Genomic DNA, 57,671 nt, shown 5'->3' on the forward strand with positions numbered 1-57,671 from the left:
TCCTAAGTAGTTGCGATAAGTTTTTAGATGTAAATGAAAATCCATCTTTTCCACAATCTGCTTCTGCAGAGCTGTTATTACCTCCGATCGTTTGGCGCATGGCGGATGGAGTAGGACAAGACAATAGAATTCTATTCAAATTCACTCAAGGAATGGTAGGGTCTTCAACTTCAACAATATCCCTTTATCCAGAACGACATGGATACAGTGAAGCTTCAGATTTAGGAGGTGTATTGTGGCGGATGGTATATGTAGATCATGGCAAGAACTTGCAGGACATGATTGAAGACGGGATTCGTAATCAAAAATATGAATATGTAGGTATAGGCTATGCAATTAAAGCATGGGGATACCAATTACTCACGGACTACCATGGGCCCATCATTTTGGATGAAGCATTGACCCCTGGTCTATTACGTTTTCCATATCATGATCAGAAGGAGGTTTATGCAAAAGTTCGTGTATGGGGAGATTCTGCTATTCAATACTTGCAGAAGGTTAGTCCAGTCGATTATAGTGCCAAGTTGAATTCTAATGGTGGAGATAACCTATATAGAGGAAATAAGCAGCGATGGATCAAATTTATACATGGCTTATATGCCCTACAGTATAGCCATTTAATTAATAAATCAGATTTTCCTACGCATTATGCAGATTCAGTAATTAAATATGTGAATCTATCCTTTGAAGGAACAGCGGATGATGCATTAGTTAAATTCCGTGCCAGTAGAAGTGAAGATTCTAATCCATACGGTCCACAAGGCGGATATTTATCATCTACTTATTATGGATTGGTATCAGATGTCATTGTTAAATTATTGACGGGCGGTATGAGAGGTACACCAGTTGAACTTCCGAGACAAAAAGATGTAGTAGATCCGAGATTATCTGTGATGATTCAAATGAAGGATGATAGTACTTATGTTGGATCGGTAATCAATGGTGGTAATGCCAACCTGAATTTTACACATGCTAATGGAAAGTATGAAGGAAGTACGCGTACTGGCAAATATATTTTTAAGGATGATGCAGGATTTCCGATTATGACCTATTCTCAATTACAATTTGCCAAAGCAGAAGCTTACTTTCTTAAAGGAGACAGGGATAATGCCCATGCATCTTATTTGGAAGGTATTCGTGGTCATTTTGCTTTTTACAATACACATGTACGTGCCGCTTCAACACCTGACCCCGTATTGTCACAAGCGGATATTACGGCTTATTTAGCCAGTGCTGATGTAGCGCAGACTGCAGCCCATTTAAAACTGTCTGACATTATGGGGCAAAAATATATTGCTCAATGGGGTTGGGCCGGTGTGGAACAATGGTGCGATATCCGAAAATATCATTATAGCCCAACGGTTTTTCCAATGTATAATCAATTGACAGGTACCGGGATATTTCCTAATAATGGTGGAAAATACGCCTACCGCGTTCGACCTAGGTACAATTCAGAATACATCTGGAACACACTAGAATTGGATAAATGGGGTGCCTTAGCTCCGGATTATATGACTAAGGAATTGTGGTTTTCAACTTCAGAAAATTAATGTTATGAAAAAATTATTTATTATACTGATAGGACTGATTTTCTTCGCGAGTTGCGGAAAGAATATCATTACATACGGTGAAGTCGAATATCCTGATATGTCCAAAGCCATCGTAAAAATAAATATGGCAAGCATGTATCCGGACAATAGATTTATGTTCGTAAAATTTAATGATGTACGGGTTACCCCAAACATCCAAGGACGTCAACCTTATCCTGGCGGTGGTTATAACACTTATGGTGATTCAAGACCAGATTTCCTTACTGCAGATCCAGGGAAGTTAAATATTAAGGTGTGTATGGCTAGTAAAATAGACCCTTTGAAAGACTCTTTGTTATACGAAGTTAGCTATGACGTACAGGGAGGTAAAAGTTATACCATTCACGTTGCAGACACTTCCCAGAACACAAAATCCATGTTGCAAGAAGAATTTTTTGTAATGCCTGACTCTGGATATGCTTCATATAAATTTGTGAACCTAATGCCGGATGTTGAGTTTGTGGATCTTTATTATGGTCAATCAGCAACAAGCCATGTAGCTGATGTTTTAGTGGCAAGTAATATCAAGTTTATGACGTCCTCGGAGAACTTTACATTAAACCGTTATATGACCCGTACTTGGAAAGTAAGGAGAGCAGGTACAGGTACTACAGGCACTGTATTAGCATCTTATGTAAATGCTGGTGCAATACTTAATCAAAGACAGTATACTGCTTATGCCTTAGGTTATGAATCCTCCTTTGGTAAAACACCTGCAAGGACAAATAGGCCATTTGTTTCATTCTTTTTAGTTAGATAAGGGGGTATATGATGAAAAAGAAACTCGTATTTAAATTTGTAAAATTGTTACCCATGCTGTTTTTGGGAACAACATTGATGAGCTGTGTTGATAACGAACCACCTCCACCATACATCCGTCCTAAAAAGGAGGAACCACCAATTCCTGTTGATAATGATATGTTGCCATTAACTAAACAGTTAATGACAGGTAATGATGTTATTAAGGAATTTAAACTAGATTCTGTCAAGAAAGTGGCAGAAGGAATTGAATATACACATATTCGTTTTGTGAATAAGAATGAAGGTTTGATGAGTATGTATGTCTTGTCTGTAGATTTGGCGAATCCTAATTTAACCATGCAAGCTTTAGCACCTTATAATGATAAGTTGTTTGGTCTTCAAAAGACTAGTGAGATGGCTAAATATAATGAGATTTCTGGTCAGAAAATAATGGCAGCAATCAATGGCGATGCCTTTGCTGCAAGTGGAGAGACCACAGGAACATTTATTTTCAATGATTATGTTAGAAAGACCAATACTTCAGCTGTAAGACCTTATTTTGGTTTGACTAAAACTGGTGAAATTATTTTTCAAGGATTACCAACTGGAGAGACCAATCAATTTCCAATCGATGTATCTACTATTCGACATTTAGTTGGAGGAACAACATGGTTGATTTATAATAATCATGCAATTACGCAGACAGATGTTAGTGTAGGAGGGAAATCTTCTTTAGGAATGACGGCCGCCAAAAAACTTTATGCCATTATAGTTGATGGCGTAAAGGCTGATTATTCCAATGGAATTTCATTTTCCGATTTGCAGAAGTTGTATACTGCCTTAGGGGTAAAATATGCTATGGGATTAGATGGGGCAAGTTCAACAACATTAGCTGTTCGAGATCTAAATCAACCTAATCATTATATGGTTAATAGACCAGCAGGAAACACCAATGAACGATTGGTAGGAAATGCTATTGGATTTGTTCAGTTGAAGTAATATACTTAATAATGATTAATATTAGAAGGTACTCCTCGGAGTACCTTTTTTATTTTACTTATTCCTTAATTTGGCAATTATTTTAAGTAAAGTCACTCTATTTTTTCGGTCATGATAAAAATGAGGTAATTTTTCTAATAGGGTATAGTGTTCTCTATCCTTATGTTCTCTCAATTTAGCAGTTATATAAGACTCTAGGTAATCCAGGTGTTCATAGTTGTATGCCCAAACAATATCATTTTTAAATGGAGCTAATAACCAAAGGTTGGCATAAAAGTATTGGTGAGCGGGTATGATCAGATTTCCAGTCGTGCCAAAAAAAGAGGCTTCTGTGCTACAATCCTTACTATAGGTACAGTTTTCACAAAGCAAACGGGCTTTTCGGCTTTCAAAATCAACTGTAGCAATAGCCTTTAAGCTGCATCGAGGACATTGGATAATTACATTACTGTAAAAATCCGATAATCTTAGCTTCTGATCTTGGAAACGTGTTTTCATGATTGGGTTAATAATACTCGTCTTGCTAAATTAGTTAAATTGGTTCGTAATGTGTTACGGGTCGATTGCTGCAGGCCATAATGAGTACTATATTTATATCTACAATACGGTAATTTATGAGTGTAAAAATCTTTGGAGTTTTCCATCTGGCTAAAGGAAATTAACAATGGAAAGAATAAAAATTTAAAAATCTAGTTAAATTTGGTTAAGGAAAAAAGTTTTATATAAACCATCGAACTATGCAGTCAAAATATATAGTAATTAAAAATTAGCTAAATGAGGTATTTTTTATTCTTTTTTACGGCACTTATTTTAGGTTGTTCTACAACTCACAAATTCTCAATCAACGATCATATAACAGGAACATATACAACCGAATTTGTTAAAGACAATAGTATCTCAAAAGATAGCGTGTGGATAAAAATTGAACTATATGATATTATTAGTGGAAAGCCATTAATTTTCGATAATCCGAAATCAATGTTAAATGAACATCCAAATAAAATTATTTTAGACAATTATTGTATAGCATATTTTCATCGAAAAAATGTTCCTAAATCAATTTTTTTAGAACTTCATCGAGCAGGTAAATATCCCAAAACTTTTATTCCAATATTGAAGAAAAATAAACAGATTATTTTTAAAGCATATTTAGCAACCGACACACGTGTAAATATATAATATTTACTATCCACTTATATCCGCGAAGATTTGACCAATGATCTTCCTTTTCACCCTTAAAAATATACTGAAAAAGTAAGGTTGCTATTTAACCTATCCTTGCCAATAAATTGATAGTAAGGATTGGCTGTATTCAAGTCAGCTCTTTTGTAATAATCACTATGCAAGCCAATATGAAATGCGGTAGAAGAGGATTTTCTGAATTGATAGTCTAAACCAAAGCTAAATTGTGAAGCCGCTGTGCTAAAGAAATTGTAATTCTTCAACATGATAACATCTGTAAATATACCTGGACTAATAGCAGGGTATTTGAAAAGCTCCTTTAATACCTTACGATAAGAAAATCCTATACTCGGTTGAAGTCTATGTTTTTCAGCTAGATCGAACGTATATCCTAATTTCAGAGAGGGAAGTAAATGTGTATACGCCAGGTTTATACCCATCGATCCATCTTCAGAATCGCGCTGTAAATAGGTGATTGATGCCTTCGCTTGCCATTTATTCCAACCTTGAACAGTTTCTAGTATGGCCATGTTTTCCAAAAAGACATAGTTGTTGCTGCTTATTGAATAGTTAAAATCATCTCCTTGGATGTTTCCTAATCGTAGTCTGAACGAGCTGTTTCTGTTTGGATTAGTAAAGGTTGTATTCCAGAGAATATCGGCTGATATGGTTTGTCGATTATATTTATTAAGCCTTGTAAAGGTTTCTGGACTGTTGTCAAAGAACTTGAAGAGTTGAGTTTCTTTGATAAATTCTATTTTTCCATTCAATTTATGTTGAGGATTTATGGATGTCGAAGCCAAAAGACTCAAGCCATAGCAATCCATATCATCATTATAGTTCATATCTCGAATCTGTTGATTTGTGCGACCAAATCCGTTCATTAACCAATTGACATATAATGGATCTGATGTATTGTTCATGTGTTGGTCGTTTTTGTAGCCTACGCCCACACGTTCTCGACCGTATCCGTAAAGTCCAGATAGATAAATGTCAAATTGATTGAACTTTCTTCCCACAAATAACTTGGTGTTGAATTGATAATCAGCTATTCTTGCTCTAGGATCATTATTGGAAAAATGATTACCCACGCGATAATCAAAGTCTATACCTACGGGCATTGCTCCATCCGCAAAATCATAACGTACCACGCCATTGATCTTGTAGAGGTCTCGTTCATAGTAGTTCTTGCGCAATGAGCCGAAATACAAAGGAGCATCGGGGTTAATGCGGGTTTGATGCCGTAATTGCACACTGTCTTCCATGATCCGGCTATATTGGAAATTTCCCCAAACACTGAAGTTCCCCAGGTCATGTTTTCCCTCGGTTTTAAATGTTAGTTTTCTAATCTGATTGGCATCTTGTGCCTCCATCCAATTACCCTTTTCATATTTACCATCTAATTCTAAAAAGCTAAAATTATCCTTAATACCTTCCTTTATCCATACTCGGTTTTTTAGAAGATATTCATAAGTCTGCTTGAGATTCCAATTTTCGATGTAATCTACGTTCTCCTGTGCTTTTAAAGAAGATACACAACAAAGGCTTAGAATTAGGCTGGTGAAATATAATTTGAAATGTATTTTCATGGATTGGAGTATTCAAAATAGGGGAGCATAACGTTTAGAACAGTATGCTCCCTTAGTGTTATTAGTTTGCGAATGCCCAAGGTTCAGCTTTTTGGCTGATAAAGTCATTGCTAGAGTTGTTGGTGTCTTGTAGAATCTTACGTCCCCCAACTTGACTGTCGGTTTTGCGAATAATAGATTGTGAAGAGTAAGAACCATTTTGGACCACTTGGAAACCAGCATCAATAAAAGCATTCAATTTTTTGGGAATTTGACTGCTTTCAACATTAGGCTGTACTTCCACACCATCCAAAATCCAAGAAATTGGTAATTGACGATACTTTGTCGCATCTGGTCCAGGAAGGGCGGTAGATGGTGCCGCATAACTCTTTAATGCTAAAACCTCAGCTCTTGTTTTTCCTTTAAAAATGAAATAACTATCTCTTCCAAGGTTATCCAATATCCAGTCGTTTCCTTGGTAATTAATCACCTCGACATTTGGGACGTTCGGATTGTTAATATCCGATGCAAAAGGAGTTTCGCCAGGAAGATCACCATAGTGAACTTCGAAATCTGCCTTGCTAAGATCAACGGTCAGCGATGGGTCTTTCACAGAAACTTCCTTACCGTTATTTCCTGTGAAAGGTACTTTATGGTTCAAAGCATTTTGCGCAATTACGATACTTTCTCCAGGTTGAATCGGATAGGTTTTACCTGTTCCTGGGATCATGAATAAGTCTCTTAAGTATACATAATCAGTGTTTGCTGCATTACCCATGGTCATTTCAGCAGATTTTGACCAGTCAAATTGACCATTTGGTTGAAAATAATGTTTTGAGTCTGAAGGCGTTTGTTTTCCCCATAAACGTCCAAAATAAAGGCTGTCAGCATATAATACTTGATCTGTGTTATTATAGATTTCAAAGAATTGATCTCTAAAAATAGCGCCATTTTTCTGGTCAGATCCAGCATAATAGATTTGTTTGATGATAAAGTTCCCCATAACACCGGCAACCAATTCCAATTGTAACTCCTTGTTGTTGATGATCTCCACTTTTTTGGCCGAGGCATTAAAGGTGATGGTTGCCATATTGATGTCCTCATTTGTCAATAGCTTAAACTCCTCTTGAGTAAAAGTAATGCTTGCCTCTAAATCGTAAGAACCAGGAGAAAGATTAGGAATTTGAATTAAACCATTCTTTTGTTTTACTTCTGTTGTAGATCCATTTAGAAGATTTTTAAATCGAATGGTAACTTCTTTATCCTTTAATGCAGTATTATAGGATTCGTTAGCATAGGAAAGTTGTAAATCAAGATTGGCAGTTGCCGTATCTGGACCATCTTTTGAACAAGAAGCAAAAATTGCTAGCGCACTGAAGAATAAGAGTATTTTTTTCATGATGAGTTAAAATTTATACGTTATTTGAGCTCCATAGTTTGGAGGCATGTTTGGTGTAAGTACAGATAAGGAGGTTCCCGAGGAACGACGAATGCGAGGTTGGTAATCTAAAAAGTTATATACATTAAAAGATAATCGGAGATTATCGCCAATTTCTTTTGCCACATTTAAGTGTAAATTGCCGTAAAGGAGATTGCCTTTATCGTTAGCTTCTTCAAATTCCTTCTTGCGTTGGTCATATAAAAATGCATGCTGCGGATTATTCATGTTGAATTGATCGATAGCCACGTATTCCATATCTCGTGTATAATATGCTAATGGAAAATACTGGCTTTTAACGGTCTTCTGCACATTCATCAATTGAAAATCAGCAATCATTTCAACGATAAGGCGTAATCTCGGGAAGTGCGTTGATGAACCAATACGGCCTTGACTAAAGAAATTTTGTCTTTTCAGAGGAAGGTATATTCCAATGGTGACATCCTTAGGGTCAGAGCCATCTCGATTATACTCCTTTTCGGAGTTATAATAATCCTGATTGACACTACTGGTAAATCCACCTGCAACATTGAAAGATGTATAGATACCAGGTATTTTAGGAGTGGAATACATGACTTCAAAACCAAGGTTGTCAATGTCATTAGCGTTTAAGATTTGGGAAGGTCTTATGAAGTATTTCGTGCTCCCAATTTGCTCAACCAATGGTTTTTCTCCGGGTCTTGCAATGACGTCATATTTTGGCAATTCGATTATTTCGCGAAAACTAGTTGAATTAAATCCTCTACGATTGGCCTTGTAGTAAGTATTGAATGCTAAATGATGACCATCTTTTCCATATCTGAAAGTTGCTTCTAAAGTTTGGGAGAACTGTGGTTTTAACTGTTCAGATTTAGGGTCAAATCTATATACAAAAATTCGGTTGGTACTCTCATTGACTAGTCCATTATAGGCATTTAATAATATAGTTTCCATGAACGTAGGACCTGGGTAAAGGTGAGCCAAACTTGGAGACTTAAATCCTAAACCATAAGCTAGTCCTAGGCTGCTGTGCTCATTCAACTTGTAATTCAAATTTGTTCTAGGGGAAATGGAAGGATGTCCATTTTGAAAATCCATACGAACCCCTGCTGTAATGTTCAATGGTTTTCCTGCTAACTTAGCGTTAATTCTATCTTCCAAATAAAACCCAATATTCCATGAAGGATGTATTAAGGAGTAATCATAATATCGTTCTGAATATTGACCTATCCCTTTATTCGGTCTATTAGGATCACTTATACGTCCGAGACCATTATTTTTCGAATAGTCTACATTTGTCCCAAAATTGAGGTAGTGTGTTAAGCCTGCTATTTTTGCAACAGCATTGGCTTCAAGTCGACCATTAATACTTATTGGCCTTCCGTCGATATGATTTACGGCGGTATACTGACCAGTATCATAAGTTCCTTCTACGACACCAGTTCCCGTTGTGTCGGTATAAAGGACATAAGCATCGTTGTAATAATATTCTCGATAGGATACCTGATGACCTTCTTGTAGGCCTAGATTAAATCCTATACGCTTCAAAAAAGAACCGTTAGGTTGGTAGCTCAATCGCGATGAAACACTGTAGTTCCATCCTCCAAAGGTAACTGCAGTGGATTCAGCATCATCTGGATCTTTATTTACACCGTCTAAAGTCTTATTGTATGTACCTGATACAGTTTGTTTCCATTTGTCCGATTTACCATAGCGAATGGTCCAGATTGCCGAACCGTTAATACGCTCATATTGTTTTAGCTTATCTCGATTATCTGCATAGGAGTTGACATAAGATAAATCTAAATTTAGGTCTCCAAGAGTTGGTGATAATTTAAATCCCTTGGACATACCATAAGAGGTTGCATCATTTCTGGTTTGTAACCTGAAAAACGCCGGTGTTCTCCCTGCCTGTCTTTCTACAATAATAGCCCCATCGGTAATATCACCATAACGTACAGGAGCAACCCCAGAAATTACTTCAATGCTTTCTATACTCTCCGTTGGAATTTGACGGATATCAACACCACCAAAAGCACTTTCTCCACTGTAATTGGACGCGGTATTATCCCCTCCTATACTATAATCTGCGCTACTAACGGATAAGTTTGCGCGTGATAAACCAGTGATATTTGGATTGCGACTCTGCATGTTTGAATTGTTGCTGAGCACCATATCATCCATAATGATTGCTGTTCCAAATGCATTATTCATTTGATTGACATTTCTGGCAGATCCGCTTGTCTCCGCAAAAGCTCCTCGAAGGTTTACATTCTGCATGGCTTGAACGGAGGGCGCCATGATACGACGATTGGGAAGGAAATTTAAAATGTCGTTCAAGCTCAAAGAAGGATAGCGCTCAATCATGTCCCTATTTATTAACAAAGAGGAATTACTTTGTTGACCCTGTTTCGCTTGAACGGTGATTTCATCCAATGCAAAAGTTGAATTCTTCAACAGAATAGCTGGAAAGGAATTTATCTTTTGCAAATTATACTCCCTTGATTCTGTTTCTTTTCCGAGATATGAATAAATAACTACTGTTCGATCTGCAATTTTATTGTTAATTTGAAGACTATAATTTCCTAGACTGTCCGTATAAAGCTGTATTCCCAAATCAGGTATCTTTATAGACGCATTTGCAATTCCCTGATTTTTTTCATTAATAACTCGACCCTTTAACACTTTGGTTTGTGCAAATAAGGAGCTTGTTGTTATTAATAATATAAGCAACAAAATACTAGAGACCAATGAAGGGTAATGTTTCATTTTTTACTGTTAACAGGTCGATTCGCTGCAAATATAGGAAATTGTATTTTATTTATAATAATTCTAAATAGAGCTTTTCTTATTTTTTTAAATATGTCTATAGTATTAAGTCTTTTCTGTTTAGTACAATTTTAATTGTTGTCAACCTTGAATAGTACAATACAATGATTTTAGCTAGGACTTAGAAAGATATAAAGAAGTTTTTCGAATAATATGTTCTATACCAAGTATTAGGAGCTGGAATAAGATGGCTGATTGTTCTGAATACGTGTTTTTCGTTGATTTTCTGACTTAACTCTCTCCTTGTATTTGAGATTATAAAATTGTTAAAATGGGTAGATTAAGTTAAGAATTGTTATTTTTGGTAAGATTCTTGTGACAGCGCAATGGCGTTGTCATGTTTATATGACTATTTTGAAATACTTCAAATTTAATTACACTATAATTTTAGTCCCAATAATTAGGATTGATTATTCGTGTAAGTTTAATGCAAAAAATAATACTGAAATATGAGAAAAACCATTTTTTCGTTACTTCTACTGTCAGTAGGCGGTTTCGGAGTAGCGCAAGCCCAATTTTCACGTCCTTTAAGTGTTGGAATTGGTGGCGGAACGACCATCAATCTTACTGATTTAGCTAATGTTGAACCTCAATTTGCCGGTCACCTAGATGTGGATGGTTTGATTACACCTTTTATATCAGTAGGGGTGCATGGAGAGCGTGGAACGCTAAAAGGTCATGGCTACGAAAGCGATTTTAAAAATAAATTCTGGGCTTTTAACGCGAATGCAAAAGTTAGAATGGGGCAGTTCATGGGACTACCTGATAACTACAGTTATTACAATTTGCAGGCTAGCTCATTTAATAAGATACTTGCTAATGTTTATGTCGGAGCTGGCGCTGGGTTTATCAAAAATGATATTGAAGCCAATATTTCTTCTCTTTATCGCACATATATTGAAGAAAATGGAGGGCAAATCTCTACTGAGTTGAATGGAATGAACTTTATTGTTCCCATTAATGTAGGTGTTGATATTCCTTTCGGAAGAACATTGTATGGACCACAGTGGGCTGTTAATATTAATTACCAACACACTGTAACTACTAAAGATAATCTTGATGCAGTTGTGAACAAGAAGGATGATCACTACGGTTATATCTCCTTAGGTTTAAAATATGCCTTATTCAATAGAAAATAGGCTGGAATAGGAAGAAGTAAAGAAATTACAATCACAATTAACATATTAAATAAATTAATTAAACTATGAAAAGACCATTCCTAAATAGGATTTATGGTACATTATGCTTAGCCATTCTGCTAAGTGTAGTAGGTTGTACTTCCTCAGGTAACTTATATAAAGCACCAAAGGTATCAGCTTTTCGTGGAGGAAAGCTTCCTCCGCCTCCGGGTATGGTATATGTTCCTTCAGGCACTATTTTATTCAAAGGATCTCTAGATAGCGGAAATGTAGGGAAGAATGTCAGCTTAAGTGCTTTTTTTATTGATGAAGCTGAAGTGACGAATAAGCAGTATCGTAAATTTGTCAATTGGGTAGCAGATTCCATTGCTGTTACAGATTACCTTCAGGATGACCAATACTTCTTGGACATTGCATCAGAAGATGGATCTAGCAAACGCATTGACTGGAAAAAAGTAAATCGTATTTCACCAATTTGGAAGAGTCAAGATCCAAGCATCACTGAAAAACTGATGCCTATGCTTGTAATGAAAGGCTATAACCGATCATTAAACGCAGATGTGGTTAAATACACATACTCTTTCTTGAAAACAAAAGGTAACTTGAAAAAGGAATATGTAACAGAAACTGTTTCTGTTATGCCAGCTGAGGATATCTGGTCTAAAGATTTTCCAAATGCACAATTAACATCGCTTGATGCAAACTATTTCTCTCACCAATCATTTGATTATTATCCTGTAGTAGGTGTGACTTGGAGACAAGCTCGTGCATTTACGGATTGGAGAGGTAAGGAAATGATGGCTAATGTGATGAAGAATTCTTATTTAAGTGGATACCAATTGACATTTAGTTTACCTACTGAAGCTCAATGGCAATATGCCGCTGAAGGTAAGATTGATCCTCGCGATACCATTGCTGGAAAACGTATGACCATTGATGGTGATAATGGAAAAGAAAAATTAGCAGTCAACTACAAACAAGGCGAAGGTACTTATTCAAGAGATGGGGCTACTTTTACATTGCCTGTTAAGTCGTATTTACCAAATGCATTCGGTATTTATAATATGGCTGGAAATGTGTCTGAATGGACTTTGGATGCTTATAGCCCTTCAGCAGTTGCTTTTGTGAACGACTTAAATCCGGTGTTGTTATATGATGCAGATGAAAAAGATGCAGATGCTTTAAAACGTAAGGTGGTGCGTGGTGGTTCTTGGAAAGATAATGGAGAGCAGTTAAATAGTGAAACCAGAAATTATTCTGTAGACTATGAGCCGCACTCTTATATCGGTTTCCGTTGTGTCATGTCTGCATTTGAAATGCCGACCACACAAAGTAAGACACGGAAATATTAATGATGACGATTAAAAGATTTGTATTATGAAAAAATGGTTTTTACTTGCAGCCGTAGCAATGGGAATTAGCCCAGTCATGGCTCAAATAATAGATACTGTACCGGTTACTCAGGGTCAACAAAATACCCAAATTCAAATGCTCGACACAACCGCTCAAGGTGAGCCTTTGATGGATACTATACCAACTACAGATGGCTATTTTCAAGTTAACAACTTAGAAGATGCTGTTCCTTTCGCATTCCCTGAGGTCAACGTGAAGAATATTCGATTCTATAAACGTGTATGGCGTGATATCGACCTTAAGGATGAACGTAATTTTATTTATGCTGTTCCAGGAAACTCCTTGATGGAAGTTATCATGAAAGCAATTGAGAAAGGAAAATTAACACCTTATAGTCCTGAAGACGATTCTTTCAAAGGGAAGCTTTCAGCAAGAGAAGGAATGGCGCGTTTTGCAGATAGCGTTCTAGTCCCAATCTTTGATGATGAAGGAAATCAAATTGATTCTAGAATGACCTTGAATGAATTTAATCCAGAGCGTGTAACAAAATTTAGAGTCAAAGAAGATATTTTCTTCGACAAACAACGTGGCCGTTTAGAGACACGTATTATTGGTGTAGCACCTTTAATGGACATTACAACTTCATCTGATTTAGCAGCAACAGTAGGTTCTACACCTGCCTTCTGGTTGTATTTCCCACAACTACGCTATGCACTTGTAAAAGTAGATATTTCAGATCCAGATAAAGGATTGTATGATATGACAATGGATGATCTTTTTGTACAGCGTAAATTCGCGAGTAAGATCATTCGTGAATCTTCACCAGGTATGTTGCAACAAGCTGAACTTGCAGCGGCAGATAGCCTGCAAAATGATTCTAAAGCAATCGAGGATAAAATCGATACGTATAAGAGACGTCTTTGGAAAAACCCTAAAGGTGTGAAAACGGAGAATCTAGAAGGCTATGAGCGCGACTTGAAAATACAAGAAGAAGAAAAACTTTTGAAGGAGCAAGCTGAACAAGAAGAGCAACAACAGCAAATGCGTCGTGAACAACGAGAAAAGCAATTGCAAGAACAACAAAATCAGCTTTATCAGCAAGGAACAGAAGAGTCTACAGAAAGCAATTAACTCGATAAAAAAAAGGCTGCACCTCATTAAGGTGCAGCTTTTTTTTGTGCCTTATCCTTGTGTAAATTCAAAGGAAAACTTACTTCTGGTTAAGGGTTTATTCCAATTCTGATAAACTCATAAAGATAAGGTATTCGAATAGGGTAAGGGAATAAAATATGAGAGCTAACCCATTAATATTGATTCTAACTATCTGTCTTATTTAGTTTATTCAATTATGGAAACAAAAAAAGGACTCACCCTGCGAAAGATGAGTCCTTTTTTTATATCAATATGATTAGTTCGCTGTTAAAGCTACAGCATTTAATTGTCTAGGAGATCCATCAGGACCTACTGCGATAATATTATCAAATATTACACGCGTTCCTGGGCCAATACCGTTCATAGCTGAACGCATAGATGAGTTTAATTGATTTCCTGAAGTGGAAAGTACAATTGCATCTGCGCGTGGCTTAGCAATAATCAACGTGAATTTGGTTACTTTAAAGGATGCATCGAAATCGAAGTTGTCTAGCTTGGCAAAGATTGCATTTTGTGCTTTGATTGCAACAGTAGCCATAGAACCACCAGTCTTTCCTGCAAACTGTGCAATTGGATCTGGAATTCTCTTCACGCGGAATTCTGTAGTGCTTAAAGTTTGTGTTTTTCCTGGGGCAACTTCTGCTGAAACAGAAATACGTGCAGTACCAGGTGAGCTCACACGAACATTGTATTTACCACCTGAACCAGAGATACTTCCGCCAGACATATTTACTTTAATCTTGTTGGTCGGGGTACCAGGGGCAGATACTGAAATCGGATTGTTAACACCGATATAAAGCACATTCATTTTGTCAGGAGATACCACTGCTGAAGGTCTTGCAACTTGGTAAGTCTGTGCAGGAGTACGGTATTCCTTGATGCTTCCGTCAGTTTGTTTAACCTTGATGATACCTGTCCAAGTAAAAATACCTTCTTGATTAGTAGCCGCACGGTAAACTCCTTTTCCATCTACCACATCTAAATTACTACCATTAACAGTAATGCTTGGTTGAGATTTGGAGTCAGAAGCTGTCAAGAATACTTCTGCGCTGTAAGGTTGTCCCTGTACCAAATATGAGGTTGGGGCAACTGCAACTGCTGCAAATTTATCTAAGTTAACCACTGCTTGATCCATTTTCCCTAAGATTAACTTAACCATGTCAGATTCCGCATTTTGCGCATCAGTCTGGATTTTAGTTAATATAGTCATCGCGGCAGTCAAAGGAGTACCTGAACCAAAGTTAATTTCCTCCCATTGGCGTTTCCCGTTGACTGGTTTTTCAGGATCATTAGCCTCTAATGAAAAGGAAACAGATTTCTGTTCTTCAGGTGTCAACAAGGCTAATAATTTAGCTCGAGTACCATTGATTTTATCTTTAAGTTCCTTTCCTTTCTTTTGGTTGATCATCATATTTGGGGCGATGTCTTCGTTCTCCCGCATTTTTAGATCACCGGTTTTTTCATCATAACCGCCACCTTGGTTGACAAACTCTTCCTTAATGCCGTTGATGTATTGGTTTAAGTCTGCGATAATTGCAGATGCGTTTTTAGCCTTATCATAGATCGGTTTTGCGCGATCTGGCTCATCCTTTAACTTAGTGCTTTCAAAAGCTTGAAATAACTGTTGTACCGAGTTACTGACGTTTGATTTGGATGTTTCTAAACTGTTATTGATGTTCTTAAAGGCATCCAATATCGAATCGGGTACATTTAATGCAAGCAAGGCCAGCAGGACCAGATACAAGATGTTGATCATCCGCTGCCTTGGCGTTTCTTTTCCTAATGCCATTTTTTGGTTTTTATATTAAACAGGGATGAATTAAACTCTCGGTTGATTCATGGCAGTCAACATATTACCATATACGGCATTTAATGCGTTGAGGTTCTTAGCCAATTTATTAACTTCTTCTTTGAATGCTTTAGAGTCGTCTATGGATTCATTGAAGTTTTTCATGGTAAAGTTTAAATTCTCATAGAAACTGTTCATAGACTGTAGGTGAGCTGAAGAATCACGTAATTCTTTCTCATACATGCTATTCAACTGTCTTAAGTTGTTAGTCAAATTCGTTACTTGCTCATGGTAATTCCCAGTGTCCGAATTTGTGTTAGATAAAGCAACTAAATTAGCAGAAGCCTTCTCGAAAGCTACACTTAAGCCATCAAATTTCGATGTAGCTAAACGTAACTTCTGTGCGAATTCATCAGTAGCTACAGATACATCCGACATTTTGTTAATTGCTGAAACCTTCTCGCCAAAATCACGAAGACCTCTACCTAGGCTTTCGATGGTAGCAGGCTCAATATTTGCATCAGCAAACATTTTGTCTAAGGCCGCAGTTGTTGAAGGTGCTGTTGCTTGGTTTACCACCTGAACAGAACGGTTAGGCGATTCTCCAGTAAAGTTATCATCCAATTCAGGATAAACTTTTGCCCAATCTGGGTCTGCGGGAGGTGGGTTGAAACCCATTAAGAAAAACAGTAAAGCCTCAACTGTTAATCCGATACCAATGATGTAATTCGCCATCGATCCACCAATGTGAAGGATCTTAAACATAACACCAATAATTACGATACTCGCTCCCCAGGAAATGGCAACATGTAACCACCTGGAATTGTCTTTCTTTTTGCTCATAATGTCAACTTGATTGATCTATTTTTTTTAAGGGTTTTTAACTTTAGTTTAGTTGTTTTTGCGGCATCCATAGTTGGATTTTCACTGTATTTAACGTAAAATAGCCTAACTTATTACAATGTTATTTCTTAGATAGTATATATTGTTAATTTGTTATTGCTTTTTTTATTACCGAAACAGGTTCTGTACTTGCTTTTCATTTTCCAAATAATTAGTGGCCTTAAAGATATCAATTTTAAAGAAAAATGTTAGCTAAAATTCTAAAAAGGAATTCTAATCTCATTTTTTTGTCTATCCTTCCAATGACGAAAGTGCATGAAATTACATCCTATTTGTTATTATGCTTTTTTCTCATTCGAATATAACCTTGTCTTATTTATTTAATGTTAAATTTATTTGAAATAAACTGAAGAACAGTACCTTTGCTCGTGGGAATAATAGGATGTATCATTACGGCCTAAGTGTTTATCAATCTCCTAACGCTTAAACAATTAGCAAGTACATCCGATTGAAATTGAATTAGATGAAATACTTGAAAGAAAAAACTTCCGGTTTTATAAAAGAACAAAGAGGTTTTATTCGCTACGGAAAAGGCGCTGCCATGGTTCTTTTCATGGTTTTTACAGCTTATTTCTTTGACGACAGAGAGATTATTCTTCCTGAATTAGCCGCTCTCTCCATTGGATGCTTAGTTTATATGAATAGTGAATGGCGAGCAAAGCCTTGGGATCTATTTAAACTTCCAACTGCCACGGCAATTGCTGGATTCTTTATCAACATGCTTGCTCTTCCTCTCCTTGTCAAATTAATCATTGCAATAGCATTTACCATTACTTTGTTATTTCTTGCGAAGAACTTCTTGGCACCAGCATTAGCGACGGCCTTATTGCCTATTGTGACCAATTGTACTTCCTATCTATTTCTTTGGTCCATCGTATTCTTTACATTACTCCTTGCCATCTCTGTGCTTATTCGAGATGGTCGATCAGTTAAAAATGAACATTCTTTTGCTGTGCCCAAATTAGGAATGATGACCTATGGGATAATTATTCTCATGTGGTTTAGCGTATGCTATTGGACTGGCCATATAGAAATGGCGGCAATTCCTCCCGTTATTGTGGTAGGGCTTGAAAATGCTCACAAATCCAAATACACAATTAAAACGGGAATGAGGCAAATTGTTGTGCTGAGTATTGCCGCATTGGCGGGATCATATTTTTTCAGTCATATAGATTATCCGGCCATTAGTGTACTGCTTAGTTTCTTTACCGTATACAGTTTATTGCGATTGATGAAAATGAACCTTCCCCCTGCCTATGCAATGAGCATATTGCCAATGGTACTCCATGCTGTCAATCCCGTTGATTTTTCCATACGTGTATTTATAATGGCCTCTGTTATTTTTCTGTCCATCTATTTGATGAAAAAGCAAGAAAGTAAATTGAGATCAGTAGTTCAAGTCCTAAGGAAAAAGCCAGAATAAGCGTCACTCCATTTTTATTTTGGGTTAGAGTTGAAATGATGCAGATTTCATTATTGCATTACATCGGATTATTCCCTCCGTTTCTTGAAAGCTACCCAAGCATTCAAAACCCTTTTTTGATAGAATATTGAGGATTGATTGAAGCTGGTATTTACTATTGATGTTTCTTAAATATTAAATTTTCACGGGTTTTTACTTTATTCAATTTTGTTAACGCCTTCAAATTAAGCAAATCTTAAAGTCTTGTTAAGTTTTTATGTCTTTTTAGTTTCACAAAATAATTAATAGTTATTATTATTAATATTGCACTCGTTAACAAACAGGTTGGCCAACCGAAACCCCAAAGACCTGTAGAGAGCAGGAATGAATAAGAACTAATGAAATTATTTAAAAAATTAAGGAGACTATTTATGGTAAAGACTTTACTAGAAAGAAGGCGCTTTGGTATTCCATATGTCCAAGTCGTTCTTCATGTTTTTTTAGGGTTGATTTTGTTTTCCTGTAAGCCAAACTTTCAAGAGAGCATAAAGAAACATGACCCTAAGCAGCCTTTGGTATTATCTGAATTTTATCCATTGGAAGGTGGTGCCCGAGAGAAGGTATTGCTGGATGGAATGAACTTCGGGTCTGATTCAAAAGCTGTGCGTGTTTATTTTAATAGGGCTAAAGCCTCTGTAATTTCTGCAAATGGTGATCGGATTTATGTAATTGTGCCTCGCTTACCAGGAGATACCTGTAAGATCTCTGTAGCTGTTGGAAAGGATTCCATGACTTATGAGCAAACCTTTAGGTATCATAAGCAAGCTTTGGTCAGTACGGTTACTGGCAATGGAACAAAATTATTTAAGGCTGGAACATTGGCTGAAGCGCAGATATATGCTCGATACCTTATTACGGATGAAGAGGGAAATGTATTCGCTTCTTTTCGTGATGGTGGAGCCTTTGGATTAGCGCGTATTACGGAAAAACAGAATATCGTTACGCCGATTATGGTGAATCCGGATAATAAAATTATGACGCCAAATGCCGTAACTATACAGCCAAAGACAGGTGTGTTAGCTGTTGCTGCCGATCAACCAAAGGAGTTATTTTACACCTTTGACCCTCGAGAAGGATGGGCACCAAGGATGCGTAATATTAAGTACACGACGAAGCAGTTAAGCTCTATTGTGGATAAAGATCGCTTCAAGAACTTTATGAGTTACTGTCCTTATGATGGTCATATCTATACCCGCTATCGAGATGGCTCCATTGCGAAGGTAAATCCTGAAACCTTAGAGGCTGAGATTATTTTTAAAACCGCCATTGGCTCACAATATGGGCAAGCTTTTAATCCAAAGAAACCTTGGTTGCTGTATATAACCTTGGCAGGTAATACCCGGCCGAATTACCGTCAAGGAATTATGACCCTTGATATCCGAGATCCTAAGGGGTCTGGCGGATTAAAACGTCTGAATGCAATTGGTGGTGGATCTCATCGGGATGGTCCTGTAAAAGATGCTGTGTTCAATCAACCGCGTTCTATTGATTTTGATAGCGATGGCAACTTGTTCATTGCCGATTTTGGTAATAATTGTATCCGAATGCTGTCTAGCGAGGGTGTCGTTGAAACTGTGGCTGGTATTCCTGGTACCCGTGGATACAAAGACGGGGGTCCAGAAACCGCTTTATTCAATCAACCTTGGGGTGTGGCAGTTAATCAAGATGGTGTAATTTATATTTCTGATTATGGAAACGCTCGTATCCGTAAGCTCGTAATCGAATAATTATTCTAAAAAAATGAGAAAGATTTCATACAAACATAGTATGTCACTGCTACTGCTGTGTCTATTCATATTCCAATCTTCTCTTTGGGGACAAGAGAAAAAGGAAAAGATTTTTGTTTCCGGAAAAGTGCTTAACGAGGAGTCTCAACCTTTACCTAATGTAAGCATCTATGTTAAGGATAAAGCTGGAGCTGGAACTACGACAAATAAAGAAGGAGGATTTAAAATCACTGTTGATTATGGTGAGAAATTAGTCTTCTCCTTTGTGGGATTTAACAATCAAGAATTATTGGCTGTCAAGAATCAAACTGATACAGTCATTATTCTTCAAAAGAAAAGTACGGAACTCGGAGAAATTATCGTAGTAGGTCTTGGTACAGAACAGCGTAAGATTAGTTCCGTTGGGGCTATTACATCTGTGAATGTCAAAGACCTCCAAGCTCCGGCGGCATCCATAACCAATCTGTTAGGAGGTAGAGCAGCTGGTGTTATTTCCCTGCAAGGCAGTGGGGAACCCGGAAAAAACATTGCCGACTTCTGGATCCGGGGGATTGGTACTTTTGGTGCGAATACAGGTGCCTTGGTTTTAATTGATGGATTGGAGGGTGACCTAAATACCATTGACCCTGCCGATGTGGAAAGCTTTTCCATTCTAAAAGATGCCTCAGCAACCGCTGTTTATGGTGTTAGAGGAGCAAATGGAGTTGTCTTAGTCACGACAAAAAAGGGTATGGCGGATAGGTTGCAGATCACGGCCAGAGCCAATACAACCCTTTCTGTATTGAGTCGATTACCAAAATATCTCGGTTCATACGATTATGCCTTGCTTGCCAATGAGGCTGTACAAGTCCGTGGTGAACAGCCCCTATATAGCAAAGCGGAATTAGGTATTATCAAGGACCATATGGATACCGATATCTATCCAAACGTGAATTGGCAAAATGAAGTGCTTAATAAAGACTCTTGGAGACAAGGTTATTATCTGAGTGGTCGTGGAGGAAGTGGCGTTGCGCGCTATTTCTTAAGTCTCGGAGGACGTTCTGAAAGTGCTGCCTATAAGGTTGATCGAAAAAGTGTATACAGTTCCAATGTAGGGTTCAGTACCTACAATTACAGGATCAACCTGGATGTTAATCTGTCAAAAAACACCTCGGTGTTTTTAGGATCAGATGGCTTTCTTTCTAGCCTTCAACGCCCTGGGATTGCCAATACCGATTATATCTGGGAAGCACAATCTACATTGACTCCTTTGGCAATTCCCAAACAATATTCTAACGGTCTTTTACCGGCATTAGGTGCTAATGGGCTTTCATCCCCTTATGTCATGATTAACCGCACAGGTAAAGGGTTAAACCAAGTCTATAAAGGTAAGATTACACTCGCCCTAATGCAAAACATGAAACAGATCCTTCCCGGATTAAAGTTCCGAGTTCAGGGTGCCTATGATATTCATAGCTTTTTCAATGAACACCGTTATATACAGCCAGCGCTGTTCAAATCCCTTGGCCGAAATCATAATGGTGAATTGATTATGCAGGAAATGGTAAAGGAGCAAAAAGCAAGTTATTCCAAGGGTGTTTTGCAGTATAGAAAGTTCCACTTGGAATCTACTATTAACTATGACCGTATTTTTGCTAAGGATCACCGTGTGTCCGGGCTTATTTACTACTATTTAAGTGATGCAAAACATACTAAAAATTCACTGAATAATATGTCCGCAATTCCTGAAAGGTACCAAGGTATGTCCAGTCGTTTGACCTATGGTTTTCGAGATACCTATTTATTCGATGTAAACTTTGGTTATACCGGATCTGAGAACTTCCAACCAGGAAGACAGTATGGATTCTTTCCTTCTGTAGCGATGGGTTGGGTTCCTACAAGTTATAAGCTGGTCCAGGAGCATATGCCTTGGTTAGGGTATTTTAAGATCAGAGGGTCTTATGGTACAGTAGGGAATGACCGAATTACAGAAAGAAGATTTCCTTATTTGACGCGTGTAAATGTTCGGACAGAAGATGTATGGGGTAGAGGTGGAATTGAATCCATTACGGAATCGTCCATTGGGGCAGATAACCTGGCTTGGGAAAAGGCAATTAAGTCCAATATCGGTATCGAGGGTAAGTTATTTGATAATAAACTGGACTTTGTGGTTGATTACTTCCAAGATCAACGTAACGGGATTTTCCAACAGCGTGTTCAAGTACCGGAATATGTTGGGGTGATAAGCATGCCATTTGGAAATGTAGGACGGATGAAGAGCTTCGGGGCTGATGGAAATGTATCCTATTCAACGGATATTTTCAAGGAATTGAAAGGAACAATCCGGGCGAATTTTACTTATTCAAAAAACATGATTCAGAACTGGGAGCAAGCTTATTTAGAGCATTCCTACCTGGAGTTTAATGGGTATCCCTTAAATGCTGTAAGAGGTTACCAGGCAATAGGCTTATTCAAAGATGAGGATGATATCAAGTATAGTCCAATTCAAACCTTTGGAGAAGTGGCTCCTGGCGATATCAAATATAAGGATGTGAATGGTGATGGTCGAATAAATGCACTGGATCGAGTTCCCTTGTCGCGTAATACCTTTCCGGTATTAATGTATGGTATGGGTATGGAGTTAAGCTTTAAGCAGTTTTCCTTAGGCCTATTATTTAAAGGGACAGGAAGTACACCTTTTTATAATGTAGGCCAAGGTGGAAATGGTTTGGGTTATGTGCCATTCTTTAATGGGAGCGAGGGGAACGTGGTTAGTATTGCCAATGATCCGAAGAATCGTTGGGTACCAAAAGAGTATGCTTTAGCAAATGGTATTGACCCATCACTAGCGGAGAATCCTAATGCGATCTTCCCAAGGTTAGATTACGGTCGCAATCGGAATAATACCCAGTTATCCAGCTTTTGGAAGCGTGATTCGAGGTACATCCGTCTTCAAGAATTAACCCTGAGTTACCGACTTCAAAAGGATCTCCTTCGCAGAATTGGGGTGTCCTCCATGGATATTCAATTCATCGGTAATAACCTCTACATCTGGGATCAGGTGAAACTTTTTGACCCTGAACAAGCGCAATGGAATGGTAGCAAGTATCCTATTCCTGCCACCTACTCCCTTCAATTATATATCAATCTTTAGTGCAAATGAAAATGAAAACGACAAAGCTACTCGCAAAGTCAGCCATCGCCCTGCTTCTTTTGGTCTTTAACAGTTCCTGTAAAGACTATTTGAACATCGATAAATACTTTGATGATGAATTTAAGATAGACTCTGTATTCAGTAATGTGCGTTATATGGAGTCGTACATGTGGGGTGCTGCCGGGATGTTTCCCGATGAAGCAACTACCATACGATTTAATTATACACCAGGTCCAATGGCAACCGATGAAGGTTTCAATGGGCTAACAGGAGTTGGGGTAACCAATGTTTATTTTGGAATGGACTTCGTGACTGGAAATACAAGCCCGGATTATTACGGATCTGGAGCCCAGACATTAAATCAATGGGGTAATTATTACAAGATTATCCGCAAGTGTAACCTTATTCTTCAAAACCTGGATAAACCTAGAGATATGAAGAATTCTGACCGCATGCGTATTGAAGGGTATACCCGATTCATTCGGGCTTATGCTTATTATAATATTTTGATTGACTACGGACCTCCCATTCTGTTGGGTGATGAAGTCATCAATACAAATGAGAAGCTCAGTGCATACGATCGTACGCGAAGCACCTATGATGAAGCAATGAACTATACCTGTACTGAGTTTGAAAAAGCAGCGGCATTGCTTCCATTTGATGTGTCCATATTGGATTTTGGATTACCTACCAAAGGTGCTGCACTTTCCTTGGTGGCTAGACTTCGATTAATACATGCAAGTCCACTCTATAATGGTGGAGATGCAGCGCGTAAATATTTTGCAAACTGGGTTCGATCAACAGATAATAAACACTATGTCAACCAGCAATATGATGAGCGTCGTTGGGCTGTAGCAGCTGCAGCCGCAAAACGAGTAATGGATTTGGGTCGATACAAGTTGTACACCGTACAAGCAGGAGATGATAGTTTTAAACTACCCCAAGGTGTTACTTCAGATCCCAATTTCTATCAGAGTTTTCCTAATGGTGCTGCAGGAATTGATAATTTTAGATCTTATTCTGATGTATTCACTGGGGAGGCTGTGCCTGCTATCAACCCTGAAATTATTTGGGGAAAGAATACCGGTTATATCAACCAATTCATCAGCAAAGGTACTTTTCCTGCTTCCATGGGTGGATGGAACCGCTTCTGTGTAACCCAGAAAATTGTGGATGCCTATTTAATGGACGATGGTCGGACAAAAGAAGATGCAGTAGCTGATGGCTATTACTCAGAGAAAGGCTTTACAGAAAGCCCTAAGTTCTTCTCCGGTTACCGTTTGAATTCTGGTGTTTACAATATGTATGCGAACCGGGAAATGCGTTTCTATGCTTCCATTGGCTTTAATGAAGCCGTTTGGCAAGCTGGTTCCAGTATGGAGCTAAATAACCAAACTGCAAAGTACTATTACCAAGATAAGGATGGTCGTGGCGGTGTGACGGCCACCTCTCCCAATTACCCAATCACTGGATATGTTTTTAAAAAATACAACCATCCTATGGATGCTTGGACCGGTGCTGGTGCCAGACATATTCCAAAGGCCTATGTCATTATCCGTTATGCTGAAATTCTAATGAGTTATGCCGAAGCTTTAAATAATTTGACCTCTTCTCATACTGTGGAATTGGATGGCGTCAGTTATTCGGTGTCTAGAAATACCGATGAGATAAAAAATGCCTTTAACCAAGTACGTTATCGAGCAGGCTTACCTGGATTGACGGCAGATCAGTTGGCAAATTCGCAAACCGTTCAAAAACAATTGGAAAGAGAGCGTATGGTGGAATTTCTTTGGGAAAATCGTCGCTTTTACGATGTAAGAAGATGGGGTATTTATGAAGAAGTGGAGAAGGAACCTATTGTAGGAATGAATCCAGATGGTGCTACCAAGGAATTATACTATCAACGTGTATTTCCTGGAACCTCTTCTTTCAAAGGAAGGTTGGTTGATAGAAAATTAATTTTTGTCCCAATTCCAAGAGCAGAATTAAGAAGATTACCATCATTAGATCAAAACCCAGGTTGGGATTAACCCTTAAATTGTTATGAGAAAAAGAAAACTAATTCCATTATTAGCAATGACTGTTATCTTCTTTGCGAATTGTAAGGACGATAAAATGTTTGAAGTAGAATTGTATAAAAATGTCCTAGCTTTAATTAGTACCGAGCATTATAATACTTTCCAGGAGCCAGTTGAGCTAACTGGTGAACCGGTGGTAGGTTATTTAGCAGCTACTAGTGGAGGAACTTTAGCGCCTGATAAGGATATTGTCCTCAAGCTGGAAGAAGATAAAGAACAGTTCGATTTTTATAATCATACCTTGCATGATGTTAATAAGGATGCCTATGCCAGGTTGTTAGATAAGAAGCATTACGAAATCGCAGAATATGCGATCAAAATACCAAAGGGTTCTCGAACGGGTGTTACTCCAGTAACTTTAAAACCCGAAGGCTTATCTCCTGATTCGATCTATTTTATTTCATTGAAGATTGTGGATGATCCCAAGTTAAGTATCAATAAAAGGAAGAAAAGTCTCTTATATCAAGTGCTGATCAAAAATCAGTATGCCACACAAGAGAATAAAAGCCTGTATGAAATGAGTGGGTTTTTAAATAATGTGGTCATTGCAGGTAATAAGCAAATGTTCCCTTTGACCAAGGATCAGGTAAGAATTACTGCTGGTGTTACTCCTTTTAAATCCAATGTAAAGGATATTAAGGAAACCTCCATTGTTTTGAAAATTGATAGCAATAAAGTCAGTATTCAACCTTATGGTTCGTTGCAGGTCAAGATGATTGATGGGAATAAGGATTTCCCAAACAGCTTTCATGTAGAGAAAGCTTTTGGCAGAACCTTTAATGTATTCTTGTTGGCCTATGAATACAAAGTAAAAAAGAAAACATTTACCATGTTTGAAAGATTACGCATGGAAGTGAAACCGTAGCATAGCTCCCTCTTTCTTATATAATGATTGGGCGGCCTAAGAATAGGTCGTCCAATTTTTTTTAGAACATGATGTAGGTTGATTTAATTTTAGAATTAAAAATATTTGATTTCAGAAAAATGTCAAGGTCTTTGTTTTTCATTTATTTAAATAAATCGAAAGCTCATTAGTTATTTGCTTTTTTCCTATTTCCACTTATCTGTATTATACGTCCAAATTTGACCTAAACTTTATATTTTTTAATAAGGTGCATTGAAATGGGTGTTTCTGCAAATTTATTCTAATAATTAATTATGTTTTCTCGCATAAAATTTAAGCCATTCCTTACAATTGCTTTTATTTTCTTTCTTTTTTTAATGTTACATACTGTGCTTTGTTAACATAAATATGGTATTTATAGAAAAATATTAGCAATAGCTTAATATAAGCTTAACGATAAAATAACATCAATTAAACCTAATTAAAGGCATATTTTCCTACGTTTGTGCTGTCTTTTGAAGAACGTATATCAACCAAAAAATTAATATGAAAAAACTATCCTTATTGCATGTTAACTGTATTTCACTTACATTGTGTTATATATTAACCAAAAGCCAAGCATAATTTTGTAATTTTTTTAAATACATTTTAACTAGCCAAGTTATGAAAATTCTTAATTTATTAACCTTGACGATCATATTTGCCCTGTTGTTTACAGGATGTAAAGATGAGGTGTCCAAGCAGAAGGCGGAGTATGATCCAAGCAAACCTATTGTACTCAAATCATTCTTTCCATTAGAAGGAGGAGCAAGAACCAAGATTTTATTAGATGGTGAAAACTTTGGTACGGATCTTTCAAAAATTAAAGTTTATTTCAATAATGCCGAAGCATCCATTGTGTCCAGCAATGGTGACCGAATTTATGCTATAGTTCCGCGTTTACCGGGAGAAGAACCAAAGATCTCCATCGTTATTGGAAAGGATTCTGTAGCGTATGAAAATTCTTTTATTTACCATACGCAAGCACAGGTCAGCACAGTAACCGGTAACGGAAAGAAAAACTTCAAGCCAGGCATGTTGTCCGAAGCTGAGGTTTATGGTAAATACCTGGAATTGGATGCTGAAGGTAATATCTTCATGTCGTGGCGTGATGGTGGATCACCTGCAACCTTTGGTATTGCTCGTATCAACGAAAAGCAAAATATTGTAACTCCAATCATTGAAGCCGAAGCTGCTACACGTATTTTATATGCCAATGGGCTTACTGTTGATCGTTCTACGGGTATGTTAACCGCTGCTCATGAATCCACTAAAGAAGTGATCTTTACGTTTGACCCAAGAGAAGCTTGGTACCCGCGCCAGCGTAACGTGAAATTCTCAACTGCTGACCTTCAATCCATCGTAGATGCCGATCGTTATAAAAACTTTGTGACTTTCTGCCCTTATGATGGTCACTTATATACACGCTATCGTGATGGTAAGATTGCTAAGATCAATCCTGAAACCATGGAAGCAAAAATCGTTCACCAAGGACCTTATGGTTCACAATATGGGCAAGCGATTAACCCGAAAAAACCATGGTTATTATACATGACTTTACACTCAAATGCGACTCCTACCGAATTCAGACAAGGTATTTCCGTATTAGATCTTCGTGATCCAAATGGTACTGGTGGCTTTAAACGTATGAATGCACCAGGTGGTAGTGGATTCCGGGATGGACCAATTGCAGATGCTTTATTCAATTATCCAAAGGATATCAAGTTTGACAACGACGGCAATATGTTCGTTGCGGATTATGGTAACCACTGTATCCGAATGGTAACACCAGATAATATCGTTAAGACTGTTGCTGGACAACCGGGTACCGCAGGATATAGGGACGGTGGACCTGCCGAATCTCTGTTCAATCAACCTTGGGGTGTTGCGGTAAATGAACAAGGTGATATCTATATCGCTGATTGGAGTAATGCACGCATCCGTAAACTGGTTATCGAATAAGGATAATAAAATCGATCCTACATACCATTGAAAAACTAATTCATTATAATTAACCTATTTCAAAATGAAGATATTTCATGTTATATGTTTGCTGTTATGCTGCACGTTCTTCTCAACGGCACATGCACAGGAAACTAAAGAATTAAATCTGGCAGGTATTGTCGTGAATGAAAAAGGAGAGCCTATGCCTAGTGTATCCATTTTCATTAAAGATAAACCTGTTGGCGGAACTTCCACGGACAAGGATGGTAAGTTCAGCATTAAAGTCATTTACGGTGATAAGGTGGTGTTTAGCCATACCGGATATGAGAACAAAGAGATTGTAGCTTTGGAGTCGAACATCAATATGAATGTTCAGATGAAGGAAGACAATGCCGAAATCGACGAAGTTATTGTTGTTGGTCTAGGAAATACACAACGTAAAATCAGTTCCGTTGGAGCGATTACGACGGTGGATGTGAAAAGCCTACAAACACCAGCGCCTTCCATCGCCAACCTGTTAGGTGGTCGTGCTGCAGGTATTATCTCCATGCAAACCAGTGGTGAACCAGGTAAGAACCTTGCCGAGTTCTGGGTGCGCGGTATCGGTACATTCGGTGCCAATAGCAGTGCCCTTGTCCTTATTGATGGATTAGAAGGTGATTTGAATACCATTGATCCTGCTGATGTGGAAAGCTTCTCTATCTTAAAGGATGCCTCTGCAACCGCTGTATATGGTGTGCGTGGTGCCAATGGAGTAGTCTTAGTAACTACCAAACGCGGTTTGGTAGATCGCATTCAAATTACCGCTCGTGCAAACTCCACACTTTCTCGTTTAAATAAACTTCCAAGTTATTTACGAGCTTACGATTATGCTACCTTAGCTAACGAAGCAAGTATTGTACGCGGTCAAGCACCATTGTACGATGAAACCGAAATGGGAATTATCCGTGACGGTTTAGATCAGGACATGTATCCGGATGTGGATTGGCAGAATGAAATTCTTAATAAAAACTTTTGGAGACAAAGTTACTACGTTTCAGGACGTGGTGGTTCAGAAGTAGCCCGTTATTTCTTGAGCTTAGGTGGTAAGAGTGAATCTGCTGCATATAAGGTTGACAAAAACTCCGTTTACAGTTCAAACGTTGGTTTTGATACCTATAATTACCGTATCAATTTGGATGTCAACTTAACCAAGTCGACGAAAGTTTACTTAGGATCTGATGGATTCTTATCCAGATTAGATCAACCGGGTGTAGCAAATACCGATTATATCTGGGGTGCACAATCGCGTCTAACACCATTGTCTATTCCAACCAAATATTCCAATGGCTTATTGCCAGGGGTAGGAGGTGATGACCGCTCTTCTCCTTACGTGATGATCAACCGTACAGGTAAAGCTTCAGACCAGGCGTTCAAAGGAAAAGTGACATTAGCATTGAACCAAGACTTAGGAAAATTGGTAGAAGGAATGAAATTTAGAGCACAAGGAGCTTATGATATTCACTCTTTCTTTAATGAGCGTCGTGCCGTACAACCAGCACTTCACCGTGCCTTAGGACGTGGTTTTGATGGCTCCTTGATCATGCAAGAAGTCGTACAGGAAAAGAAAGCAACCTATACCAAGGGAATTAATCAATTCCGTAAATTCTTCTTTGAATCTGTTGTAAATTATGATCGTGTATTTAATACCGATCACAGAACTTCTGCTTTGGTTTACTACTACTTGAGTGATGAAAAACATACTGTAGATGCTAAGAGTAATTTAGAGGCCATTCCACTGCGTTATCAAGGTGTTTCCAGCAGAATTACATATGGCTATAAGGATACCTACTTAATAGATGCCAACTTTGGATATACCGGTTCTGAAAACTTCCAGCCAGGTAGACAATATGGATTCTTCCCTTCCATTGCTGTGGGTTGGGTTCCTACAAGCTACCAATTTATGAAGGATGCCGCTCCATGGTTAAATTATTTCAAAATCAGAGCTTCTTATGGTACCGTGGGTAATGACCGTATTACGAGCATCCGATTCCCTTATTTAACAAAAGTGACGCAAGAAGATAACGATGTATGGGGCATCCCGGGCATTGAAACTATCCGTGAAACAAGAATTGGAGCAGATAACCTGGCTTGGGAAAGAGCAATTAAATCGAACTTAGGTTTTGAAGGTAAACTCTTCGATAATAAAATTGACTTTGTTATTGACTTCTTCCAAGATCAGCGTAACGGTATCTTCCAACAGAGGGTGCAAGTGCCGGAATATGTAGGGGTAATTTCCAATCCATTCGCTAACGTGGGCCGTATGAAGTCTTCCGGTATTGATGGAAACTTAAGCTATACCACCCAACTGAATGATGATTTTGGACTTACCTTAAGAGGTAACTTCACTTATTCTAAAAACATTGTACAAAACTGGGAACAGGCTTATTTGGAATACCCTTACTTGGAATACAATGGATTCCCGTATAACTCCATTCGTGGATATCAATCATTAGGCTTATTCAAAGATCAGGATGATATCAAATACAGCCCTAAACAAACATTCGGTGAGGTATTACCTGGGGATATCAAATACAAAGATGTCAATGGTGATGGCGTAATTGATAAGTTGGATATGGTGCCATTGACGCATAGTAATTATCCTTTGGCGATGTATGGTTTTGGAGGCGAATTCCGTTATAAGAACCTAACCTTAGGCGTCTTGTTCAAAGGGACCGGTAGAACATCCTTCTTTTATGTAGGACAACGAATGGTAGTCAATAATGTCAGTCAAATAAATGGAATAGGTTATATGCCGTTCTTCGAAGGGAACTTAGGTAATGTGTTAAGTTTGGCAACAGATCCTAGCAACCGTTGGATTCCGAGAGACTATGCTTTAGCGCATGGCATTGATCCAGCATTAGCAGAAAACCCGAATGCGCGCTATCCAAGGCTGCAATACGGAAATAACCAAAACAACTCTCAATTATCCTCTTTCTGGCAAGGTGATTCACGTTACTTAAGATTGGAGGAAATTACATTGAACTATACGGTTAACCCGAATTTCATGAAACGTATCGGAGTGTCATCGATGGACTTGCAGTTTGTAGGGAATAACCTTTATGTATGGGATAAGGTTAAAATCTTCGACCCAGAACAAGCTGCTTGGAATGGACGTAAATATCCAATCCCAACGACCTACTCATTACAAGTTTACCTTAATTTTTAACGCTGATAAGACGCAAGGAAATGAAAAAATCAATCATAAAAAGAATCTTACAAGTTGCTGTTGTTGCGCAATTAGCAGTATTTAGTACCTCGTGTAAAGATTACTTGAATATCGACAATTATTTTGATGACGAGTTCAATATTGACTCTGCATTCAGTAATGCCCGCAATATGGAAGCCTATATGTGGGGTGCTGCAGCGATGTTCCCGGATGAGTCCAATACCGTTCGCTTTGGATATACACCAGGTCCTATGGCGACCGATGAAGCCTTTAACGGTCTGACCGGGACAGGAACAACCAATGTCTACTATGGAATGGACTTCGTGACTGGAAATATCTCGCCTGATTATTATGGTTCTGGTAATGGGGCAAACGATTATAATTTGAATCAATGGGGTACCTATTATAAAATCATTCGTAAGGCAAATAGTATTCTTACCAATTTGGATAGACCATCCGATTTAACGAACATAGACCGCCTACGTATTGAAGGTTTTACCCGCTTTATCCGCGCCTATGCCTACTATAACATCTTGGTCGATTATGGTCCGGCTATTCTGTTGGGCGATGAGGTTGTAAATACCAATGAGACCATTGAATATTACGATCGACCGCGTGCTACCTACGACGAGACGATGGAATACACCTGTGAAGAATTTGAGAAAGCAGCACGATTACTTCCTGCTGAAGTTTCTATCTTAGACTTTGGTCGTCCAAGCAAAGGGGCCGCATTAGCTTTAATTGCTCGCTTACGTTTAATACATGCCAGTCCATTGTTCAATGGTGGCCCGGTAGCAAGTGCTTACTTTGGTAATTGGCTAAGGAAAACAGATAATGTACACTATGTTTCGCAACAATACGATGAGAAACGTTGGGCGGTTGCCGCAGCAGCTGCTAAGCGCGTAATGGATATTGGAAAATACAAGTTATATACCGTAGTGGCTGATGATAAAACGCCAACACTTCCTAAGAATGTTACTAGCGATCCAAATTTCTACGGCGCATTTCCAAATGGTGCTGCAGGAATTGACCCTTTCAAATCGTATTCTGATATCTTCACTGGTGAAGCTGTACCATCAATTAACTCAGAAGTGATCTGGGGTAGAAATACCAATTACATTAACGAATATATATCGAAGGGTTCTTTCCCTCCTTCCTTGGGTGGATGGGGTCGTTTCTGTGTTACGCAGAAAGTAGTCGATGCTTATTTGATGGATGATGGACGTACGAAAGATGAAGCTCGTGCAGATGGTTATTACTCGGAAACTGGGTTCACCACACAGGCAAAGAATTTCTCCGGATACCCATTGAACTCCGGAATCTATAAAATGTATGCTAATCGCGAAATGCGCTTCTATGCCTCCATTGGCTTTAACGAAGCGGTTTGGCAAGCCTTATCAAGCACGACGCAAAATACTTATACGGCCAAATATTATTACCAAGATGCTGATGGTCGTGGTGGGGTTACAGCAACATCGCCAAACTACCCGATTACAGGTTATGTGATCAAGAAATTCAATCACCCGATGGATGCTTGGATTGGAACTGGTGCACGTCATATCAAAAAGGCGTATTCTATCATCCGTTATGCAGAGATCTTACTTTCCTATGCAGAGGCTATGAACAACCTAACTGGTTCGCATACTGTTGAGGTTGGTGGTCAAAGTTATACCGTGAGCCGTGATGAAGATGCTATTAAGAATGCCTTCAACCAAGTGCGTTATAGAGCCGGTTTACCGGGCTTAAACGCTGCTCAAGTAAGCGATAAAGCAAATGTTCAAAAACAATTGGAACGCGAGCGTATGGTGGAGTTCTTGTATGAAAACAGACGTTACTACGATGTTCGTCGTTGGGGAATTTACGAAGAAACAGAACGTGAGCCAATCCGCGGAATGAATCCAGATGGTGCTACAAAGGATACCTATTACCAACGTGTAATACCGGGTACATCCTCATTCTTGACCCGTGTAGTGCATAAGAAATTAGTATGGGTGCCAATCCCTCGCGCTGAAATGAGAAGATTGCCTTCTTTGGATCAAAACCCAGGTTATTAGGTCTTAAATAAATTAGAATCAAATGAAACGTAAATATATAGCCTTCCTAGCACTTTGCACGATGTTATCTTCCTGCAAAGACAATGAGATATATGAACAGGAAATGTACAAGAATGTCGTTGCCCTGATCAGCAGTACGTATTATAATACTTTCCAAGAAGTCGTACCATTGACCGGTGAAGAGTTTACCGGATATATCGCAGCTTCAGCGGGTGGTACCCATGTAACGGATAAGAACTTGGTCATTGAACTTCAAGAGGATCAAGAACCATTGGATTATTACAACCGTTCGCTTTTCGATGCCGATGAGCGCTTATACGCGAAGTTATTGCCAAAGGATAAGTACAGTATTGAAAACTATAAAATTCAAATCAACTCCGGAGAGCGCACCGGACGTACCATGGTGAAGTTAAAAGTCGATGGTATTTCCCCGGACTCTACGTACTTCATTGCCCTAAAAGCAACCGAAACTGGAGGTGTGGAATTGAATCCGAAAAAGAATACGATTCTTTATCAAATTCAGATTAAGAATGACTATGCTTCTCAAGCTTCTAGTGAATTCTATTCCATGACTGGTTTAGGAAATGATCTAATTACTGCAGGAAACAAAAAACTATTCCCTTTAACGAAGAATAGTGTCCGTATGATTGCTGGTAATGAATCCTTTGAAAATAATATTGATCACATCAATAAGACTTCTTTAATCATGGAGATCGGAGAGGATAATAAAGTGACGATTAAGCCTTATAAAGATTTAGTGGTCAAGCAGATTGATGGGGATACCCGTTATCCGAATACCTATCATGTCGAGGAGTCATTTGGTAGGAAGTTCCACGTGTTTTTAGTCAAATACGAATATACCTTGAACAAGAAGAAAACCATCATGCAAGAGGAACTACGATTAGAGATCATCAACAAATAAACCAATAGAAAAAGCGAATTTTTAATTCGCTTTTTCTATTTTTATTGCACTTTGTTTGAACGCCAATTCGCTCAATAAGAAGCTGTTAAAGGATGAATTTTATGCCAAAGAATATATGTTGCTTTTCGCCTGCATAGGTTAAATTGACTGGGTAGTTTTTACTTTTTCCAACCAAGGAGTTTTCATATTGTTTTTTGATGAAATGATGGTTGATTCCCGCTGTGAATCCAAATCCAAAATTTTCTGTAAGGTAAATGTTTATACCTAATCCGCCTCGTATACCAAAAAGCAATTCATTTGAAAAATCATAATTTGAAAATGTAAACGTATAATCATCGAGCCCATCACCAATCCCATAACCTGCTGTACCACCTCCAAACCAGGATACAGAGAAACTATGATGCGGATAATTGGCTTTATCAATTGGGATCTCTCCATGTAGACCCAATGAAGCATTGAAGTACATCACTCTGTTCTTATAGATGTTCGATTGATCGCTGGGAAGGTTTTTCTCATTTTGAGGAACCTCAACATAAGATATCCTATAAGGCGCAAATTCTATGAAATTAAAGCCTCCACCAAAATAGGGGTTGATATAGGGCTGATTCAAATTGAGAATGTACCGCACATTTAAACCAATTTCGGAATAGTCAGAGCCCCAGCTTTCCTTGGATTTTTGTCGCCCAAAAAACACTTCGAATTCAGCTGCATTTACGTGTTCAAATATTTCAGACGCGATCGCTACCTGCTGGCTCAACCTTAAACCATCCTTTATCTCCTTGTCCATGGTAGAATTTATCACATTCCAGCCGCTAACTGCAAAAACTTCATCCCTTACTTGCTGCGCATATTGCCAATCTGCTATATCTAGACTCTGTTTTGCCCGATTAATAGCGTTCTCCACCTTCATACGTTGCAGGGCATAAAAACGTATAAGATCATCATCCGGAGATGAATTCTTTTTAGCTTCCTCTTTTTTCTCCTTTTTATCTGCATCCTTCACCACCAAGCCAAGCTCTTTCTCTTTTTCCCTTTCTTTCTCTGCTATTTTTGAAAAGAAATTTTGTAGCCTATCATAATTTGAATGAGGGGGAACATCTTTTTTTAAAGCATCAGGTAATCCTTGATAGATGTTTCTCGCTAGCATAAAACTTTCCTTTGCCTCTGCATACCTCTCTTGATTAAACAGTGTTTCTCCTTCATGATACCATTTGTTATAAACGGTGATTTTTTCCTTCGAACCCAAATAGTTCTCAATCAAACTTTCAAAAGTGACGTAAGTGTCTGCGCCAGCATACTGGACTTGATGCAATTTGGTCATTTCTAATGTATAGAGATAATGCATTTGCTCGCTGATGTTGTTAAAGGATATTTCATCACTCAAGGCAAAGCCTCCGTCGGAAGTATAGCTCAAGATAATTTTCTTGTCGCCATTTTGCACACGGTTTCCTGCACTCATTAATGACATGGTTACTGTTGGATTGATAACCTTAACACGCCTTAAAGCCTCCATTAACCCTGGAACTTCTTCTCTGTAAACTTTTCCATTATAGCGGTAACCTTCGTGTGATAGGACTGAAATAGGGCTGTAAATAATTCGAAATGTTAGTTTTTCTTCCTTCTTGTTATAGGTTTTTTTTGTGCTCACACTGAAATTTAGTGTCTTAATTCCATTGCCTCTTTCATCCATGTAGTAAGAATAGTTCTGTGAAAAGGACTCGCGAGCAAAAAGAAGACACACGACCAACATGAGTATTCGCATGTAGTTAGCACGATAAATTAAAATATTCATAAGCTTTATTCTTTGGTTAATAATAGAGATAAAGCTAGGTGATGATCATGCTGGAAAAAATAACTATTTATGGTTATTTTATTTGGATAAAAATATATTCGGTAGTTTATAAAATGACCAAGTTATTTTGAGGTTATTGATTTATTTGATGCTGGTTTTTATGCGGAAATTGAAAGTTATGAACAGGTTCTCTTGTGTTTTGAAAAGTTGATTTTGTATCTAATTTCTATGGTCTGGTGTCTTTTGTCTTTAAAAAATTAAAAGGTATAGATTAAAGTTCTTCCATCATCGATGGAGGATGACAGGTCCATATGAGAGAGATAAAGACTCTTCATTTCGTTCTGTATGTAAATAGCATAATGAAATCGATACCGCAATCGAATTCTTCCTTGAATTTTGTTTGAAAATCTTAAGTCTTAAAGATCTAATTTACCATGGGTCTAACTCGTATTTAACTCCATACAAACCCCTATTAAGTTAGGGTTGGATTCGAGACTCTAACGGATCTCCTTCGGAACTTGTTCGGATCTCCTTCGGATCTCGTTCGGTTCCGACCGAACGAGATCCGAACAAGATCCCTATCAGATCCTAAGAAATTCCCTAAGAGTCTCGAAGCAATATGGAGCTTAAGTAAAAGCAATATGGAACTTAAGTGTAAGGAATATACAACGAAAGACCTTCTTTAAAAAATGATATTTGGAGTTGATTTTAGCTATTTTACTGACCATTTATTTAATAATCATAATCACTGCAATCGATGTTCTGCCAAGCGGTGAGTCCTTCATTGATTAAGTCGGAGCCCCCCTCACAGTTCTTCAATTTGTTTAAGAGAACAATTGCGGCTTGTTTCGTGGTTGAGCAGCCTGCAGAGGTTGGGTTTTTCGCAAAGGCTGTTGCTCTTTGGGTATAAATATTCGATTCTGATTCGATATCGCAAGCTGCTTCTGCTATTTCTTCGCACGCGTTAAAAGATAATAAGGTAAGGGCTGCTGCAGCCATCAACATTCTGGAAAATTTGGTTTTCATAATTGATTGGATTTAATGTTAGATAATTAATTGGTTAAATAATTCTTTATCAAATTTCGAAAAGGGAAGAGTTGATGTCAATACCTCAAATAGGGCATTTTTTGATTTTGGGCTGTTTTGGTTTTCTGCTGTTTTAATAGTTTAAATGTTTATTAATCAATTTGTTGAATGGGAAATAGTAATTGCGATAAAAATGTTTAAGTAACCAACTAAACAATTTTTTGTAATAACAAAGAAGCTTTTAAACCAACCAGCGCGATTTTGTCACCTTGTTTTTATTAACGAATTATTAAATTAAATTTTCATGGGTTAAAGTTTTCGGAAAATAACTAAATTGAAACATAAAACGGATTGTTATTATATGTTTGTAGAGACGAGAACAAAAACCATGATGCAGGCGGCAATGAATAGTCGTTACGGACCTCCAGAGGTAGTGCAAATTGCGGAGATGCCCATTCCTTCTCCTAAGAAGGATGAAATTCTAATTGAGGTTTTAGCTAGTACGGTTAATCGTACGGATTGTGGTTTTCGATCTGCACAATATTTTGTTTCTCGATTTTTCAGCGGGCTTTTCCATCCTAAAAATAAGGTTTTGGGCTGTGAATTTGCTGGAAGGGTGGCAGGGATTGGGGAAGATGTTGAGGAGTATAAGTTAGGTGATTTGGTTTTTGGCTTTGATGATTCGAATTTCGGAGGACATGCCGAGTATAAAGTTGTTGGTACCGATAAAGTGGCATCTATTCCTCAAGGAATAAGTGTTCTGGATGCGGCAGCACTGACCGAAGGAAGTCATTATGCTTTATGCAATATTCGAGCTGTTAAGGTAAAGGCTAGTGATCAGGTCCTGGTTTATGGTGCTTCTGGCGCCATAGGATCTGCTGCAGTACAATTATTGAAACATATGGATGTTTTTGTGGTTGCGGTGGCAGGTACAGCCCATCAGGATCTGCTCCTAAAATTAGGCGCAGATGAAATTTGGGATTATCAAAAACAAGATATAAAGCAGATTCCTCATCTATTTGACTTTATTTTTGATGCCGTCGGTAAATTGTCTTTTGCACAATGCAAGCCCTTGCTAAAGTCGAAAGGTATTTACATTTCAACTGAATTGGGAAAGGGTTCGCAAAATGTGTTTCTGGCCATATGGACCCCCTTATGGTCTGGAAAGAAAGTGCTTTTCCCCTTGCCAAGCATAAATAAAGAGGATTTGATTTTTCTATATAACTTGGCTGAACAAGGTGCTTTTGTCCCGGTTATTGATCGTAGTTATTCTTTGGATGATATTGTGCAGGCTTATCATTATGTGGAAACTGGACAAAAAGTGGGTAATGTGCTGATCGATATGAGAAAAGGCAAAAATATTCTTAATCAAGGGTAATAGCATTTCCACGCAAAATTACAAATACAATTTTGAATTGTATTTAGTGAACACAGCATGGCTTTTGAAACAGAACGTTAAAAAATCCAATTATTTACGATTAAATAAATTTCAGAATGAGAAAATATTATTTCTTATTATTTTTTAACATATGTAAAAAAAGATTTTTAGATTAAAAAAATTGATATTTTGTTCGTTTATTGGTGTTTAAATTATAAAATATTAATCAATATGAAACAATTTGAAAATCTAGAAGGCAATTTCGCTCTCGATGCTTCTGAAAAAATTTCGAGGACCCAGTATGACAAAAGAAATTCGGACGCTTTGAACACAGGCCTATCTGCTGCTGATGGCATAGGTGATCCAAATATTACGACCTTTGTTCGAGGGGGCAGTCCTTCTTATGCCGGTTTATCAACATTCCTTAGAAGCCCGTTTTTGGAAGATGTGAATGAAGTGAATAAATACGATGTAGCATTTGTTGGAGCTCCATTTGATGCCGGCACGACGTTCAGACCAGGTACACGCTTCGGTCCGGAGTCTATGCGTCAAATTTCAAAGTTATACCGTACTTACCATTTTGAAGCTGGAATTGACTTGGCAGAGTCAATTTCTATGTGCGATTTGGGTGATATCTACTCTATCCATAATTTAGAGAAACAAAATGCACAATTAGAAAAAGCCTTACACCACATAATTTCGAATGGGGCTTTTCCAGTAGTTTTAGGTGGAGATCATTCGATCGCTTACGGAACACTGCGAGGTGTTGCAAAAGCAGTGGATGGGAAAGTCGGGGTGATTCAAATCGATAGACACCTTGATATGCAGGTTTCGGAAATGGATGAAAAGATGCACGATACACCCCTGTACCATGCAAGTAAACTTCCGAATCTAGATGGGAATAATATCGTTCAAATCGGAATCGGTGGTTGGCAGAATGATGTAAAGGGAAGTATTGAGGCTAAGAAAAATGGTAATACAATTCTAACGATGGGTGATGTGGATGAATTTGGAATTGATAAAATCGCAGAAATAGCCTTAGAAAAAGCTTGGGCTAATGGCGTAAAAGCTGTTTATCTAACCATTGATATCGATTCTGTTGATTCAGGGATTTCAATGGGAACAGGGTGGCCTGAACCTGGAGGTTTTTTGCCGCGTGAAATCCTGAAATTAGTGAAGAAATTAACCGCACCAGGCTTAATAGGCATGGAATTAGTAGAAGTGAGTCCTCCTTACGACCACCATAATCAAACTGCATTAATGGGAACCCGCATAATTTGTGATACCTTAAGCTCTTTAGTTGTTAATCATAAACTTGGAAAATAAAGTAATTTGTATTATTTGAAGCCCTAATTAATTATCATAAAAGACGAGTAATTTTAAGAACCAATCAAAAATTAAAGCGACTGGCCCTAATGGAACCAGTCGTTTTTTTATGGCTGAATTAAGCCATTAACAACCCCCTTTTTGTTAATAATGAGATAATATAGAATCCGTATTTTAGTGAAGTAAATAACATCGTTTTTAGAAATGAAAAAATTAACCTTATTCCTACTCCTAGTTTTTATTGTTCAGTTGGTTCAAGCTCAGAATCGAGCATTGGAGATAAGGAACAAATTATTGAATAGAGATGTCAGTTCGGTTTTAGTAGTTGCCCATAGGGGCGATTGGCGCAATGCGCCTGAGAATTCCTTAAAGGCGATAGATTATGCCATCGATATGGGGGTTGACATTATTGAATTGGACGTTCAAAGAACTGCTGATGGGAAGTTTATTCTCATGCACGATAAGACCTTGGATCGTACCACTACGGGTAAGGGAGCAGTTGGCAAGGTTACATTGGATTCTATCCGAACTTTGAAGTTGAGGAATGGCTGTGCCATCAAGACCAAGGAGACTGTGCCAACTCTAGAGGAGGCTCTGTTGCACGCAAAGGATAAGGTGATGATCAATCTGGATAAAGCAGATTCATATTTTGATGAGATTTATCCACTGTTGGAAAAAACAGGGACTACCAAGCAGATTATAATGAAAGGTAGTCGCAATCCTGAAGAAGTAAAATCGAAGTTTTCTGCTTACCTGAATGAAGTTATCTATATGCCTGTTGTGAATTTGGATAAAGCAAAGGCTGAGGAGAATATAAATGCTTTTGTGCAAGATTTGAAACCGGTAGCTTTTGAATTGGTTTACAACGATAGCACAAATTTATTACCTGCAAAAGCGGTTAAATTGTTGGAAAAAAAATCCCTGATATGGTATAATACCTTATGGGACAGCCTATGCGCTGGTCATGATGATGATTTAGCCTTAGAAGACCCTGATAAAGCTTATGGTTATTTGATCGATACATTAGGGGCAAGAATTATACAGACGGATAGACCTGCTTATCTGATCAATTATTTGAAGGGTAGGGGATTGCATTAAGTTGAAGGTTTTTTATGATGGGATTTTCTAAGGGTGAATTGGGAAGTTTTAATGAATTGGATTTAAATAAACTAGTGCGGATATGCCGTAAAAATTGAAGATTCCAAAATCGAAGATTTGGAATGACGTTGGGTTGGAGGAGAATAAAGACTCTTCGCTATGCGCAGAGTTGGAAGTGGATAGATGATAAATCGCCTTGATATCTCAAATCTTATATCTTATACCTAATAGCGCAGCGGTCTCAGATACTATAAACTAAAAAAGCGACTTAAAAAATCGCTTTTTTTTATAACTAACCAAGTGAATGCATTTCCATAATGTAAAAGGTCTGTGCTAAATTATTCTTTAAAAATAATTTGTTTTTTAAGGCTATAAATTTATCCAGTCTTTTCAAGATGTTTAATCATGAAGAAGGCGGAATCCTTTATTGATTCCGCCTCCTGATTAAATCTATAAGGCACCTCTAGTTAAAACTGCCTCTGCTTTATGACCTTCTAATTCGAACTCCAGATATTTTAAACTTAAGTTATGGTAGTAATTACTTTCCAGAAAATATTCCACAGCGGTAATTTGTCCGATTTGAAATGCCTTATCCAATAGCTTTCCATTGTCAAACTGTTCTAACAGCGTGTTGTATTGGGCCATCATTTCCCTTGAAATTGCCAAAGATCGGATAGCTTGCTCTTGTTCAGTATCAAGTTCGGCTTGTAATTCTTGGATGTTGGCCTCCTGAAGCTGCATTTTTGCAATAGCTTCTTTGACTTTGTTCTTATTTGCCCATAGTGGAATACTGAGGCCCAAAAGCCCACCATGGAACTGTTGATCTAAAATCCCCTGATAATGGTATCCGATCTCAATTTTCGGAAGGTTTCCTTTCTTAGCTAATTCAATTTGTTGTTTGGCCAAGGCATAGTTGTTATCCTTCCAACCCTGAAGATCAATGTTATTTGCTTTTAAAGTTTGATTGCTCAATTCGGGATAGTTGGACTTCAGAAAAACTATTGGTTGAGCTCCGTTTAACTGTGCTAAGCTGGTTTGTAGTCTAGCGATCACCTGTTCGTTCTGTTTAATGTTTGCTTGGTTGTCCAACAGTTGAACTTTTGCCTTGTTGACATCAAGGGCATTTCCATTGCCGATACTTAAGTTACGTTCAAATGCCTGAAGGACCTGCTGATATTTCTCCTTCTGCAGTGTATAATGAGCAGTCAGCTTATTTCGATAAATCAGTTCCAAGCAGATCAATTTCGCTTGCAGAAGAATTTGTTGTCGTTTTAATCGCCATTCGCTATTTGCTGATTTTTCATATAATGAAAGAGCATTTTTTCTTGCTGAATAAACCGATGGGAAATCAAATTTTTGCGTCAAGGTAACATCGGTTTGATTTCCAGCAAGGCTAGGAGACCCCTTCATAAAATCATACTTGAGGGCAGGGTCTTCCATGTTATTTGCCGTTTTCAACTCCAAAACCTCCGAAGTAATCCCAGCGGATTTTGCCTTTAGAGTCTTATTATTTTGTTCTACAGCAATTAGTATCTGCTGAATATCATTTTCTTGTGCTATGACATGTCTGAGGAAACCCAACCCCAGCAACATGCAAATAAATCTACGCTTCATTTTTCTCTAATTTTTTGTTGGTTAAATAATAGACAATTGGTACCACAAATATATTGAGAAGGGTAGAAGTCAATAATCCACCCAGAATTACCTTGGCCATTGGACTTTGGATTTCATTGCCAGGAAGGTCGCTGGCGATTGCCAAAGGAATCAGAGCGAGACCAGCTGTTAGTGCAGTCATTAAGATTGGACTCAAACGATCTTTGGATCCTTGAATAATGATCTCATGTAAGTTCAACCCTTCCATTTTCAACTGGTTGTAGTGGGACACCAATAAGATTCCATTTCGAGTTGCCACACCAAATAAGGTAATGAAACCGATAATAGCCGGAATACTAAGAATTCCGCTTGTAAAGTAAACTGTAAATACACCTCCAATTAGTGCCAACGGTAGATTGATCAATATAATCGATGTTATCTTTGTATCTTTAAACTCTCGATATAGGATGAGGAAAATAATTAGAATCGAAAACATGGAGGCGATAATCAAGGTTCGTGAAGCTTCCGCTTCGGCTTCAAATTGACCTCCGTACTCTATATGGTAATTTTCTGGCAAGTTAACTTTTGAAGCAACGACCTGTTGGATTTCCTCTACTGCAGATTTTTGATCTCGTCCTGAAACATTAACTGAAACAACCGTCTTGCGCTGAACATTTTCCCTGTTAATCGTGTTAGGACCTGTTGTGCTCAGCACATCGGCCACATAATAGAGCGGAATTTTCTCGCCATTTGCTGTTTCGATCAATGCATTTTTTATCAGGTCGATCTGACCTCTGCTTGTTTCATCGAAACGGACCATGAGATCGAATTTACGGTCCTCTTCATAAATCTCAGATACCTTTTCTCCTGCAAATGCCACGTCAATAAATTCATTGAAATCTCCTACAGTTATGCCATATTGGTTAAGCATATTTCGGTTGGCTTTAATCTGAACTTGTGGGATTTCGATCTGCTGTTCCACACTTACATCTACTAATCCATCAATGCCCTGAATTTCAGTTTGAATCTGCTTGGAGAGCTTAAAGAGTTCATTTAAATCAGCTCCGAATATTTTAATGGCGATATTGGCGCGGGTCCCAGATAGCATATGGTCGATTCGGTGACCAATGGGTTGGCCAATGGTAATATTTACACCCGATATCTTGCTAAGTTTTTCTCGAATATCCTCCATGAATTCAGCCCTGGATCTATCTTTCAATTCGAACGGGGCATCTATCTCGGAAGCATTGACCCCTTGCGCATGTTCATCTAATTCTGCGCGTCCTGTTCTACGTGTTGTAACTGATATCTCTGGAACAGATAACAATGTTTGCTCGATTCGGTTACCAATCTTGTTGCTCTCGTCCAAGGAAGTCCCAGGTAGGGTCACGGTACTGATCACCAAGGAACCCTCATTAAATTCAGGTAGGAAGCTTCGTCCAAGTTGTGTAAAAACAACAATAGAAATGATGAATAGAGAAATCACGAGTCCAAGAACTACTTTTTTGTACTTCAGCGCCTGCTCAAGAAGTCCATGATATCCTTTTTGCAGTTTATCAACTAGCCAACTTTCCTTTTCAGCCTTTTGCAAACGCTCTTCGTTTGTGAGAAAGTAACTACACAAAACAGGTGTCAGGGTGATGGAAACAATGAGCGATGCAAACAAAGAAACTATAAACGCAATTCCTAGTGGTACAAGTAATTTTCCTTCCATTCCCGATAAGAAAAACAGCGGTATAAAAGCGACGATAATGATAAATGTCGCATTGATAATGGAATGTCTGATTTCAAAGGATGCATCAAAGATTACGGTAAATTTATCGCGTTGTTGATCCTTTGGCAACTTTGCATTTTCTTTTAAGCGCTTCAGCACGTTCTCCACATCAATGATCGCATCATCAACTAAATCTCCAACGGCAATGGCCATTCCTCCCAAGCTCATGGTATTGATGGTAAAACCTAGCCATTTAAGGGTGATGATGGAGACAATGATTGAAATCGGGATAGCGATAAGCGATATTAGTGTTGCGCGCCAGTTCATTAAGAACAAGAAAAGGATTACAACAACAAATATGCTTCCTTCGATCAACACTTTTTGGATATTGCCGATTGAAGCATCAATAAAGTTCTGCTGCCTGAATATTTTGGTATTGATCTTAATATCAGATGGAATATTCTTTTGTAAATCTGCGATTGTGGCATCAATCTTTTCAGTCAGTTCCAAGGTGTTGGTACTGGGCTGTTTCATGACAGTCATTATCACAGCAGGTTTACCGTTCATGGAGCCATCACCAATTTTTGGTGCTGCATCTACCTTAATTTCCGCTAGATCTGCAATTCTAATGGGCTTTCCGTTAACCATTTTTACCAAGGAGCGGCCAATTTCTTGAACATCGCTGCTGCGTCCGATACCCTTGATGATATATTCATTGCTATGATCATACATAAATCCACCAGAAGCATTGCCATTAGATTTTTTGCTGGCCACGACCAGTTCCTGTAATGAAATCTTATAATAGGCCAATTTTTGTGGCGAGGCGAGGATTTGGTATTGCTTAAATCCACCTCCGGTGGTGATAACCTGAGCCACACCACCTGTAGCCAATAGGCGGGGTCTAATGGTCCAATCTGCAACCGTGCGAAGGTCGATTTGAGAGGTAGAGTCGGAAACCAAACTGATGAGCATGATTTCTCCCATAATAGAGGTCTGAGGTGCCATGGTCGGGTCTCCAACACCTTCTGGCAACTGTGTTGCAATTACGCTCAATTTCTCACTCACGATTTGGCGTGCTTTGTAGACATCGGTATCCCAGTCAAATTCCACCCAAACGATTGATATCCCTGCAGAGGATGAAGACCGAACTCTACGTACATCAGTTGCACCATTCAAGGATGTCTCGATGGGAAAGGTCACCAATTTCTCCACTTCTTCAGGTGCCATTCCATGAGATTCTGTTAGTACTACTACTGTAGGAGCAGTTAAATCTGGAAAAACGTCAACCTCCATGCGGGAGCTTAATATGGCTCCGAACACAAGTAGTAAAGAAGAGGCAATGACCACGAGCAGGCGATTGCCGAGGGAAAAGTGTATTATTTTATTTAACATAACGGTGGCGATTAATGTTCATGGCCATGCGCTGGCATAGCACCTGAAGCGGTCATTAATTTGATTTGATAGCCTCCTTTTGATACAACGCGTTCCCCATTCTGTATACCCGCTGTTACAGATACTTGTTTACCATCTGACTCCCCTAGAACTACTTTCCGTTTTTCAAAGGATTCACCGGTAAGTTGAATATAAACATAGTAATTCCCTTGTTCTTCGATGAGTGCCGTCTTGGGAATAACGGTACTCGGGGATTGGCTTGAAGTTATAAGGTATACATCAGCAAAAGCTCCTGGATAAATATTCCCGACATTGTTTATCTGGATTAACACAGGAACAAAAGGTGCTTTATCCGCAACCACCTTACCGATGGAAATCACGCGTCCTGCAAGTTCAGATGTGCTGTACACTTTATCTTCACCAGCTATTTTGAAGTTTGCACCGACAATTTCCTTTGCCTTGACTAGATCGGATTGATAGAGATTGGCCTGTAGGATTACATTTTTGCTGTTAGTAATGGTAGCCAAAGGTGTACCTTCTTGAACATAAGCCCCATCACTCACCAATAAACTTTTGATGTATCCACTTTTGCTCGCACTTATCCCTTTTCCTGAACCACTCTGGTTATTGGACAACTGGTTATAGAGCGTCTGGGCATTTTCATAGTCGAGTTTGGATTTCTGGAAATCGTTTTCTGATATTAATTTGTCCTGAATGGCCAATTTCGCGCGGTCATAATTGTTCTTTGCATTATTTGCACTGTTTCTTGCTGCTGCGATCTGACTGTTCAGATTGTTCTGTGTTAAATCCTTGGAGCTTACGGTGAAGAGTTGTTGTCCAGCATTCACCTGACTACCTACGAGTGCCGGAAAGCTTAAGCGTAGGATTCCACTAGACGTGGCCGTGATAACGTATTCGTCCGAAGGAGCATTGATAAACTGACCCGAAGTACGGATAACACCATTGAAATTCTGTTGCTTGACCTCAACCGTTGCAAATTCGGTATTCCAGGACTGTTCCTTTAGGTAAATGATATCGGATGCATGGGAATGAGCACCACCAGCTTTTGAGGCCTGAACGATGGATTCATATATGGGAAGATCCCTGATGACGATTCGGTCAGAAAAGTCCTTGGTCTTAAGTTCAAATACCAAAGTCGATGTATCTTGATATTTTGGCTGCAGGGATAGTTGGAATATTCCTGGGGAAGAGAGAGAATCTGCTGTTGCCTTAATCCCATTGCTGCCACTGAGCAGGCTGACCGTCAGTGATCCATTTTCCAAGGGTTTGAAAGTTTCTCCTAAAAGCGTATAGTGGGCAGCAAACTTAATCTTTTCACCAATAATCAGGGGTCTGAACTCAACAAAGAGTTCTACATTTTCGGTATATATGGTATATGTTAATGGTTCTAAACTATTAACTGTTAATGACGTCCCTTGTGTACCTGCATTTTTAGCATCCTGGTTGCAGGATGCCAAAAGCAAGGTACATGCAAGGGATATCAAAGTTGATATCCTTAGCATGTTTCTTAATTAAAATGAATTAATGAGCGTGAGTTTCTCCGTTCTCGTGCTTGTGCTCTTTTTTACTCTCCAAAGATTTGTTGGCATCATCTTTCAACGTACTGTCCTGAGTTACCTTGAACTCTTCTTGTTTGGTTGAATCGGCATGGTCTGGGCCTTCATGTGTCGTTCCGTCGGCATGCGTGTGGGATCCTTCACCATGGGCAGCTTCGCCTTCTGCATGTTCATGTCCATGGTCATCTTTAGGTGCAGTATTGTTGCACGCAGTAAATAGTAAGCCTGAAATTGCTAAGGCAAAAAATAGTTTTTTCATCGTTGTGAAAATTTAAGGTTTAAAGAAAAAAAATCGTTAAAAATACGGGGTGTTAAACGATGAAAAAGGGAGGCCCCCTTAAGGAGAAGTTAAGGTTGTATTTATTGGAAAAATGGGGTGTCGTCCTGCTTTCATAAACGATCGGTTTGCTAATTAAATAGGGTACCGATAGTGGCTGAAGAATATTTGCTATGTCTAGCTTATTGATTTTCTTTAGCACCTTTTGGACAGTAACTTCACTACGTTGCACATAGACAACACTATCTCCGCTATGGTGTAAATTGGAAAATAAGATGTCAAAAATATTGGTGCTGGTCGAATGTTCTTCCTGGTCTGTGCCATCATGCTCATGTAAATGACTGTGCTCGTGGGCATGATCATGGGCATCTTGAGTGGCGGCAGACTCTGCATGATGGTGGTGGTGTGGCACAAAGCTATGGGCAAGGATAAATCCCTGAACCAAAATCATAAGATATACTATGGAAATCTTTTTCACCATCAACCAAAAGTAGGGATATAATTTTATATTTATTACAATTGCAATAAATTTTTGTACATCCTTATTTCTAAACATTATAACGTTCTTGACTTCATTTCATGGGAGCAATTGAAATTAGGATAAGCTGTAATTTTAGTCCTTCATGAATTGTAATTGGCCTATAGAGCTACGTCCAGCAAAATTTCTGTTTCTGAGCTTATACCTTCATTCGGAATCACTTGAGAAATCCCCTTTTAAACAAAATCTAAAAGAGTGTTTTATTGTATAAATATTTCCTTCTATGAAAGTAAAATGATGTGGGTGAAAGTATGATTAAGATTACAGAATACTGAACTTGGGTTATCTGAGTTTTCTCAAGGTAGGGCTTGGTAGTAGGGAGAAAAATTAACCTTATTCCTACTTCTAGTTTTTATGTTCAGTTGGTTCAAGCTCAGATTCGAGCATTGGAGATAAGGAACAAATTATTGAATAGAGATGTCAGTTCGGTTTTAGTGGTTGCCCATAGAGGAGATTGGCGCAATGCGTCGGAGAATTCCTTAAAGGCGATAGATTATGCCATTGATATGGGGGTTGACATAATTGAATTGGACGTTCAAAGAACTTTTGATAGGAAGTTTATTCTCATGCACGACAAGACCTTGGATCGTACCACAACTGGTAAGGGAGTTGTTGCCAAGGTTACTTTAGGTTGGAGGAAGAATAAATAATCTTCGCTTTGCGCTGAGTTGGAAAAAGCTAAAAACTAGGGAAGTTTAAAGTATAATTGTTTTGTCAACCTTAGGTTTAAATACTGCCATTAGTCTTGTCCAGGTTGATTATAGGATGAATGTTATTAAAGGTAATATTTGACTTAAATTTAAACGATAAGGTTTCGGGAGAAGAGACGGAATGAAATATTTCTTTATTCATTAATGACTTTTTTCAAAAAGGGATTTTTTTCCGTGTTCTATCAAAAATATATTTATTTTTTTTATTGTCATTTAATAAAAGTGATTGAAATCATAATTATTAGAATTTTGACATTTGTAAAAAGGCTAATTTTAGATATTTTTTATATATTTACTTTAGAATCAATTATATATTATGAAAAAAGTCTTTATTACTTTATTGGCTTCTGTTTCAATTGCTTTTTCTTCTTGCCAAAAAGAACAAGATGTTGTCACGATGGACGGGGAATGGTATATCAGGGCAATACTTGAAGAATCAACTAAGCGCGACGAATTGGTTGCAAGATATTATAGAATGTATAAAAGGTCTGATGTTTATAATAAATATTATAAAACCATCACTTTTTCAGGTAATTCTTTTGTAATTACAACTTATGATAGAGACAAAGATTCCAATAAGAATACGGTTTCTACCATTGAGTATCCATTTGTCATCAATGGGGATAATATGACCGTTACTCTTCCCAATGGTAAAACAACAACATATAACTATAAGTTTTATGGATTAGGATCACGTAGTCTACAACTAGGTTTTATCAATACGTTTGTAAATAGAAATAATGAAACTATAGTAACGACTAATAAAACGGTTTTGTTGAGAGAATTTCCGAAGGATGATAGTGAAGAACAACAAGAAGAAATGCCTACACCAGGAGAAGTTGGTGGAGGTGGAGATACAGAAGCTCCACCACCGATTGGCTGGTAAGATAGGATTTTATTAAAAATATATAGAGGCTATATCGTAAATAGAAGATATAGCCTCTTTTTTTGATTTCTTTTTTTTTTACTTAGATGCTTAATTGAATTGGATGTAAAGATAGATAAGTAGATGTTTATAGCTTGAAAAGCACATAATTATATACTTGTGGTTATCCTGCATTAAAAACTCATAAGCAGAAATTCTAAAAGTTGCTTTCTAAGGATAACCTGAATGAAGTGACATTGGCACATAATATTCAATTTCTTGTGCACAAAAGTAGCGAACGAAGCAGTGCTATTAAAGATAAAGTGGTGGCCTTGTATGTATTATGCCTTTGTATCTATTGGGGATTTGATGATTAGGAAAGAGGGAAGAACAATGAAAATCCTAATTGTAACTGCGAAATAACTTTAAAAATACTTAATACACATCCTCAAATAACTGTAAATAGAGAAGAAAGATACAAAGGCATAATCCAAGTATATTAAAGAAATATTTTCTTACTCTTTCTTTTCTAGTGTATTTATCACTGGATCTAATTAACGAAATAAGGTTGATTATGGAAAGGATGAGTAGAAATGGTAGTGTAAATTTTTCAAAATTTTTCATAGCAGAAATAATAAGAATGAATAGATTAGAAAAATATATTCTAGTTAAAAATCAAGAAGTCAGCTTAAATTACAACCCTAAGATGTTTAAACATTTGGAATGTTTAAACTAATTTTCATCTTTTTTATTAAATATTAGCTAACACCGATTAAATTCATTTAAGTCTGTTGTTATTCGCAGATTGAAAAGAGACTGCTTCACTTTTTGTGAAACAGTCTCTAATAATAATTTATTCTATTTTAATTTTTATAGTTTCGATAATTTACCATAGAATATTGCTGTTGGATCGGATACCTTGATCAATCCTCCTAAAGTACCGTCATTCGGATTTGAACCAGTAATATAGGTTAGTTTAAATTCTCCTCCACTGAAGTAATTTTTAACTCCTGCTGTTACCCAATTATTGTTCCAGTTACCGTTCGTTGCAGTTGGTGCGGAAAGTTTTAATACACCATCTATCAATGTGTAATTGTATTCTGCACTTGCAAGATAAACAGTACTACCACTTTGGAAACGAGCATCCAATACAGCTACTTTTGAAGTAGATAGTCTGAAGTTGACAGAGTGAGTCAACATTTTATTGCTAGTATATAAATACACCAATCCCTCCCACAAAGAGTTAAAGCTGGAAGTTACTCCTTCAGGTTGTTTACTACCTGTTATTGTAATGGCATTAAAAGCTCCATCAAAAGCAAACATGACTTCTATAGGAAGAATTGGGGTAGGACTATTTTTGATTTCATATTTTTGTCCTGAAATATCATGGATAAAAACACTAGAACCTTCAATTTCGCCTTTTGTAAAGACTAAATCCCTATGGCTTCCACCTGCTAAGATATCAAAACCTTTCAGATTGTAAGCGAACTTAAAGGTGTTCAATACCGTTTTTTTGTCTGGTAATACAGAACCTATATCCAGAGTTTTCGTTCCTGCAAAAAACGACAAGGCTAACTTTGTGGCAACTCCTCCAATGTTTACCTCTATATAAGGGTTTTTGAATGTCTGGAAGATAGCTTTAGTTTTATCTATACTTGTTTTATACGCTCCTGAATTATAAGCATCTTTTTCAGCAGCTGTAGCTTTGGATAAAACTAATTGTTGTCTGTATCTTTTTCCAACAAAAATAATAGAATCTGCATTGGACCTCAAGAATCTAAACTCCAAATCACTTCTAAGACCTTCTCTGACCGTTCCATTATAAACAGATGGATTGGGATCATTCAACATGGAAATATAATTGTAAGTATCAAAAATCAAGGTAGCCCCATTATCTTGTTTAACACGATAATTAGAACCTTCAACTTTTGTTGCCGATGCGTCGGTTAAATCGGCCACCATTTTAACAACCTGTTGGTCGTCAAATGCCATGTAAAATCCATACCCACCTTTTAATCCTGTCCCTACGGTTGCTTTCCAACCATTCGGAGAGGAGGTCAAGGCTGTGTTTATAGAATCGATTTTAGCTTTCATGCGCACCTCAGGTGTTTCGCCGAAGACTAATTTCTCTTCCTGTTTTTGACAGGAGGATGCTGCTACTATCAGCATCGCTCCAAATAAAATATTTCTAAAATTCATCATAATAATAGTCCTAATACGCCATACCAATAGTTAGTTGCATTGTTTTTTTCATAAAAACCTGCTAAGGAATTATAATCAGCTCCTTCTACATCAGCTCTCAGCCAATCTGCTGTGAAAGTTTTACCAGTAAAATAGGCCTGTAAACTATTTTGAAATGCTGTAGCAAATAATGCTGCATTTGCATAATTCCCAGTTGTACTAGCTTGTGCAACTTTTGTAAATGTTAGATCACCGCTAGTGGTATTTAATGTATATGTGAAAGAATAATCTGCAAATAATTGAGCCCCTCCAGATGCTGCAGTATAGGCAATTCTGAATGTAGCTTTGTTGTCAGCTTCAAATCGTATCTGCAAATTGTCCATATTGTATTTAGCTGTTGAACTATAAGCTAGCACTGCTGCTTTCATTTTATCATAAGCCGCTTGAAACTCTGCTGGCTTGCCATATTTTGAATAAATAGCATTCCCAGGAGTAATGGTCACCGTTTTATACGTACCTCCTAAGTATTGTGGAAATTTAAGGTCATTTGGATAAATTGTAGACTTCAAATGGTTCTGAACAGTTTTTTGAAGTTCCCTGAAATCCACTTTCAAGTTGGTAGTGAAATAATTGGCTACGTTAGCTTCTTTTTGTTTTAGTTTGGTACTTCCATAAGCAGATGATTGACTGGCATGGCGGTTATACCAAGCCTGCCCTTTTACTAAAAGATGGGCAGCGGTTTCTGCAAAATCTTCCGTAAATGAACCACTTGCATAGGAAGTAACGAATCCGTATTTCTTGGAGGTATCAGCCGGGGTAGATGCCCAAGTTGCTTTATAATCTGCTTTCGAGATCGTAGGGAAATCTGGTGGTATTTCTACCAGCTGATTTAGAATGTGGACAAATTCGTGGTGGATAACAAGCAAAGCACCATAAGGACTGTAATTGTTTATTCCATATAAGTTCACCCTACGGCCAGCAGAAGCCGTTCCAGCATATACTGAGCCGTCAGATGCATAGGAATTAGATCCGAATAGAATCCATTCCTTTGGGGACATCTTCTTGATAAAATCAACGCCACCCACTTTTCTATAAGGCAATAAATAACCATTCAATACAGATTCCATGGTAGGTCTCACCGCATTCAAGCGTGGAGGTGTAACGTTTCTGTCTACATCATGGAAATAACGATTATATCGATATACAACATCTATGTTGTACTCGTCCAAAAAGGTTGTTTTCAACCAATTATCTAATTCAGTATTAGTCTGTGGATCGTCATCGTTATATTGAGAGAAATCAACATTTTTGATTTCCTCTTTAGCACAAGAACCTAAAACACATACTACTGATAATGCGATTAAAATTTTATTTACTATTTTCATAATGGTATTATCTAGGATTTAATTCAATTCCTGAAATTTTAGCTTCTTCAGGAATCTGGAAAACACGTCTAGGATCATCTGGTCCCAATTCAATTTCGGTTTCTTCTTTTGTAGGACTGATCACATTGTGAACTACCGTGATTTTTCGTCGTGTAATATCGATCCAACGTAATCCTTCCTCCAAGAACTCTGCTTTTTTAGCAATAAGAACTGCCTTGACCAATGCTTTTTTCGGATCGGTCTCTTCATAGAAATTTTGGATTTTATCCAAGGTTAAAGTATGCATACTTGGGGTATAGTTCCTGATTTTGGTGCTATAGAACGTGTTCAGATCCGCCACGGCTAGATCATATTTTTCAAGTTCTGCATAGGCTTCTGCCCGGTTCATCAGCGCTTCATCCAAGGTCAATAAAGGTTGCATGATGTAAGGGTATCCAATGCCAGGACCTGTGTAATAGAAATAATATAAATACTTATAAGTTGTATAATTTGGAGCACCATAATTTAATATTTTATTATCAAGTACACCACTTGTCACATGACGATCCGTAAACATCCTGGACATTTTTGCTCCTACACCGTACCTTGGTGTGGAAACATACGTCCAAGTAGAATAAGCATTGGTCAATAATAAGGTAGATTTGATATCTGACCTAGTAAATGCCGCATTAAACTCCGCAGGTGTCATATTTTTTAGTGTTGAATTTACTGGCCTTAAATTGGACAAAAATTCACCGGAAGGAGCTGCTAAACTTGCGTTGTCAGCCGCTTTTTGCCACTCTCCTAAAAATAAGTATAATCTAGAAGCGAATGCATGGGCTGCACTTTTAGTGAAGTGGTATTTCGGCACTTGATAATTTTGATCTGAAACATATTTTAAGCCTTCTTCTAAATCAGCTACAATGTTATCATAGGTAGATTTCACTGTTCCACGAGTAAAATCTCCAAAAACTTTGGTGCCTGGGGCTTTTACATAAGGGATACCAGGAGAATCATTTGCCCCGCCAATTTCATAAGCTTTAGCAAAAAAGATGGCTAACATATGGTGTGCATATGCCCTCGCAATCAATGCCTCCCCTTTGTATTGTAATACCTCGTCCCCAAAATCGTTGTTTTCAATTGATTCTAAAGCTTGGTTTGCCGCAGCAATAGCTTCATAACAGCCATTCCAATAGTTTGTTGGCGTGTTGGTACCTGATCCAATCTGATCTTCCCAAACATACGGCCTGTCACGAGTATCTACTGAGGAACCTACTCCAGGTCCTTTATCCTCCGCATTATCAGAAGCAGCTTCTGCAAATGATAGATAATCATAACCTGGATATGCCGTTGCAACCAATTGGGCCACTTTATCCACACTGTTAATCGTTGTGCGGTTATCCGGTTCAACATCCAGATATTTATTACATGAACTTACCGATAAAGTTAGTCCAGTTAATAAAATAACATTAATTTTATTTAATACTTTCATAAAAATCCCTATTAAAATCCAACCTTTAATGATAATGTGAATTGTCTTAATGTTGGCAATGCCACACCACCAGAAGCATAGAACTCTGGATCTTGGCCTCTTAAGCGCTCATCAGCAATAATGGTCCATAAATTATTTCCTACCAAATTCAGACTTGCATTCGCTAGTTTAGTTGTACTCAACCATCTTTGGGGAATGGAGTATCCTAAGGTAACCTGTTTTAGTTTCAAGTAACCGCCATCCACTACACGCTCTGTACTGTAGTTATATGCATTGTATGGATATTGTGCACTAACCTGTCCTCCTGTAGAGTTCGTGATGTTCGTATTCGAAACAGGATCTAGTAAAGCAGGAATGCTTGTGAAGTTCTCATCACCTGGCATAAGCCATCTATTCAGCATATCTTTTGTCATTACCGACATATCGTTATAGGACGAATAAATGGTTGGTCTCAATCTCAACTTGTTACCAGCAGAGAAAGTGAACAATCCAGTTAAGTTAAATCCTTTATAGCTAAGTTGGTTGTAGAATCCTCCTGTAAATGTAGGCTCAACAGGACCTTCGTATTTCAAATAATCCAATGTTTGGCTCTGTAAACTAATGTAAGATGTTTTCAAGCCATCTGTTCCGATGAATGTTGGGAATCCATAATTTGGGTTCAAACCATCAAATTGGATAGAAAATAAACTTCTTTGTGAATACCCTTCCACAGCCCCACCTGTATTGGAAACTGCTCTCCAGATGTTAGGATTAATATCTAATTTGGTAACTTTGTTCGTGTTGTATCCGAAGTTGAAACGTGTTCTCCATCTGAAATTATCGTTGTTGATAGGGTTACCCGCAACAGTCAATTCGATACCTCTAGATTCCATATCGGCATAGTTGGCAATCTTGGTAAATTGACCATCAATACCTGATGTCTGAACAGAACCTAATAAATCGTAATTTTTCCTTTGATATATATCCAAGTTTAAGTCAATCTTATTGGATAATAGTCCCAAATCAAAACCTAAGTTGAATTCCTTCATTTTTTCCCAGGTCAATTCGGAGTTTTCTAAACTTGAAATATAGGTTAACACTTCTTGGTCAACGATCTCTCTTCTTCTTGCAATCTGATTGTAGAAAACTGCAGAAGAGTTTGTAGCATTACCCATAGAAGCCACCATACCGTAAGTTGCTCTTATCGATAAAGCGCTCAGGTAATCGTTTGTTGGCCAAAAAGTTTCTTGATCAATATCCCATGCTCCAGAGATATTCCAAGTTGGTAGCCAACGTGCTGTTCTTGATTTACCCATTTTGTTGGATCCATCATAACGGCCTGTAGCATTGAAACGGTATTTTTCTTTGAAGGAATAAGCCGCTCTTAAAGAGTAACCAACCCAACGGTCTGCATTATATCCCATGCCGAAATAAGGTTTTCCCTCTTCTCTAGCTTCCTTGAAATATTTATAATAAGGAGAAACCAAACCGCCATTTTCATATTGATATCCTACTCCATCAGAGAACTTCGCTTGTCTGTCTGTAGTTTTCATCTCCATGGATGCAAACACGTTCAAGCTATGGTCTTCGTTGAATTCTTTATCATACTCTAAATCCTGACGGAAGTAGTAGAATTTCATATTATCACCAGAGGTATTGTAAAATCCTCCTTCTGGCAATACCGAAACTGCAGGGTCATTAGGAAAATCAGGGTCTTTATATAATCTTCCGTTCGAACCAACAATGGTTGCATCATCCATAGCTCTGAAGGATTGTACGTAATTAGAACCTTCTTTTAAAAACAATTCACTTTCGGATTTAGTATAGCGGAAGGCACCATTGACTGAATATTTCAAATCTTTAATAAATTCATATTTCAAACCACCCTGAACTTTAAAGTCGATCATGGAAAGTTTTGCGTAGTTGTTCTCCATTTCCGTTAAGATGTTGAATGGAGCATAATCACGCACGAAATATTCGCGACGTCCAAATTCATCAAATGGTGTAATCAAGCGGCTAGTGGACAACGCGTAGTTATACGGGTTGATGTCATAACCTCTATAATAAGAACCATATACAGGATCTGACTGAACATTCTGAGAGCCTGGAGCTGATTGATCACGGATGGAACCGTTACCAATCAATTCCCCAGTGAATTTATCACTGAATTTATAATTGGATCTAAAGTTACCTGTGAAACGCTTTACATTATTACCGATGGTCATTCCTGGGTCATTCAAGAAGGAAACAGAACTATAGTTCTGTGATTTTTCTGTACCTGAAGAAACACTTAATGAGTGTTCTTGCATGATTTTGCTTTGGAACAGTAGATCGAACCAATCTGTGTTGGCATTTGCATAACGTGAAAGGAATTCAATCTGGCTTGGGGCATCATTTCTTAACGCAAATGTTTCTGTGTTAGGGTCATAATCGTACAACATGTTGTACATCTTATAGAAAACACCACCGTTAGCACCACGAGAAGCAGATGGGATTTGGAAAAAGCCTTTATTTTTCAATTCTATCATTACCGCCATTTGGTCGTATGATGACATAATATCAAAATCTGCATAGGATGGTTTTTGATAAGTTGTAAAATTACCAGTGTAACTTACCAAAGGTTTTCCGTCTCCTTTTCTTCCTTTCTTAGTATTCACGACGATTACACCATTCATCGCTCTTGCTCCATACATCGCTGTCGCTGCTGCATCTCTCAATACGTTGAAACTCTCGATATCATCCGGGTTTAAACCAGCAACAGATGAACCTAGTAATGTACTCATATCGCCGGTTGAAAGCGCTTCGTTGGAAATGTTGACTACATCTTCTAAAATGATACCATCGATAACCCATAAAGGCTTGTTATCCCCTGATAGGGAGGTGGCACCACGCACGCGAATTTTAGGAGCAGCTCCAAATGTACCCGAAACGTTCTGTACAGAAACACCTGCTACCTGACCTTCAAGCATACGAGAAATGTCAGGTACACCTGCACGTTCAGCATCTTTTGCACTAACTTTAGTTGATGCACCAGTAAAGAATTTACGATCAAGCGTTTGGTAACCAGTTGCTACAACCGTAACTTCTTCAATCTGTTTCTCAGAGGAAGATAAACGAATAGTAAATGTAGAACGGTTGTTGACTTCTACTTCTTGTTCGATGTATCCTATGTAACGGAAAATCAAAGTCTCGCTGCCAGCAGCTTGGATTGTAAACTTTCCTTGGTCACTTGTACTAACAGAAGTTGATTTACCTTTTACCGTTACGGTGACCCCCGCAATTGGCTTATTAGTAGCA

General features: G+C 38.1%; 38 protein-coding genes (2 of these 38 cut by a window edge). 21 read left to right on the forward strand and 17 right to left on the reverse strand.

Annotation, left to right across the window (positions count from 1 at the left end; translation table 11 throughout):
- The 3 genes in view from ACP6L2_RS17060 to ACP6L2_RS17070 are tightly spaced (at most 11 nt apart) and all read left to right on the forward strand, a layout consistent with a single transcriptional unit that may run on beyond the window.
- A protein-coding gene (locus ACP6L2_RS17060; RefSeq protein WP_440510457.1) for a SusD/RagB family nutrient-binding outer membrane lipoprotein crosses the window boundary here: on the forward strand, positions 1-1,550 show its 3' portion. Its footprint begins 52 nt before the window's first position; the window shows 1,550 of its 1,602 coding nt (coding positions 53-1,602); its start codon lies off the left edge, out of view; it ends in the stop codon at positions 1,548-1,550.
- Between the two features lie 4 nt (positions 1,551-1,554).
- Positions 1,555-2,349, forward strand: coding sequence for a DUF4397 domain-containing protein (locus ACP6L2_RS17065; RefSeq protein WP_440510458.1), 795 nt, complete (start codon positions 1,555-1,557; stop codon positions 2,347-2,349).
- Positions 2,350-2,360: 11 nt separating this feature from the next.
- Positions 2,361-3,329, forward strand: coding sequence for a phosphodiester glycosidase family protein (locus tag ACP6L2_RS17070; protein WP_440510459.1), 969 nt, complete (start codon positions 2,361-2,363; stop codon positions 3,327-3,329).
- Between the two features lie 54 nt (positions 3,330-3,383).
- On the opposite strand, the gene ACP6L2_RS17075 is transcribed toward ACP6L2_RS17070, so the two are convergent.
- The gene (locus ACP6L2_RS17075; protein ID WP_440510460.1) at positions 3,384-3,827 is read right to left on the reverse strand and encodes a hypothetical protein; all 444 of its coding nucleotides are present in this window, start codon (positions 3,825-3,827) and stop codon (positions 3,384-3,386) included.
- 276 nt (positions 3,828-4,103) lie between these two features.
- Between ACP6L2_RS17075 and ACP6L2_RS17080 the strand changes: the two genes are divergently transcribed.
- Positions 4,104-4,508 (forward strand): hypothetical protein, encoded by a 405-nt coding sequence (locus ACP6L2_RS17080; RefSeq protein WP_440510461.1) that lies wholly within the window; start codon positions 4,104-4,106, stop codon positions 4,506-4,508.
- Between the two features lie 56 nt (positions 4,509-4,564).
- Here the strand turns inward: ACP6L2_RS17080 and ACP6L2_RS17085 are convergent, their stop codons facing one another.
- From ACP6L2_RS17085 to ACP6L2_RS17095, 3 genes are all read right to left on the reverse strand, one after another.
- Complete coding sequence (locus ACP6L2_RS17085) at positions 4,565-6,100, reverse strand: DUF6850 family outer membrane beta-barrel protein (RefSeq protein ID WP_440510462.1); 1,536 nt, start codon at positions 6,098-6,100, stop codon at positions 4,565-4,567.
- A 61-nt stretch (positions 6,101-6,161) separates the two neighbouring features.
- Positions 6,162-7,478 (reverse strand): DUF4876 domain-containing protein, encoded by a 1,317-nt coding sequence (locus ACP6L2_RS17090; RefSeq protein ID WP_440510463.1) that lies wholly within the window; start codon positions 7,476-7,478, stop codon positions 6,162-6,164.
- A 6-nt stretch (positions 7,479-7,484) separates the two neighbouring features.
- Positions 7,485-10,265 (reverse strand): TonB-dependent receptor domain-containing protein, encoded by a 2,781-nt coding sequence (locus ACP6L2_RS17095; RefSeq protein ID WP_440510464.1) that lies wholly within the window; start codon positions 10,263-10,265, stop codon positions 7,485-7,487.
- Positions 10,266-10,774: 509 nt separating this feature from the next.
- Here ACP6L2_RS17095 and ACP6L2_RS17100 point away from each other — a divergent pair.
- The 3 genes from ACP6L2_RS17100 (at position 10,775) to gldN (ending at position 13,948) form a co-directional block, all read left to right on the forward strand.
- Positions 10,775-11,464 carry an outer membrane beta-barrel protein gene (locus ACP6L2_RS17100; RefSeq protein ID WP_440510465.1) on the forward strand — a complete coding sequence of 230 codons (690 nt, stop codon included), beginning with the start codon at positions 10,775-10,777 and terminating at the stop codon, positions 11,462-11,464.
- A 65-nt stretch (positions 11,465-11,529) separates the two neighbouring features.
- Positions 11,530-12,816 carry an SUMF1/EgtB/PvdO family nonheme iron enzyme gene (locus ACP6L2_RS17105; protein ID WP_440510466.1) on the forward strand — a complete coding sequence of 429 codons (1,287 nt, stop codon included), beginning with the start codon at positions 11,530-11,532 and terminating at the stop codon, positions 12,814-12,816.
- A 25-nt stretch (positions 12,817-12,841) separates the two neighbouring features.
- A complete protein-coding gene (gene gldN / locus ACP6L2_RS17110) occupies positions 12,842-13,948 on the forward strand; it encodes a type IX secretion system protein PorN/GldN (RefSeq protein ID WP_440510467.1) in 1,107 nt (368 codons plus the stop codon).
- A gap of 277 nt (positions 13,949-14,225) precedes the next feature.
- Here gldN and gldM read toward each other — a convergent pair whose 3' ends face one another.
- Entirely contained in the window at positions 14,226-15,758 is a 1,533-nt protein-coding gene (gldM, locus tag ACP6L2_RS17115) for a type IX secretion system protein PorM/GldM (RefSeq protein ID WP_440510468.1), read from the reverse strand.
- A 30-nt stretch (positions 15,759-15,788) separates the two neighbouring features.
- Positions 15,789-16,601 (reverse strand): T9SS inner membrane protein PorL/GldL, encoded by an 813-nt coding sequence (gldL, locus tag ACP6L2_RS17120; RefSeq protein ID WP_440510469.1) that lies wholly within the window; start codon positions 16,599-16,601, stop codon positions 15,789-15,791.
- Positions 16,602-17,124: 523 nt separating this feature from the next.
- Here gldL and ACP6L2_RS17125 point away from each other — a divergent pair.
- From ACP6L2_RS17125 to ACP6L2_RS17165, 9 genes are all read left to right on the forward strand, one after another.
- Complete coding sequence (locus tag ACP6L2_RS17125) at positions 17,125-18,084, forward strand: hypothetical protein (protein ID WP_440510470.1); 960 nt, start codon at positions 17,125-17,127, stop codon at positions 18,082-18,084.
- A 410-nt stretch (positions 18,085-18,494) separates the two neighbouring features.
- Positions 18,495-19,850, forward strand: coding sequence for an IPT/TIG domain-containing protein (locus tag ACP6L2_RS17130; protein ID WP_440510471.1), 1,356 nt, complete (start codon positions 18,495-18,497; stop codon positions 19,848-19,850).
- Positions 19,851-19,863: 13 nt separating this feature from the next.
- On the forward strand, positions 19,864-22,983 hold the full coding sequence (locus tag ACP6L2_RS17135; protein ID WP_440510472.1) for a SusC/RagA family TonB-linked outer membrane protein: 3,120 nt from the start codon (positions 19,864-19,866) through the stop codon (positions 22,981-22,983).
- A gap of 11 nt (positions 22,984-22,994) precedes the next feature.
- Positions 22,995-25,013 carry a RagB/SusD family nutrient uptake outer membrane protein gene (locus ACP6L2_RS17140; protein ID WP_440510473.1) on the forward strand — a complete coding sequence of 673 codons (2,019 nt, stop codon included), beginning with the start codon at positions 22,995-22,997 and terminating at the stop codon, positions 25,011-25,013.
- 13 nt (positions 25,014-25,026) lie between these two features.
- Complete coding sequence (locus tag ACP6L2_RS17145; protein WP_440510474.1) at positions 25,027-25,926, forward strand: BT_3044 domain-containing protein; 900 nt, start codon at positions 25,027-25,029, stop codon at positions 25,924-25,926.
- A gap of 642 nt (positions 25,927-26,568) precedes the next feature.
- A complete protein-coding gene (locus ACP6L2_RS17150) occupies positions 26,569-27,906 on the forward strand; it encodes an IPT/TIG domain-containing protein (RefSeq protein WP_440510475.1) in 1,338 nt (445 codons plus the stop codon).
- Positions 27,907-27,970: 64 nt separating this feature from the next.
- A complete protein-coding gene (locus ACP6L2_RS17155) occupies positions 27,971-31,096 on the forward strand; it encodes a SusC/RagA family TonB-linked outer membrane protein (protein ID WP_440510476.1) in 3,126 nt (1,041 codons plus the stop codon).
- A gap of 20 nt (positions 31,097-31,116) precedes the next feature.
- On the forward strand, positions 31,117-33,150 hold the full coding sequence (locus tag ACP6L2_RS17160; RefSeq protein ID WP_440510477.1) for a RagB/SusD family nutrient uptake outer membrane protein: 2,034 nt from the start codon (positions 31,117-31,119) through the stop codon (positions 33,148-33,150).
- Positions 33,151-33,172: 22 nt separating this feature from the next.
- Positions 33,173-34,072 carry a BT_3044 domain-containing protein gene (locus ACP6L2_RS17165; RefSeq protein ID WP_440510478.1) on the forward strand — a complete coding sequence of 300 codons (900 nt, stop codon included), beginning with the start codon at positions 33,173-33,175 and terminating at the stop codon, positions 34,070-34,072.
- An 85-nt stretch (positions 34,073-34,157) separates the two neighbouring features.
- On the opposite strand, the gene ACP6L2_RS17170 is transcribed toward ACP6L2_RS17165, so the two are convergent.
- On the reverse strand, positions 34,158-35,864 hold the full coding sequence (locus ACP6L2_RS17170; RefSeq protein WP_440510479.1) for a hypothetical protein: 1,707 nt from the start codon (positions 35,862-35,864) through the stop codon (positions 34,158-34,160).
- 732 nt (positions 35,865-36,596) lie between these two features.
- Positions 36,597-36,890, reverse strand: a complete 294-nt coding sequence (locus tag ACP6L2_RS17175; RefSeq protein ID WP_440510480.1) for a hypothetical protein — start codon at positions 36,888-36,890, stop codon at positions 36,597-36,599.
- Between the two features lie 361 nt (positions 36,891-37,251).
- Between ACP6L2_RS17175 and ACP6L2_RS17180 the strand changes: the two genes are divergently transcribed.
- From ACP6L2_RS17180 to ACP6L2_RS17190, 3 genes are all read left to right on the forward strand, one after another.
- Positions 37,252-38,268, forward strand: a complete 1,017-nt coding sequence (locus ACP6L2_RS17180) for an NAD(P)-dependent alcohol dehydrogenase (RefSeq protein WP_440510481.1) — start codon at positions 37,252-37,254, stop codon at positions 38,266-38,268.
- A gap of 231 nt (positions 38,269-38,499) precedes the next feature.
- Positions 38,500-39,594, forward strand: coding sequence for an agmatinase family protein (locus ACP6L2_RS17185; RefSeq protein WP_440510482.1), 1,095 nt, complete (start codon positions 38,500-38,502; stop codon positions 39,592-39,594).
- 204 nt (positions 39,595-39,798) lie between these two features.
- The gene (locus tag ACP6L2_RS17190; RefSeq protein ID WP_440510483.1) at positions 39,799-40,692 is read left to right on the forward strand and encodes a glycerophosphodiester phosphodiesterase family protein; all 894 of its coding nucleotides are present in this window, start codon (positions 39,799-39,801) and stop codon (positions 40,690-40,692) included.
- A 450-nt stretch (positions 40,693-41,142) separates the two neighbouring features.
- Here the strand turns inward: ACP6L2_RS17190 and ACP6L2_RS17195 are convergent, their stop codons facing one another.
- From ACP6L2_RS17195 to ACP6L2_RS17215, 5 genes are read right to left on the reverse strand one after another with little or no spacing between them, the layout of a single operon-like run.
- Entirely contained in the window at positions 41,143-42,306 is a 1,164-nt protein-coding gene (locus ACP6L2_RS17195) for a TolC family protein (protein ID WP_440510484.1), read from the reverse strand.
- Positions 42,296-45,391, reverse strand: a complete 3,096-nt coding sequence (locus ACP6L2_RS17200) for an efflux RND transporter permease subunit (RefSeq protein WP_440510485.1) — start codon at positions 45,389-45,391, stop codon at positions 42,296-42,298. Before ACP6L2_RS17200 ends, ACP6L2_RS17195 begins: the two co-directional genes overlap by 11 nt.
- Before the next feature lie 11 nt (positions 45,392-45,402).
- Complete coding sequence (locus tag ACP6L2_RS17205; RefSeq protein WP_440510486.1) at positions 45,403-46,914, reverse strand: efflux RND transporter periplasmic adaptor subunit; 1,512 nt, start codon at positions 46,912-46,914, stop codon at positions 45,403-45,405.
- A 19-nt stretch (positions 46,915-46,933) separates the two neighbouring features.
- Positions 46,934-47,227 (reverse strand): hypothetical protein, encoded by a 294-nt coding sequence (locus ACP6L2_RS17210; RefSeq protein ID WP_440510487.1) that lies wholly within the window; start codon positions 47,225-47,227, stop codon positions 46,934-46,936.
- Between the two features lie 52 nt (positions 47,228-47,279).
- Positions 47,280-47,801, reverse strand: a complete 522-nt coding sequence (locus tag ACP6L2_RS17215; RefSeq protein ID WP_440510488.1) for a DUF6769 family protein — start codon at positions 47,799-47,801, stop codon at positions 47,280-47,282.
- A gap of 290 nt (positions 47,802-48,091) precedes the next feature.
- On the opposite strand from ACP6L2_RS17215, the gene ACP6L2_RS17220 reads away from it, so the two are divergent.
- A complete protein-coding gene (locus tag ACP6L2_RS17220; RefSeq protein ID WP_440510489.1) occupies positions 48,092-48,433 on the forward strand; it encodes a glycerophosphodiester phosphodiesterase family protein in 342 nt (113 codons plus the stop codon).
- A gap of 376 nt (positions 48,434-48,809) precedes the next feature.
- Positions 48,810-49,379, forward strand: a complete 570-nt coding sequence (locus ACP6L2_RS17225) for a hypothetical protein (protein ID WP_440510490.1) — start codon at positions 48,810-48,812, stop codon at positions 49,377-49,379.
- An 849-nt stretch (positions 49,380-50,228) separates the two neighbouring features.
- On the opposite strand, the gene ACP6L2_RS17230 is transcribed toward ACP6L2_RS17225, so the two are convergent.
- The 4 genes in view from ACP6L2_RS17230 to ACP6L2_RS17245 are tightly spaced (at most 11 nt apart) and all read right to left on the reverse strand, a layout consistent with a single transcriptional unit that may run on beyond the window.
- Positions 50,229-51,560, reverse strand: coding sequence for a DUF4302 domain-containing protein (locus ACP6L2_RS17230; RefSeq protein ID WP_440510491.1), 1,332 nt, complete (start codon positions 51,558-51,560; stop codon positions 50,229-50,231).
- Complete coding sequence (locus ACP6L2_RS17235; protein ID WP_440510492.1) at positions 51,557-52,924, reverse strand: substrate import-associated zinc metallohydrolase lipoprotein; 1,368 nt, start codon at positions 52,922-52,924, stop codon at positions 51,557-51,559. Before ACP6L2_RS17235 ends, ACP6L2_RS17230 begins: the two co-directional genes overlap by 4 nt.
- A gap of 7 nt (positions 52,925-52,931) precedes the next feature.
- On the reverse strand, positions 52,932-54,395 hold the full coding sequence (locus ACP6L2_RS17240) for a RagB/SusD family nutrient uptake outer membrane protein (RefSeq protein ID WP_440510493.1): 1,464 nt from the start codon (positions 54,393-54,395) through the stop codon (positions 52,932-52,934).
- A gap of 11 nt (positions 54,396-54,406) precedes the next feature.
- On the reverse strand, positions 54,407-57,671 hold the 3' portion of the coding sequence (locus tag ACP6L2_RS17245; protein ID WP_440510494.1) for a SusC/RagA family TonB-linked outer membrane protein. The gene runs 80 nt beyond the window's last position; only the last 3,265 of its 3,345 coding nucleotides appear in the window; its start codon lies off the right edge, out of view — the gene reads right to left on this strand; its stop codon occupies positions 54,407-54,409.

It is taken from the genome of Sphingobacterium lactis (assembly GCF_051951495.1).
GTDB lineage: Bacteria > Bacteroidota > Bacteroidia > Sphingobacteriales > Sphingobacteriaceae > Sphingobacterium > Sphingobacterium lactis_A.

What these genes read in the sequence shown, in the direction of transcription:
- ACP6L2_RS17240 (WP_440510493.1), bottom strand. Translation starts at nt 54,395, where the DNA reads ATGAAAGTATTAAATAAAATTAATGTTATTTTATTAACTGGACTAACT.
- ACP6L2_RS17130 (WP_440510471.1), top strand. Translation starts at nt 18,495, where the DNA reads ATGGTAAAGACTTTACTAGAAAGAAGGCGCTTTGGTATTCCATATGTC.
- ACP6L2_RS17195 (WP_440510484.1), bottom strand. Translation starts at nt 42,306, where the DNA reads ATGAAGCGTAGATTTATTTGCATGTTGCTGGGGTTGGGTTTCCTCAGA.
- ACP6L2_RS17150 (WP_440510475.1), top strand. Translation starts at nt 26,569, where the DNA reads ATGAAAATTCTTAATTTATTAACCTTGACGATCATATTTGCCCTGTTG.
- gldN (WP_440510467.1), top strand. Translation starts at nt 12,842, where the DNA reads ATGAAAAAATGGTTTTTACTTGCAGCCGTAGCAATGGGAATTAGCCCA.
- ACP6L2_RS17170 (WP_440510479.1), bottom strand. Translation starts at nt 35,864, where the DNA reads ATGAATATTTTAATTTATCGTGCTAACTACATGCGAATACTCATGTTG.
- ACP6L2_RS17065 (WP_440510458.1), top strand. Translation starts at nt 1,555, where the DNA reads ATGAAAAAATTATTTATTATACTGATAGGACTGATTTTCTTCGCGAGT.
- ACP6L2_RS17075 (WP_440510460.1), bottom strand. Translation starts at nt 3,827, where the DNA reads ATGAAAACACGTTTCCAAGATCAGAAGCTAAGATTATCGGATTTTTAC.
- ACP6L2_RS17200 (WP_440510485.1), bottom strand. Translation starts at nt 45,391, where the DNA reads ATGTTAAATAAAATAATACACTTTTCCCTCGGCAATCGCCTGCTCGTG.
- ACP6L2_RS17090 (WP_440510463.1), bottom strand. Translation starts at nt 7,478, where the DNA reads ATGAAAAAAATACTCTTATTCTTCAGTGCGCTAGCAATTTTTGCTTCT.
- ACP6L2_RS17205 (WP_440510486.1), bottom strand. Translation starts at nt 46,914, where the DNA reads ATGCTAAGGATATCAACTTTGATATCCCTTGCATGTACCTTGCTTTTG.
- gldM (WP_440510468.1), bottom strand. Translation starts at nt 15,758, where the DNA reads ATGGCATTAGGAAAAGAAACGCCAAGGCAGCGGATGATCAACATCTTG.
- ACP6L2_RS17160 (WP_440510477.1), top strand. Translation starts at nt 31,117, where the DNA reads ATGAAAAAATCAATCATAAAAAGAATCTTACAAGTTGCTGTTGTTGCG.
- ACP6L2_RS17140 (WP_440510473.1), top strand. Translation starts at nt 22,995, where the DNA reads ATGAAAACGACAAAGCTACTCGCAAAGTCAGCCATCGCCCTGCTTCTT.
- ACP6L2_RS17105 (WP_440510466.1), top strand. Translation starts at nt 11,530, where the DNA reads ATGAAAAGACCATTCCTAAATAGGATTTATGGTACATTATGCTTAGCC.
- ACP6L2_RS17135 (WP_440510472.1), top strand. Translation starts at nt 19,864, where the DNA reads ATGAGAAAGATTTCATACAAACATAGTATGTCACTGCTACTGCTGTGT.
- ACP6L2_RS17215 (WP_440510488.1), bottom strand. Translation starts at nt 47,801, where the DNA reads ATGTTTAGAAATAAGGATGTACAAAAATTTATTGCAATTGTAATAAAT.
- ACP6L2_RS17080 (WP_440510461.1), top strand. Translation starts at nt 4,104, where the DNA reads ATGAGGTATTTTTTATTCTTTTTTACGGCACTTATTTTAGGTTGTTCT.
- ACP6L2_RS17100 (WP_440510465.1), top strand. Translation starts at nt 10,775, where the DNA reads ATGAGAAAAACCATTTTTTCGTTACTTCTACTGTCAGTAGGCGGTTTC.
- ACP6L2_RS17145 (WP_440510474.1), top strand. Translation starts at nt 25,027, where the DNA reads ATGAGAAAAAGAAAACTAATTCCATTATTAGCAATGACTGTTATCTTC.
- ACP6L2_RS17070 (WP_440510459.1), top strand. Translation starts at nt 2,361, where the DNA reads ATGAAAAAGAAACTCGTATTTAAATTTGTAAAATTGTTACCCATGCTG.
- ACP6L2_RS17230 (WP_440510491.1), bottom strand. Translation starts at nt 51,560, where the DNA reads ATGATGAATTTTAGAAATATTTTATTTGGAGCGATGCTGATAGTAGCA.
- ACP6L2_RS17210 (WP_440510487.1), bottom strand. Translation starts at nt 47,227, where the DNA reads ATGAAAAAACTATTTTTTGCCTTAGCAATTTCAGGCTTACTATTTACT.
- ACP6L2_RS17155 (WP_440510476.1), top strand. Translation starts at nt 27,971, where the DNA reads ATGAAGATATTTCATGTTATATGTTTGCTGTTATGCTGCACGTTCTTC.
- ACP6L2_RS17125 (WP_440510470.1), top strand. Translation starts at nt 17,125, where the DNA reads ATGAAATACTTGAAAGAAAAAACTTCCGGTTTTATAAAAGAACAAAGA.
- ACP6L2_RS17180 (WP_440510481.1), top strand. Translation starts at nt 37,252, where the DNA reads ATGTTTGTAGAGACGAGAACAAAAACCATGATGCAGGCGGCAATGAAT.
- ACP6L2_RS17225 (WP_440510490.1), top strand. Translation starts at nt 48,810, where the DNA reads ATGAAAAAAGTCTTTATTACTTTATTGGCTTCTGTTTCAATTGCTTTT.
- ACP6L2_RS17085 (WP_440510462.1), bottom strand. Translation starts at nt 6,100, where the DNA reads ATGAAAATACATTTCAAATTATATTTCACCAGCCTAATTCTAAGCCTT.
- gldL (WP_440510469.1), bottom strand. Translation starts at nt 16,601, where the DNA reads ATGAGCAAAAAGAAAGACAATTCCAGGTGGTTACATGTTGCCATTTCC.
- ACP6L2_RS17095 (WP_440510464.1), bottom strand. Translation starts at nt 10,265, where the DNA reads ATGAAACATTACCCTTCATTGGTCTCTAGTATTTTGTTGCTTATATTA.
- ACP6L2_RS17175 (WP_440510480.1), bottom strand. Translation starts at nt 36,890, where the DNA reads ATGAAAACCAAATTTTCCAGAATGTTGATGGCTGCAGCAGCCCTTACC.
- ACP6L2_RS17235 (WP_440510492.1), bottom strand. Translation starts at nt 52,924, where the DNA reads ATGAAAATAGTAAATAAAATTTTAATCGCATTATCAGTAGTATGTGTT.
- ACP6L2_RS17165 (WP_440510478.1), top strand. Translation starts at nt 33,173, where the DNA reads ATGAAACGTAAATATATAGCCTTCCTAGCACTTTGCACGATGTTATCT.
- ACP6L2_RS17190 (WP_440510483.1), top strand. Translation starts at nt 39,799, where the DNA reads ATGAAAAAATTAACCTTATTCCTACTCCTAGTTTTTATTGTTCAGTTG.
- ACP6L2_RS17185 (WP_440510482.1), top strand. Translation starts at nt 38,500, where the DNA reads ATGAAACAATTTGAAAATCTAGAAGGCAATTTCGCTCTCGATGCTTCT.